Raw genomic sequence first — 57,121 nt, 5'->3', positions numbered from 1 at the left:
CGTCGACGGCCTCGACGCGACTCTCGCCGATACCGCCGCAGCCCACCCGGAGTTCGCCGGAAAGACATTGGCAGTGGTCAACTTCGACACCGATTCGAGCAACATCAACGTCTATCTGCCCACCGACCCGCGGGTCCAGGTGCTGACGGAACTCGGATTCGTCAACGCGCCGGGCGTCGAGAAGCTCGCCGCGGACAATGCAGGTGGATCGTTCTTCAAGACGATCTCCTACGAGAACATCGCCGACATCGACGCCGACGTGATCGTCGGCTTCACCGACGGCTCCGGTGATCCGTCCGGCATACCCGCAGTCGGTGGACTCGACGCGGTCAAACGCGGATCCACCGCATTCCTCAGCGACACCCGCGTCATCGGCGGACTGAGCAACGTCAACGTCCTGAGCACGCCTTGGGTCCTCGGCCAGATCACACCGACGTTGAGTGAAGCCGCAAAGCGCGCGACCGCCTAGAAACGGGATTTTCACGACACCCTCAAAGCCAACTCCCACGGCATGAACTACACGAGCGGGTTCACTCTGAAGCCTGACGCCACAGGCACGATCCTCGAGATGTACTTCTCCGGCGAATCCGAATCCACTTCACGTATCTCGAAGATCTTCACAGCGGTATTCGGTCGATTGGGCGCGCGGGTGACCCGGAAATTCATGGCAAAGGATCTCGAGGACATCGCAGCAAAAGCCGAGAGTCTCGCGGGTAAGTAAACCGCCCTCACCTGCACCGACATTATTGTTTGCATAATGACTGCAATCAATACCTTGTCTCTGCGTCCGGTTGTTTCGACCTGGGAATGGACTCAGCTGGATAACGGCGCGTGAGTCCCCGCCAAATCTCGTCCGGTGGGCGTAGCGTGCAGAGTGCTCGCGGATGGATCGACGCATCGGGGTGTCGACCGTAGGGCCTTTGAGGGGGCAGGAATGGCATTCAGCGGAACCGCCTCCGGCGGTGGATCCGGCGCTACTCGCGCCGACGTCGGACATGCAGTGCTCTTCGCCGGCGCCGCCGCGCTCGGCGGTTTTCTGTTCGGATACGACACCGCCGTCATCAACGGGGCAGTCGGTGCGATCCGAGACAAGTACGACATCGGCGCCTCGGGCACCGGGCTCACGGTCTCACTGACTCTGCTCGGCGCAGCACTCGGCGCCTGGATCGCAGGCACACTCGCAGATCGCCTCGGCCGCATCCGCGTCATGCAAATAGCCGCGGTGTTGTTCATAATCGGCGCCGTCGGTTCCGCAGTTCCGTTCAGCGTCTACGACCTCACGTTCTGGCGCGTGGTCGGCGGCCTGGCCGTCGGTTTCGCATCGGTCATCGCTCCGGCGTACATCGCGGAGATCTCTCCCGCTGCGATTCGCGGCCGTCTCGGTTCGATGTACCAATTGGCGATCGTTCTCGGAATCGCCGTGTCGCAGTTGGTCAACTACGCACTCCAGGCCGCGGCCGGTGGCGATCGCAATCAGATCGCGGGCCTCGAGGCCTGGCAGTGGATGTTGATGCTCGAAGCCGTTCCCGCAGTTCTGTATCTGATCATGACGACCACGATTCCCGAGTCGCCGCGATTCCTCGTAGCGCAGGGCAAGGACGATCGCGCTCGCAAGATCATCTCCGACCTGGAAGGCGGCGATCACGACGCCGTCACCGAGCGGATGAACGAGATCCGCGACTCGCTCAGCGAGAAGCAGGCCAAAACCACGGTCCGCCAACTCTTCTCGAAGCGGCTCGGCGTCTCCCACCTCGTGTGGGTCGGTATCGCGTTGGCCGCACTGCAGCAGCTGGTCGGTATCAATGTGATCTTCTACTACTCCAGCACCCTGTGGCAGGCAGTGGGATTCGGCGCCGACCGCTCCCTTCTGATCAGCGTCGTGAGCGCCTTGGTCAACATCGTCGGTACGTTTGTCGCCATCGCCGTCATCGACCGGGTCGGTCGAAAACCGCTGTTGTTGGTCGGTTCCGCCGGTATGGCCATCTCACTGGGCACCGCGGCATTCTGTTTCCATTCGGCAACAGTGACCAAGAACGAGATCGGCGAATCGGTGGCCACGCTGACCGGAGCCAACGCGACTATCGCACTTATCGGTGCGAACGCATTCGTGTTCTTCTTCGCTCTGTCCTGGGGCCCGGTGGTCTGGGTGTTGATCTCCGAAATGTTCCCCAATCGCGTGCGTGCTGCAGCAGTAGGAATTGCGACCGCCACCAACTGGGTCGCGAACTTCCTGGTCTCCTGGACGTTCCCGGCACTGGCCGATTGGAATCTGTCGTACACCTACGCCGGCTACGCCGTCATGGCAGCGTTGTCACTGTTCGTCGTCCTGCGATTCGTGAAGGAAACGCGAGGCAGCACACTCGAATCCGTCCAGTAGCGAGATCTCACGGTTTCACACCGAAAAGCGGTGGCCCTCGGATTGATCCGAGGGCCACCGCTTTTCGAGATTATCGTGAGACGAGCCGTCAGCCTTGCGCGACTTCGCCCTGAGCCGAAGCCGACGACGCGTCTTCCTGGACGTGGACGCCGACGCTGCCCATCCCCGCCACCCAGCCGGTGATCTTGCGGGAGAGGTCCTGAGCCGTGAGTCCGAGTTCCTTGTGGATGGCTTCGCGGCTGGCGTGATCGAGGAACTGCTGGGGAACGCCCATGTCGCGGCACGACGTGTGCACTCCGGCGGCACGCATCGCGGCCGAGACCGTCGAACCGATGCCGCCGTGCAGACCGCCGTCTTCGATGGTGACCACAAGGGCGTACTTGTCCGCCATCTTCACCAGCGAATCCGCGACCGGCAGAACCCATCGCGGATCAACGACGGCAACCGAGATGCCCTGCTTGTCGAGCCGCTCGGCAATCTCCAGTGCCAAGGATGCAAACGGGCCCACCGCGACGAGGAGCACGTCGCCGCGCTCACCCTCGCTGGCCTTGAGAACGTCGACCATTCCGTCGAGTCGCTTCACTGCCGGAATCGCTTCGGGTACAGCACCCTTCGGGAACCGTACGACCGTTGGGCCGTCGTCGACGAGAAGCGCCTCGTCCAGTTCTTCCCGCAGTGTGTCTGCATCACGCGGTGCCGCGACGCGAATCCCCGGGATGATTCCGAGCAGCGAAAGATCCCAGACGCCGTTGTGGCTGGCGCCGTCGACTCCGGTGACCCCGGCGCGGTCGAGCACGACTGTCACCGGTTGTTTGAGCAGTGCGACGTCCATCAACAACTGGTCGAAAGCCCGATTGAGGAAGGTCGAGTAGATAGCAACGACGGGGTGAAGTCCGCCAAGTGCAAGACCGGCGGCCGAGGTCATCGCATGCTGCTCGGCGATACCGACGTCGAAAATCCGATCGGGGAACTTCTCCCCGAAGGCCGCGAGGCCGGTGGGCCCGGCCATCGCCGCGGTGATGGCGACGATGTCCTCACGACGCGAAGCCTGCTCGATCAATGCGGCCGAGAAGACCGACGTCCAGTCCGGCGCGGACGACTTGGTGCCGCGACCGGTGACGGGATCGATGACGCCGGTGGCATGCATCTGGTCGGCCACGTCGTTCTCGGCGTGTGCGTAACCGTTGCCCTTACGAGTGACGGCATGAACGATGACCGGTCCGCCGTAGGCCTTCGCCCGGCGCAACGCCGATTCCATGGCGGCTTCGTCGTGACCGTCGACCGGTCCGAGGTACTTGATACCCAGATCGGTGAACATGACCTGAGGGCTGACAGCGTCCTTGAGACCCGCCTTCATTCCGTGCAGGACGGAGTACGCGGTGCGCCCCACCCAGGGCAGTCTCTTGACCATGCGTCGGCCACTGTCGAGGGCGCGCTCGTAACTCGGCGCGGTGCGCAGTGCCGAAAGATGGTCGGCGAGGCCGCCGATGGTCGGCGCGTACGAGCGGCCGTTGTCGTTGACGACGATCACCACCGAACGGTCTTTTCCGGCTGCGATGTTGTTGAGGGCTTCCCAACACATTCCGCCGGTCAGGGCGCCGTCACCGACGACGGCGACAACGTGGCGATTCTGGCCCGTGAGCGCGAAGGCCTTCGCGAGGCCGTCGGCATAGGACAACGCGGCGGAAGCGTGAGAGGACTCGACCCAGTCGTGTTCGCTCTCGGCGCGGCACGGATACCCGGACAGTCCGCCCTGCTTACGCAGAGTGTCGAACTGATCCTGACGACCGGTGAGGATCTTGTGCACGTAGGCCTGATGGCCCGTGTCGAAGATGATCGCGTCCTGCGGCGAGTCGAAAATTCGGTGCAGTGCGAGGGTCAACTCCACGACGCCCAAGTTGGGCCCGAGGTGACCACCGGTCGCAGCGACCTTCAGCACGAGGAACTCACGAATCTCGTCGGCCAACTCCGTCATCTCGGCGTGGCTCAACTGACGTAGATCGTCAGGACCCTGAATGCGGGCAAGAACACCCAACGAGATCGCTCCCTCCGTGCTTCACAGCTGCACCGGTGCGCGCCGCGGCTGTCTTCGCGACAGTGCTGCCAGTCTACGGAGCGTTCCGGCGAACCGACACGCGGACTCGGCCCGAATCCGGTGTGACTTCGCGTAACAGCGAAATCCCACGGATCGCTCGTGATCGCAATCACAGACAAATGGGATCCGTCGCAATCGACTCGACAACTCTTGTTCCACAAAACGACCGCCATGTCGGCTTAAGGTCGACATATGGGAACTGTGGTCGAAGACCTGATAACGCGAGTGTTCGACGAAGTCCGATCACTCGACGAGGGCGAGTTGGCCGACTACATCCCCGAACTCGCGGCGGTCGCCCCCGATTCGTTCGGAATCTGCATCGCCACCGTCGACGGTTACGTCTACGAGATCGGCGACTCGCGAATCCCGTTCACCATTCAGTCGATCTCGAAACCCTTCACCTTCGCCTTGGCTCTCGCCGATCGGGGAAGCGAGGCGGTTGCCGCGAAAATCGACGTCGAACCATCCGGCGAGCCGTTCAACGAAATCAGCCTCGACCCGCTCACCGAACGGCCACGAAACCCCATGATCAATGCCGGGGCGATCACCGCTGCATCACTGGTCGCCGGCCCGAATCCCGAGGCCCGCTTCGAGCGCATCCGCTCGGCGTACTCGAGGTACGCGGGCCGCGAACTGGCATTCAACGAGTCGGTCTACACCTCCGAGGCGCGCACCGGTCACCGCAACCGCGCGATCGGACACATGCTGCGATCCTTCGACGTCATCACCGGCAATCCCGACGAGGCCGTCGACCTGTATTTCCGTCAATGCTCGATCGACGTGACCTGCCGCGACCTGAGTCTGATGGCTGCGACGATGGCGAACAACGGTGTCAATCCGCTCACCCACGAGCGCGCGCTGGCCCCCGCGGGCGTCGAACAGGTCCTCAGCGTCATGGCGACGTGCGGCATGTACGACGGCGCCGGAAAGTGGCTGGTGGAGGTCGGATTGCCGGCCAAGAGCGGCGTCGGCGGCGGAGTCCTGGCGGTTCTGCCCGGCCAGATCGGCATCGCGGTGTACTCCCCCAGGCTCGACGTTCACGGAAACAGCGTTCGCGGAGTTGCGTCTGCCCGGGCACTGTCGAAGGAACTCGAACTGCACTTCCTCCACGTGACGCGGGCGTCACGCTCGTCGATCCGGGCCAGATACAGCGTCATCGAAGCACCGTCGCGAGTACGACGCACCCCGACCGAACAGGCTGTGCTCGACGACGTCGGCAAGCGCAGCCGGGTCTACGAACTGCACGGCGATCTCCTCTTCACCGGTGCCGAATCGGCGGTCCGCGAAATCGGCTCGGTGGACGAGGGCCTCGAAGTTGTCGTCATCGACGTCCGCCGTGTCGACGACGCCAGCGACGTCGCAGTACGCATGATCACCGCGCTGCAGGTTCAACTGGCCGAGCAGGCTTGTGCGGTGGCCGTCGTCGATCCGCAAGGACTGCTGGGACAACGAAGTTCGAGCATCGACCCCGCCAGAAGAAGTGGTCGGGTTTTTGCGGATCTCGATTCCGCCATGCAGTGGTGCGAAGACACGTTGCTTGCGGTGCATTGTGAGGCCGAACGGCAGGCGTCGACGATCTCGATCGAGGACCACCCAGTTCTCGATGCTCTGTCCGCGGCACAGATCGAGGGATTCTCGGCAGAGTTGGAGACTCGTACCTATGCCCGCGGCGAGAAGATCGCCCGCCGAGGTGAATCGGCGTCTGGCTTCTACCTGATTCTCAGTGGCCAGGTCAGCACCATGTTCACCGACGCGCACGGGGTCGAGCACCGCATCACGACGCTCTCCGCCGGAATGACGTTCGGCGAGATGACGATGTTCCTCGACACTCCGTTCCTCAACGACATCCGCGCCGATTCCACGGTCACCGTGGCCGTGCTGACTCCGGAGCGATATGCAGAACTGACCGCACAGGCACCCGAGTTGAAACTTGCGCTTCTCGAACGACTGGCTGCGGGCGCCTACGAGCAATTGGACCTGATGTTGCGGAGTGTCATATCCGCCGGACGAATCGGATAGGAAGTACACATGCCGACCACCGCCCTCACCTCGGAACCGTCCACTGTCACGGTGACCGGAACTGCCACTGCAACAGCTGTTCCCGACATCGTGCGGCTGACGATCGGAGTATCGGTGACACAGACGGCCGTTTCCGACGCATTCGACGCCGTCGCGCGTCTGTCCACTGCTCTGACCGAGACCCTGCACGCGCGCGGTGTGCGCGGAGCGGACCTCACCACCGCCGGGCTGAGCGTCCATCCGCAGACTCACTGGAGTGACGGAGGCCGCCAGGAGACAACAGGATTCACCGCATCGACAACTTTCCGAGTCGTACTGCGAGAGCTGGAGCCGGAAGCGGCGAACTCCCCCGCCGCCGTCATCGCGGCGTGTGTATCGGTGGGCGGCGACGCGATTCGGCTCGACGGGCTCGAGTTCGACCTCGACGACCGCAGCGATCTGGCGACAAAAGCACGCGAATTGGCATGGACGGCAGCCGAATCGAAAGCCAGACAGTTCGCGGACCTGGCAGACAAAGATCTGGTCGAAGTTCTCGAGGTGCTCGAGGACTTCGACCAGATCGTGCCGATGCGCGGACGTGTCGCGGCGATGAAAGCGGATTCGGCCCCGATAGCCGTCGAACGCGGAGAGATCGAAGAATCGATCTCTGTCCGCGTTCGATGGGCTATGGCGTGACAGAACTGTTCAGAAGACGCGGCCGGCGGTAGACCAGCCGGGCATGCGGATCAGCGAGTGAGGTTCTTCTCTTCGTTCTTCTCTTCGCGCTCTTCTTCGTACTTCTGCTCGGCGTCAGGAGTCGCGATGTCGATCGTGGTGCGCAGCGGACGGTTCGGGATGAAGATGACCGACACGAGCGTGACCACAGCGACGACGGCTGCGACCAGGAAGATCCGTCCTGTTGCGTCGCCGTAGGCGAACCGAACGATCTGCGAGACGAAGTCAGGCATATTGCTCAGGTCGAGGCCATCCTGGAGGCTCTTTCCAGCTACTGCCTGCTGCTCGGGCGGCAAGGTGGAGACCGAATCGACTGTCAGTGTCTTGACGCGGGTCGCAAGAATCGAACCGAGCACCGACACGCCGATCGCGCCGCCGAACGTGCGGAAGAACGCCACGATACTGCTGGCCGCACCGATGTTCTCGACGCTGACCGTGTTCTGCACCGCGAGCACGATGTTCTGCATCAACATGCCGGTACCCAGACCGACGATGGCGATGAAGATTCCGATGGTCCACAGGCTGGTGGCGTGGTCGATCGTCGACAGCAGCCCGAAACCGACCAGCAGCAGTACTGCGCCGGCGACGATGAAGGGCTTCCACTGACCGAACTTGGTGATCAGCTGTCCCGAGCCGACGGAGGCGACGAGCATGCCTGCGACCATCGGAATGGTGAGCAATCCGGCTTCGGTGGGATCGAATCCGCGTGCGGTCTGGAAGTACTGCGTCAGGAAGGTCGTCGCACCGAAGAGGCCGACACCGACTGCGATCGAGGCGATGATCGCGAGAGCAGTTGTGCGCTCGGTGATGATCTTGATCGGCAGGATCGGATCCTTGACCTTGGATTCGACGAACATCGTCAGGCCGAGCAGGGCCAGACCACCGATGACGAAGAAGGCCGACTCCTTCGAGAACCAGGCGTAGTAGTCGTCCTGACCGGCAAACGAAACCCAGATCAGCAGGACGCTGACACCGGCGGTGAGCAAGGTGGCGCCCATCCAGTCGATGGAGACGTTGTCCTTCTTCACGGTCTCGACGTGCAGTGTGCGCTGAAGCAGGAACAGTGCGATGACTGCCAACGGAACACACACGTAGAAGCACCAGCGCCAGCCGGCAGTGTCCACGAGGACGCCGCCGAGGATCGGTCCACCGGACATCGAGACGGCCATTGCCGCACCCATGTATCCGGAGTAGCGACCGCGATCTCGCGGCGGGATGATCGTGCCGATGATGGCTACGACGAGAGCGGTCAGGCCGCCCATGCCGATGCCCTGGATGACACGTGCACCGAGCAGCAACGGAACATTGTGCGCCGCGCCGGCGATGACCGAGCCGATCACGAAGATGACGATCGCGGTCTGGACCAGGACCTTCTTGTTGTAAAGGTCGGCCAGTTTGCCCCAGATCGGCGTCGATGCCGCAGTGGCGAGCAGTGCCGTGGTGATGATCCACGCGTACTGCGTCTGAGTTCCGTGCAGTTCACCGATGATCGTGGGAAGCGCTGTCGAAACGATGGTGCTGCTGAGCAGCGCGGTGAACAGCGCTGCGATGAGTCCGGTGAGTGCTTCGAGAATTTCGCGGTGAGTCATCGCGCCCGCTTCGCGAGCCGATCCGTCACCTCCGGTACTTGCCCGGGTTTCTCCTACTGTTGCTGCCATGTGCCTTATCTCCCAATACTTTCTACGCCCGTGTGCGGAACTGCCGGTGAGGCCTGCCGATTCGATGCGCCGAACGTCTCGTTGAGACGTTGCAGCGATGTCACTGCGGCCATGGCCTCTTCCTGGCTCCAGTCTTCGAGCATGTTGCGCAAACGCGCCGCACGCCGCTGCGTGGTTCTCCGTAAAACGTCGTGTCCCTCTTCCGATACTCGGATGCGGAACGCCCGCTTGTCAGCCGGATCGGGATTTCTCTCGACATACCCCGCGTCGACCAGATCCGACATTTGCCGGCTGAGCGACGACTGACTGACACACAGATCGACGGCCAATTCGTTCTGTCGGCACTCCCCACGCGCTGCCAGCATGAACAACACACTGACCAGCGCAGGCGGCAGCAGGCTGTCTGCACCGGTGGTGACCGCGGCTCGCAGCGATCTGCCGAACATGAAGATCGTGTCGACGAGCGCTTGGGCCGTCTCCGGCTGTACCGACATTGCCTACCCCTGAATTCGAGTGGCTCGAACGAGCCGTGACTTGAAAACGGAAAACTACTTGCAGAACGAAACTATACGATTAGTTGCGTAATGCAAGCAACTGTTCTGAACGCGAGAAGCGTCACACCGTTTCAGGGAAAGATTTCGGGACGCGTCAGCGTTCGAGGAGCGCGATGCACTCCATGTGGTGTGTCTGAGGGAAGGCGTCGAACGCCCGGAGGCCGCCGATTCTGAAGCCCTGCTCCAGGTAGAGACCGATATCGCGGCCGAACGACGCCGGGTCGCACCCGATGTGCACGATCCGTTCAGCGCCCGTTGCGGCGAGAGCTTCCACGACCGGACGGCCGGCTCCCGCACGTGGCGGGTCGAGCACGACGACGGCAGGCGAACGCTCCAGATCCGCGATGACGTTCTCGACGCGGGCGCTGTGGAAGCGCACCTGACCGAGATCGGACAGAGCTGCCCGCCCGTCCGCGACTGCGCGCGCCGAAGATTCGACGGACTCCACCACGCCGGACGGCCCGACAAGGTCGGCGAGCACGGATGCGAAAACCCCGACTCCGCCGTAGAGATCCCACGCCGTGTCCGCGGTAGCGGCTCCGGCCCACTCCCCGACCACCTGTGAGTACGCGTTCGCAGCGCCGCGATGGGCCTGCCAGAAACCGGTCGCGGCCAGCGCCCATTCTCGATTGCCGACGCGCTCGGTCACTGTGTCCGATCCGATGGCCACTCGGGTCTTTCGCGGGCCGCCGCTCGCCGCTCGGCGTGCCATCGCGCCGCGACGCCCCGGCGTCCGCCGTCCCGTCTTGGACACCGCGGGTGCGGCAATTTCCACGACGTGCCGCTGACCGGCAGCGTCGAGAACGACCTGCAGCTCGCTCCCTGGCGCCCATTGCGCACCGCCGAGACCGTCGTACGCGCTCTGATCGATCTGGGTGCAGCGCAAGTCCGTGACGATCCGGTTGCTCCGGTACGCGTGGTATCCCGCGACCCCGTGCCCGTCCACCGCCAACCGGACTCGCGTGCGCCAACCCGTTCCGTCTCCGGTTCCAGGTAGTTCCTCTACCGCGACGTCCGATTCGACACGAGCGAGTCGCAGAAGCTGCTCACGCACGACCGAGGTCTTCATCTCACGTTGGACACTCAGATCCGCATGCGAGTAGTCGCAGCAGCCCGCCCCGCCCGGGCCGGAGATCGGGCATGTCGGATCGATGCGATGCGGAGATGCGTCGAGAACTGTGATCGCGTCGGCGCGGCAGAACGATCCGCCCTTGTCCTCCGTCACCCGGACCAGCGCCCGCTCCCCCGGCAAACCGTGACGGACGAACACGACCCGTCCCTCGTGCCGGGCGACGACGAACCCGCCGTGACCGGGGTTGCCCAGATCGACCTCGAAGGTCTGCCCGGTCCAATTCTCACTCAACGAACTACGCCTGCCATTTCGATGTTGCCGATCATTTTTCGCCGGTGATCATTTCTCGCCGGTGTCGTAACCGCGACGCGTGGCGCCTGCGGTCTTCTCGATGTCCAGCGGCTTTGCCTTTGCCGACGAACTCAGCTGCCACGGAACGCTGGTCACCATCACGCCGGGCTGGAAGAGCAGACGACTCTTCAGACGAAGCGCGCTCTGATTGTGCAGGATCTGCTCCCACCAGTGTCCGACGACGTACTCGGGAATGAAGACGGTGACGACATCACGCGGAGCATCGCGTCGTACACGCTTGACGTAATCGAGAACCGGCTTGGTGATTTCGCGGTACGGCGACTCGATCACCTTGAGCGGAACCGTCACGTCGCTCTTCTCCCACTCACGCACGAGTGCACGGGTGTCGGGCTCGTCGACGTTGACCGTGATGGCTTCGAGGGTGTCAGGTCGCGTGGCTCGCGCGTAGGCGAGAGCTCGCATCGTCGGCATGTGCAACTTCGAGACGAGCACGATCGAGTGCGTGCGGCTGGGAAGTACGCCGTCCCACTCCTGCTCCTCGAGCTCGGCTGCGACGCTGTCGTAGTGCTTGCGGATCATCTTCATCACGATGAAGATCGCGACCATCGCGACGATGGCGATCCAGGCGCCGGCAGCGAACTTGGTGATCAGAACGATGATCAGGACGGTGGCGGTCATTGCGAGACCGATCGAATTGATCACTCGCGAGCGCTGCATCCGGGCCCGCTGTGCCTTGTCGGTCTCGGACTTCAGATGCCGAGTCCAGTGCTTGATCATGCCCGTCTGGCTGAGCACGAACGAGACGAAGACGCCGACGATGTAGAGCTGGATGAGCTTGGTGACCTCGGCGCCGAACACCACGACGAATGCGATCGCAGCACCGGAGAGGAAGAGGATTCCGTTGCTGAATGCCAGTCGGTCGCCGCGCGTGTGCAGCTGACGCGGTAAGTACCGGTCCTGCGCCAGGATCGATCCGAGTACCGGGAATCCGTTGAACGCGGTGTTCGCGGCCAGAACCAAGATCAGTGCCGTGACGATCGCCATGAAGAAGAATCCGATCGGGAAACCACTGAACACGGCTTCGGCGATCTGCGCGATCAAGGTCTTCTGGTGGTAACCCTCCGGCGCACCGACCAGCTGTTCCTGCGGATTGTGTGCGTAGACGATGCCGATCTTCTGAGCCAGGATGATGATGCCCATCAACAGGACGATGGCGATCGACCCGAGCAGCAGCAAGGTCGTGGCCGCGTTGCGCGATTTCGGCTTCTGGAACGCCGGTACGCCGTTACTGATGGCCTCGACGCCGGTCAATGCAGCACAGCCCGAGGAGAAGGCACGCGCGATCAGGAACGCGAAGGCAATTCCGTACAGATGCGAATCCTCGGCGTTGAGTGTGAACGACGACGATTCCGCGTGCACGTCTTCACCAAGAACGTAGATCCGGAAGAATCCCCACCCGAGCATCAGGAACATGCCGACGATGAATGCGTAGGTCGGAATTGCGAACGCGGTACCGGATTCACGGATACCGCGAAGGTTGACCGCGGTCAGCAACACGATCGCCGCAACCGCGAACAACACCTTGTGCTGCGCGACGAACGGCAGAGCCGAGCCGATGTTCGACGCCGCCGACGAGATCGACACGGCGACCGTCAGCACGTAGTCGACCATCAGCGCACTACCGACGGTCAGACCGGCGGTCGGGCCGAGGTTGACCGTTGCAACCTCGTAGTCGCCGCCACCGGACGGGTATGCATGGACGTTCTGGCGGTAGCTCGCCACCACCACAGCCATGACGATGGCGACGGACAATCCGATCCAGGGTGTGTACGCATACGCGGAAATACCCGCGACGGAGAGAACCAGGAAGATTTCTTCGGGGGCATACGCGACGGACGACATCGCGTCGGACGCGAAGACCGGTAGTGCAATTCGCTTGGGTAGCAGCGTGTGCCCGAGTTTGTCGCTTCGGAACGGCCGACCGAGCAGGAGCCGCTTGGTAGCGGTCGAGAGCTTAGACACGTGCAAAGCGTAAGCCGTCTCGCCCGATTCGGAGTCATCAGAGCCCCAACTTCACCTTTTGTCGTGACACCCGGCACGCAGGCGACCGTTGTACTTGCTCTTCCCGTGAGGGGCTGTACCGTTCGATTCGGCGTGCAATCGCGCCATGAGGGTCCATGAACGGAGTAGGGCGTGTATGTCGTCATCATGGGGTGCGGTCGAGTGGGTTCTTCCCTCGCCGCGTCTCTGACCAGGATCGGACACGAGGTCGCCGTCATCGACCGCGATCAGAGTGCGTTTCTGCGTCTCGATCTCGACTTCCCGGGAACCAAGGTTCTGGGAATGGGGTTCGACCGTGACGTGCTGGTCCGGGCGGGCATCGAGCGGGCCGACGCCTTCGCTGCGGTGTCCTCGGGAGACAACTCCAACATCATCGCGGCGCGAGTCGCACGCGAGACTTTCGGCGTCGAACGCGTCGTCGCGCGTATTTACGACGCCAAGCGTGCCGCTGTTTACGAGCGCCTCGGCATCCCCACCGTCGCGACCGTGCCGTGGTCGACGGATCGCTTCCTGCACACGCTGACCAAGGAAAGTCAGACCGCGAAGTGGCGCGATCCTTCGGGCACTGTTGCGATTACCGAACTTGCCCTGCACGAGGATTGGGCCGGCAAGCCGATCGCACTACTCGAGAGCGCGACCAGTTCGAGAGTCGCCTTCATCATCCGATTCGGAACCGGAGTGCTCCCCGATCGCAAGACCGTCATCCAGGCCGACGACCAGGTCTACATCGCCGCGGTATCGGGAACTGTCGCCGAAGCGATCGCACTGGCCGGCAACCCGCCGCCGAGTGACGACTGACGGAGGCCGCAGATGACTGATCCGAACGCCGCCCCTCACAACAAGCCTGCGACTGTGTTGCACTACAACGTGATTGGAAGTTCTCGATGAAGGTCGCCATCGCCGGAGCCGGCGCAGTAGGCCGCTCCATTGCGCGAGAGCTGATTCGAAGCTCACACGACGTCATGCTGATCGAGCGCAAACTCGATCACATCGAACCGGAGTCGGTGCCCGAGGCGAAGTGGGTACACGCGGACGCGTGCGAACTCAGCCGCCTCGAGGACGCGTCGATGGAGTCCTACGAGGTCGTGATCGCCGCAACCGGAGACGACAAGGCCAACCTGGTCCTCAGTCTGCTCGCGAAAACCGAGTTCGGCGTTCGCCGAGTTGTCGCCCGCGTCAATGATCCCCGCAACGAATGGCTCTTCGACGAGTCGTGGGGCGTCGACGTCGCCGTCTCGACACCGCGGATGCTCGCTTCGCTCGTCGAAGAAGCCGTCTCCGTCGGTGACCTGGTCAAACTGATGACACTGCGGCAGGGGCAGGCCAATCTCGTCGAGATCACGTTGCCCGACAACACACCTCTTGCCGGAAAAGCCGTCAAGAAACTCGAACTTCCGCGGGACTGCGCACTGGTCACCATTCTGCGGGGCGGGCGTGTGATCGTCCCGCAGATGGACGATCCCATCGAAGGTGGAGACGAACTCCTGTTCGTCGCGGCCGTCGACGCCGAGGATCAGTTGCGCGTTGCACTCCGCCTGGAGAACTGACCGACGAACACACTGACGACGAAAGGGAATCACATGGCACAAGCACCCGAAAACACCGTAGTCACCGACAATCCAGCCCAGAGCCGGTACGAGATCCATGCAGACGGCGACCTCGCCGGCATCGAGGACTACACCACGTCCGGTGACGTCGTCTCGTTCAACCACACCGAGATCTACCCGGCCTTCGAAGGTTTCGGGCTGGCCGCGATTCTGGTCCGCCAGGCTCTGGACGACCTACGCGCCCGTGGCCTCAAGGTTCACCCGGTCTGCCCGTACGTCGTGAAGTTTCTCGACAAGCACCCCGAGTACCAGGACCTGATCAGCTGAGATCGCGGTCTTCGCGCGGCTTCGTCAGATTCACCGAGCCCACCTCTTCGGACCCTGCGTCCGTTGCGGTGGGCTCGCTGCTTTCGGGCTCGACAACCGGTTCCGGCTCGACGATGCGATCGGCCTTGCGCACAGCCCAGACCGTCACGAGCAGCACCAAACCGGTCAACGGCCAACCCATGCCGATACGCGCGACTGCGAGCCATCCGGTGTGGTCGGTGTCGTAGAGCTGTGACTGAACGAGATACCGTGCACCGAAGACCAGCGCCCACGCCGCCGTCGCGATGTCGTAGAGCCGGACGGCGGAGCTGTGCTTGCGCCAGAGATTGCCGTGCCCGTTGAGATAACCCCAGATGATTCCGACGAGGGGCCAGCGCACGAGGATGGAAATCAGGAAGACCGCACCGTAGGCGAGGCTCGTGTAGATACCGAAGAGGAAATATCCTTTGGCATCGCCGGTGCGATAGGCGATGAACGCGGAAACTCCGACTCCGAGAAACCCGGAAATTGCGGGTTGGAGGGAATCCTTGCGGAAGAGGCGCCAGGCCGCGATAGCGACAGCGACGCCCAATGCGGCCCAGATTGCCGCGGTGAGGTTCCAGATGCTGTTGACCGGGACAAAAATCAGAATCGGCAAAGACGAATAGATCAGACCACTCAGCCCGCCGAGTTGGTCGATTACCGATCGCTGTTGTGTTTCAGTCACCTGTCGAGGGTGCCACAGTCACCGAGTTGCACGGTAAATGCGGGAAACGCGCCTATTCGCCGCGCAGTTCGTAGTAAGGGTTGAAGATCGCCTTGCGACCGTCACGCTCGCCCACACGACCGCGGATCAGCAGGGTCTTACCGGTCTCGATTCCCGGGATCCGGCGACGCCCGATCCAGACGAGATTGATCACCTCGGTGCCGTCGAAGAACTCGGCCTCGATGCTGGCATTTCCCGACTTGGGACACGCGTCGACGCTGCGGAGTCGGCCCACCATCGTGACTTCTTCACCGCGACGACAATCGCAGGCCTTCTGACCTCCGGAAGCCTTGTTGGACTCGGCCATCTCCTGGGCGTCCAACTGGTCGACGTCCTCGGTCAGACGCTGGGTCAGTCGACGAAAATATCCTGCGGCGGCGGGTGCCATTGCGCGCTCCTGCGAACATGTGTGACGCAAGGGTTTCGCGTCACGTGAAGGGCTGTGTGATCGCCACTGTAGACCCATTACGAGCGTGTAACCACACCGGTCAGTCCGCGTCTCGGGGGCACCGGGCAAGATCAAAAGATGCAGAACTCAGAATCGGCGACCGTTGCCGTCGTTCTCCCAGGTACAGGCTCTGACGCCCACTTCGCAGACCGCGCATTCCGGGCGCCGCTAGCGGCTCTGGGTGTGCGCATCGTCGCAATTGAACCGGACCCTCGGCGTGTCGTGGACGGCTATCTGGACGCGATGGACAGAGCCGCGGACACGCACGGCCGAATCATCGTCGGAGGCGTCTCGATCGGGGCCGCCGTGGCGCTCCAGTGGGCCGCCGAGAACCCCGATAGAACCGTTAGTGTGTTGGCAGCGCTTCCGGCCTGGATCGGGTCGGCGGACGGCGCACCCGCTGCAGCGAGCGCGAGGTTCACCGCAGCACAACTGCGCTCCGAAGGATTGGAGGCGGTGATCGCAGCGATGCTCGCGTCGAGTCCGGCGTGGCTCGGAGCCGAACTCGAGCGCTCCTGGCGCTCTCAATGGCCCGATCTCCCGGCCGCGCTCGACGAGGCGGCGTCGTACCACTCGCTCAGCGAGAGCGCGTTACAGGCGGTGGGCATTCCGGTCGGCATCGCTTCGGCGGTGGACGATCCGGTTCATCCCGCGGCAGTGGCGCAGGCCTGGGCGAATGCACTCCCCCGCGGCGCAGTCGCCACGACGACGCTCGACATGATCGGGCGCGACCCCACGGTTCTCGGGTCCACCTGCATCAAAGCGCTCGCGGCGATCGAATCCGATACCACCGCGAGCGCCTGAAAGAAAACCTGCTACTGACCCAATTGCTGCATGGCAGAACCGGATTCGCCGCTACGCGGCGGCGGGGTCGGTCGCGCTGGAGGTGACGGCGGAGCGGGCGGAGCTGACTGCTGTTGCTGCTGGGCGGCGACTTGTTGCTGCTGCGCTGTTGCCAACTGCTGCTCGTGTGCGGCCGCCAGCTGCTCGGCGAGTACCTGCGGGAGCACGACGGGCAGCGGTGTCCGCACCGGATGCGGCTCTGATCCTCGGTTGACGACGGTGTCGCGCAGGATGTCGCGTGCGATTGCCACCAAAGGGGTGTTCGCGGCGGTGGATCCGCTCGGACCCGCTACCACGCAGCGCACCATCCACCGCGGACCGTCGACGCCGATGAACCGCAGGTCCATGTTGGCCGTCACGGCAGCCAGTTCCCGGCCCCAAGGGCCGTTCTCGACGCTCACCGCAGAATTGTCGTCGCGAAGCGACTGCGCGAGCTCGGCAACGACCTCACGCCACTGACCGGGTGATTTCGGGGCGGCGTATGCAGCAACCGTGATGCGGCCATGTTCGGTGACCAGGTGCACGGCCTGCGGCGAACCGTTGGGTGCCATCTCGACCTGCAACTGTCCGCCGGTCGGCATCGGCACCAGAACGGAACCGAGATCCAGGCGCTGACCGTCACGGCCTGCCGTCGGATCGTCGGAATCGATCTCCGTGATGTCGTAGGGGCCTTCCGATTCGTCACCGAACTCGTCGCCGGCGACGTCGAGATCGTCTTCGACCTCGTCGATCTCCACCGACTCGTCGTTCTCGTCACCGAAGAAGCTGGTGGGTTCCTCGTCGACGTCTGTCTTCTTCTTGCGTCCGAACATGATTCAGACTCCCTCTCCGACGACCGCGCCAGGCGCATCGGTATCGAGTATCGCGTGACCGCCGCTGGAACCGTAGCCTCCGGTTCCTCTGGTCGTGTCGTCCAGCGACTCGACTTCCTCGAAAACCGGAAGTTCGACTCGTTGAACCACGAGCTGAGCGATTCGGTCACCGCGGCGGATGTCGATGGCTGTGGCCGGATCGAGATTGATCAAGCAGACCTTGAGTTCGCCCCGGTATCCCGCGTCCACGGTTCCGGGCGCGTTCACGATCGACAGTCCCGATTTTGCGGCAAGTCCGGAACGCGGATGGATCAACCCGACGGTGCCCACCGGCAAAGCGATCGCGATCCCCGTTCCGACCAGTGTTCGGTGGCCGGGTTCGATGGTGACATCGCTGGTGGAGCACAGATCCACACCCGCATCTCCGGGATGCGCACGCTGTGGAACGGGCAGGTCTGGATCCAGTCGCTTCAAGGCGATGGAGAGATGGTCGCTCACGTGGGCCAAGACTACTCGTAGCGACGGACTATCCTTGACAGGTGCCCGAAACATCTCGACCTGACGTCGCCACCACAACGCCCCCGTCCACGACGCTGTTCTCCGAGCGCCTGTGGGTGCCGATCTGGTGGTGGATCGCCGGGCTGGCCGTAGCCGGACTCCTCGCGGCCGAGGTCCACATGGGCCGCCCGGGGCTTCTCTCGTACCTGGCGTACGTCGTGCTGCTCCCCATCCCGATCTGGGCGGCATTCTGGCTCAGCCGGATGCGCGTCGAGGTGGTGGAGACAGCAGGGGTGAAAGAACTGCACGTGGGTCGAGCCCACCTGCCGGTCGAACTGATTTCGCGGGCGGCAGCAGTGCCGGCTTCCGCAAAGAGTGCGGCGATGGGGCGCCAACTCGATCCGTCGGCGTTCGTCCAACATCGCCCATGGGTCAAGACAATGGTGTTGATCGTGCTCGACGACCCGGAGGATCCCACGCCGTACTGGCTGGTGAGCACACGTCGTCCCGCTGATCTGCTGGCTGCGCTGGATCGCTGACCAGCGCGGTCACAGCAAAGCAGTACTTCCCGACCCTTGGTCGACCCGCGAGCTGACGGGTCGACCACCGGGAAGGGAGATCAGGCAGCGCAGTCCATGCATACGAGCTGTCCGTTGGCATCACTGGCCAGGCGGCTGCGGTGATGAACCAGGAAGCAGCTCGAACACGTGAACTCGTCTGCCTGCTTCGGAACAACTCGTACCGAGAGTTCCTCGCCGGAAAGGTCGGCACCCGGCAGCTCGAAGGACTCCGCGGTGTCCGTCTCGTCGATGTCGACGACGGCTGACTGCGCTTCGTTGCGTCGCGCCTTCAGCTCCTCGAGAGAGTCCTCCGAAACCTCGTCGGACTCTGTACGCCTCGGTGCGTCGTAGTCAGTTGCCATCTCGTCTACCCCATCCTCTTCGTGTATCCCGGTCCCGTGTGCGCCGAGAATCCGGTAGATCCTTGATGCGCATGGAAACCGCCGTGGCATCCAGATCATTCCCTGTCGCTGCATAACGCTGCAGGACTGGAATTAGTGCCCGGAAGTTCCTTCCGAGAACGTGATCTGCGCCTCATTTGGTTGTCATTTCGGCGTCCGGCCGATGCCCAGTTGAACGACCTGGGCCGCCAGACAGTAGCCGACGTGAGCACGAAAGTAGTAACCGAATCGGAAATTTCCGAAAAATGACTGCGAATTGTCACCAAGGCAAGAGCAAGCTGTGACCTTTCGGCGACATTTTCAGAACGGATCCGGGTAGAAACTGCCCGCTAGTTGCCCAACTACCGTTGGGCGATCGCCAGCGGCCCGACGCGTCGAGCCGCGCTTCGGCTGTGTCGTCACACAAGCCCTCTAAGGTAGGCACCGAACGTCATGCCGGCGCCGCTCGGCCCGATGGCGAAGTAGAAGTTTCGTCAAGAAAGTCGAGGGATACCGTGGTTTCTCTGATCACCGAAGGCAGCTCTACCGATGACCAGGGACGTCCGTTCCGCCGTCGGCGCGCGTGGCCGGTGATCGCCGTGTTCGCGGTACTCGCATTGATCGGCAGTGTCTTGTGGGTCCGCATCCTGAGCGCCGAGGCAGAAGTCAGTGACACCGTCGCCTGCAACCTCCCGCAGCCTTCCTCCGATCCCTCGGCAGCGGCGCCACTACCGCTGGGAACCGTCGTCGACCGTTCGAAGCTGCTCGACGTGGATCCCGCTCCCCTGGCGGCCACCAAGGTTCGTGTGTTCAACGCCAACGGCGAACACGGTCAGGCCGCCCAGGTGGCAGCGCAACTGAGCGAGTTCGGCTTCTCCAGCGCGCCGGACGTCCAGGTCGGAAACGACCCCGTCTACGTCGACCAGAACATGGAGTGCCAGGGTCAGATCCGCTTCGGAGCGAACGGCCTCGCCGCCGCCAGTTCCGTCTGGCTGGTCGCCCCCTGCGCCGAACTGGTCCAGGACGGCCGCGGCGACGATACCGTCGACCTGGCTCTCGGCACCTACAACAAGGGCGCCCTGACCCCCAACACCGACGCCACCGCGATCCTGCATGCTCTGGCCGAGCAGCCCGCAAACGCCGAAGTCGCTCCGATGGACATCGCACTGCTCAAAGCAGCGCGCACGGCACGCTGCTGACAAACCCGGTTCGGCCTCAGCTCGGAATCGGCTGATCTGCGCCGATCGAACTGAGCATGTGCGCGAACTGCTCGGCGATCGCCGGAGCCACCGCATAGACGACATCTCCGTCGGCCGAAGTGGAATTGGGCGCCGGGACGTTGATCACGGCGCCCGCTTCGGAAGCGATCAGGGAGCCCGCGGCCCAGTCCCACGGACTCAGCCCGTGCTCGAAGTGAGCGTCGACCCGGCCGGTGGCAACCATGCACAGATCCAAAGCAGCCGAACCGATGCGTCGGATGTCGCGAACCCGCGGCAGGATCTGCCCGATCAAGGTGCCCTGCACCTTTCGGCGATCCGCTCCGTAGCCGAAACCGGTGGCCAACAGAGCCATTGACAGTTCGGTCACCTCATTGGCGTGCAGTTCGCTGACGACGCCGTCGGCCGTGGCCATGGTTGCGCCGCCGCCCCGGTGCGCGGAATACGTTGTTTCCAGCGACACGTCGACGACAGCCCCGGCCACTGAGATCCCGTCGATCTGTACGGCCACCGAAATGGCGAACGCGGGGATTCCGTAGAGAAAATTCACCGTGCCGTCGATGGGATCGACAACCCATCGAACTCCCGCGGAATCGTCGGTGTCTCCGCCACCTTCCTCACCCAAGATCGAATCTGCAGGGCGCAATTGCGCCAGAAGGTCGCGAATCACCTGTTCGGTTTCGGTATCGACCACCGTGACGGGATCGGTCGGCGTGCTCTTCGCAGCAACCGAACCACCCTCGGAGGCACCGGAACCCACCAGGCCGAATACCTCGGGCCGACGCACGCGGACGTGTTCGGCTGCGCGTTCGGCGACGGCTACGGCAACTGCCCGCAATTGTGCGGGGTCCAGAGAATCGGCGGAAAAGTCGGGCAACGTTCTTTCTGAAGGGCGCACCGGACCATCGCAACACATCTCTACCGAGGGGCACCACTCGAACGCCTGGAGTCGCACGCGCCCGAGTCCTTGTTCGGGTTAGTGTTTGCAACGGTAGATCGTGACCTCGAATTCGACACTCAGGAGCGCAGGACGATGACAACCACAGGTTTCGGGATCGACGTCGGCGGCAGCGGCGTCAAGGGCGGCACGATCGACCTGAGCACCGGGGAAATGATCGGTGACCGCATCAAGATCCTGACCCCGCAGCCGTCCACTCCCGATGCGATCGCGGGCACTGTGGCCGAGATCGTCGAGCAAGCAAAGTGGACCGGGCCGGTCGGCATCACGTTGCCCGCTGTCGTGACCGGCGGCGTCGCGCGCAGCGCCGCGAACATCGACAAGTCCTGGATCGACACCGACGCGGCCGCGCTCTTCGGCAAGGCCCTGGGCGGGCGCGAAGTCACCGTCCTCAACGACGCCGACGCCGCCGGAATTGCCGAGGACTCGTTCGGCGCGGGCAAGGACACCTCCGGCGTCGTGATCCTCTTGACCTTCGGCACCGGAATCGGATCTGCCGTGTTGCACAACGGAGTTCTGTTGCCCAACACCGAGTTCGGCCACCTCGAGGTCGACGGCAAGGAAGCCGAGCATCGAGCGGCGTCGTCGGTGAAGGAAAAAAAGGACTGGAGCTACAAGGAGTGGGCGGTCGAGGTCTCCCGAGTTCTGACCACCTTCGAGAACCTGCTGTGGCCTGATCTCTTCATCGCCGGAGGCGGAATCAGCCGCAAGCACGAGAAGTGGATTCCGCACCTGACCAACCGCACGAAGGTCGTCCCCGCCACCCTCCTCAACACCGCTGGAATCGCCGGAGCTGCGCTCGCGTCGGTCGGACTGACCAGGCCGGCCCCCGTCGCCGGATGAGAAAACCTGCACGTGAAAAGCGGAAAATCTACCTGTTACGGCCCGCCGTGACGTAAGAGTTTCCTGAGAGTCGTTACAATGGTGAAGTCCGGCTGCGCGCCGGCCAACAACCATTGACCTCTCCGCCGGATCACCACTCTGGCGTGACGCCGCACGACACCGTCACGAAAGGGCGTACGTGGCAGCCACCGATACACGTCAGACTGCTGATTCTCCATCAGAGTCAGAGCCACAATCTCCAGCCGTGGAGGCGGCCACCGTCACCGCTCCGGCAGCCAAGAAGGCTCCGGCGAAAAAGGCTCCCGCCAAGAAGGCAGCAGCAAAGAAGGCTCCGGCCAAGAAAGCTCCGGCCAAGAAGGCAGCAGCTAAGAAGGCCAGCCCCAAGAAGGCCGGCGATCCTGATGCCGAAGACGGCGATGTCGAGTTGGAAGACATCGACATCACGGACGGCGACCTTGCCGAGGTCGAGTCCGATGTCGTCGAGGTCGTAGCAGTCGGCGAAGACGAAGAGACCGCTGCAGAGCCGTCCGAGAAGGACAAGGCTTCCGGCGACTTCGTCTGGGACGAGGAAGAGTCCGAGGCTCTTCGCCAGGCACGCAAGGACGCCGAACTGACGGCGTCCGCCGACTCGGTTCGCGCTTACCTCAAGCAGATCGGCAAGGTCGCACTCCTCAACGCCGAAGAGGAAGTCGAACTGGCCAAGCGCATCGAGGCCGGCCTCTACGCCGTGCAGATCATGCAGGATCTTGCTGACAAGGGCGAGAAGTTGCCTGCAGCTCAGCGACGCGACATGAGCTGGATCTGCCGCGACGGCAACCGCGCCAAGAACCACCTCCTCGAGGCCAACCTTCGCCTGGTCGTCTCGCTGGCCAAGCGCTACACGGGCCGCGGCATGGCGTTCCTGGACCTCATCCAGGAAGGCAACCTCGGTCTGATCCGTGCAGTCGAGAAGTTCGACTACACCAAGGGTTACAAGTTCTCGACCTACGCCACGTGGTGGATCCGTCAGGCCATCACCCGCGCAATGGCCGACCAGGCTCGCACCATCCGCATCCCGGTGCACATGGTCGAGGTCATCAACAAGCTCGGCCGTATCCAGCGTGAGCTGCTCCAGGACCTGGGCCGTGAGCCCACGCCGGAAGAGCTTGCCAAGGAAATGGACATCACGCCGGAGAAGGTGCTGGAAATCCAGCAGTACGCGCGTGAGCCGATCTCTCTCGACCAGACCATCGGCGACGAGGGCGACAGCCAGCTCGGTGACTTCATCGAGGATTCCGAAGCTGTTGTCGCAGTCGACGCCGTCTCGTTCACCTTGCTGCAGGATCAGCTCCAGTCGGTACTCGAGACGCTGTCCGAGCGCGAAGCCGGCGTGGTTCGCCTCCGCTTCGGCCTCACCGACGGCCAGCCGAGGACTTTAGACGAAATCGGACAGGTCTACGGCGTCACGCGTGAGCGTATCCGTCAGATCGAATCGAAGACGATGTCGAAGCTGCGCCACCCGTCGCGTTCGCAGGTTCTGCGCGACTACCTCGACTAGTCACACCAGCTACGCGAAGAAGAGCCGCTCTCCGGATTTCCGGAGAGCGGCTCTTCTTCGTTTGCCGCCTCAGGCCAAGAGTGTGTCCCGGAGTTGTGCGATGTCCCCGTCGCTCAACTGCAGGCCGTCCCGGACGTAGTTGTCGAAGTTGCCGTACACCCGATCCACCGTGGCGAAAGACGTGTCCAGCCACGACTGTTCGACGCCGTCGATGAACGCACTCCCGGTGCGAGGTCCGGTGAGGTACTGGTTGCTGAGCATGTAGTCGGCGTTCACGTCGGCGCGGCTCACGCCGAGGAGGGTCAGAAGAACCGCAGTCATCCAGCCGGTACGGTCCTTGCCCGCCGAGCAGTGGTAGAGGACTGCACCCTCGGTGTTCGCGACGTTCACCAGAGCATCGTGGAATGCGCGGCTCGCCCCCGGATCGGTCGCCATCAACGCGTACATCGTGGGCATGTCCACCAGGGCCGGGAGGTTGGCGGGGTTGGTTCCGATGACGTCGAACCAGTTGGTTCGTGCCCCGTTCGGAATGCGGTCTTGCGAGAGCGTCCGTTCGACGACCGTGCGGAAGTCGTCCACCGATTCCACTCCGCGTTCGCTCAACGACGCGAGATCCGACGGCGTCAGCTTGTCGAGGGCATTCGAGCGAAACACCTTCCCCCACCGAACGATCCGCCCCTCCTCGGTGACGTAGCCGCCGATGTCACGCGCGTTCGACGCACCCTCGAGATGCAGCGATCGGTCTGCGGCAACCTGCGCAGCTGCAGGTCCGGCTTGTTCGAGCGCGGGTATTCCCCCGGCGAGCGCCGGCACCGGACCGCACGAGAGGATCACCGCGCACAGGACTGTCGCGGCGGGACGGGCGATTCTGTTCGACATCCGGACAGAATAGGGCCGCAATCAGGACTTCGTACGAACCTTGATGTACAACGAGGCAACCGGTTCGATAACTCTTGCCGCCACTGGACCGATGACCGCCATCAGGAGCACGTAAGCCGTTGCCAATGCCGCCAGTTCGGCGTCGACCGCACCCGCGGACACCGCCAGCCCGGCGATGATGATGGAGAACTCACCGCGGGCGATCAGGGCGGCACCGGCGCGCGCTTGACCCATTCGCGCGACACCCTGACGTCTGGCCGCCCAGGCGCCGGTGATCAGCTTCGTGATCGCGGTGACGACGGCCAGGATCGCAGCCCACCCGAGGACGGGCGGAATGGAACTGGGATCGGTGTTGAGACCGAAGACCACGAAGAACATTGCAGCGAACAGATCTCGAAGGGGCTCGAGCACGCGACTGGCATTGTGCGCCGTCGACCCCGAGATCGCGATCCCGAGGAGGAACGCGCCCACAGCCGCCGACACCTGCATCGCCGAACTGATGCCGGCAACCAACAGTGCGGCACCGAGCAGCTTGAGCAGGAGCGTCTCACTGTCGGGACTGTCGAGGAGCGCGGAGACGTACCGCCCGTATCGCAGGGCCACAACAAGAACCACGGTGATGACCAACAACGAGATCCCGACCGCTTCGAGCCCGCCCATGAAGCTGACGCCCGCAAGCATCGCGGTCAGAATCGGCAGATACAGCGCCATCGCCAGGTCTTCGAACACCAGAATCGACAGCACGACCGGTGTTTCGCGGTTACCGAGGCGCCCCAGGTCGCTGAGCACCTTGGCGATGATTCCCGAAGACGAGATGTAGGTGACGCCGGCCATGACCGTCGCCCCCACGACGCCCCAGCCGAGAATCAAGCCGACCACCGCGCCGGGAGTCGCGTTGAGGACGATGTCGACGATGCCCGCTACGCGTGAGCGTTTGAGACCGGTCACGAGCTCGGCCGCGGTGTATTCGAGCCCCAACAGCAACAAGAGCAGGACGATCCCGATCTCACTTGCCAGATGGGAGAACTCGCCGATGTCTCCGAGTTGGATGAAACCGCCCTGTCCGAAGCACAGGCCGCCGATCAGGTAGAACGGGATCGGCGACATCCCCACGCGAGCAGCGAGCCGTCCGAGCAGTCCGAGCGCGAAGAAGACCGCGCCGAGTTCGATCAGTGCGAGGGTGGTTGTGTCCACGCGCCAGTCAGCCGTTGGCCAAGATTTTTGCCGCTGCGGCCAAACCGTCCGGCGTTCCGACTGCTACGAGAAGATCTCCCCCGGTGAAGGTGAAGTCGGGGTTCGGGGACGGGCTGACCTGTCCGGCACGCATGACGGCGACGATGGAGACTCCGGTACGCGTGCGCATGCCGGTGTCCCCGAGGGTCTGCCCGTCGTAGCGCGAACCGTCCTTGATGTAGAGCTGTTTGGTTCGAATGCCCGGAAGGTCACGGTGCTCTTCTTCGAGCTGCGCAACGAGCTGTGGGGCACCCAGGAGATTGCTGAGCGCTGCCGCTTCCTCGGTGGTCAGAGGCAGCGAGGCAGCACACGCGTCAGGGTCGTCTGCCTTGGACACGATGAGGTCGGTATGACCGTCCCGATGGGTGACGACACCCACGCGACGACCGGAAGACAGAACAAAATCCTTGCGCGTCCCGATCCCCGGTAGTGGGGTGACTTCTACGTTCATATACCAACGGTAGCGCCGATCGGCGACCTGCATCGCGTGAGGGCCACAATCCGCCGGGAGCACTTCGCGGCGAGCGAACCGGCGACCTACCGAACCGGCGAAAACACGCCGTTCTCGTCCGGAAGATACTCGACGACAGCGGTGACGGCTGCGACCGGAATCGGGGCGTACAGATGCGGGAATCGCATCGATTCCGGGTCAGAAGGGACGCCCGGTTCGTACTTGACCTGACCACCGAGCAGGGCCGGATCGATGGCGAGAAGGACTATGTCATCGCGGCCGGCGAAGATCCGATTCGCCGGGAGATGAACTTGCGTCGGAGTCGACATGTGAACAAATCCCTCCGCCTCGAATCCGTCGGGGATACGTTCGCCGTGCTGTTGTGCCCGCGCCCATTCCTCGCGCGTGCACATGTGGAGCAACTCGACGCTCTCGTCGACAAGTGGTTCGCGTCCCGGGTTCATCCGCCCAGAATATCGGGCTGAGGTCGGCGATTCGAATCAGCTGTCAGCGAACAATCTTCACCCGAGAATGCCTGTCCAGCGCATTTCCAGTGAGACACAACACTAAGAAACGCCTTCGGGAACAACCCGTAAACCCCAAACGTCTGTAAGAGTGGATCTACCGCGCCATTCCGACGCGGCGGACCAGGCCCCAGGCACGCGGCCCGAATGCCGCAAAGCCAGTACGGAGGAGTCATGCCCGGAACACTGACCAGCCCACAGTTGACCGCTGCCGACCGGTGCGACCGGTGCGGTGCCGGAGCACGCGTACGCGCCGTGCTTCCCACCGGCGGCGAGCTTCTCTTCTGCGGACACCACGCAACCGAACACGCGGATCGACTTCGCGAGATGAATGCCGTCGTCTCCGAAAGCGAACCCGCAATCTGACCTGTCAGCCGGGGGTGGCCTCTTCACGAGGCGCGCCATGAACGCCAGAACGGGCGATCACATTCACTGTGATCGCCCGTTCTGCCGTTCCGGGGCCGCAAGCACGCGAAGCGTGCGGGACCGGTATCGGCTGCTACCAGCTGCGTAGGATCGCGATGCGCTCGGTCAGCTGATCGACAGTCGCGATGGCCGTCGGCGGGCCTCCGCACACTCGGCGAAGTTCCGCGTGAATGATGCCGTGTGGTTTGCCGGTTCGGTGAACGTTCATCGCCACCAACCCGTTCAGCTCCTTGCGGAGCGCTCCGAGCTGATCTGCCGTGGCCGCTCGATCGGATACCACTGCCGCCGTGGGTTGCGGTGCGGCGGCCTTGGCCGAGTTGGCCTCGACCTGTGTCTGCTGGCGTTGACGCAGCAATGCCCGCATCTGATCGGCGTCGAGTAGGCCTGGCAGACCGAGGTAGTCGGCTTCCTCGTCACTTCCGGCGAATGTCGCGGTACCGAAGGACGATCCGTCGTAGATCACCTGGTCGAGTTCGGCATCGGCGCCCAGGGACGTGAACGCCTTCTCCTCCTCGCCCAGCTCGTCCTTCTGCTTGTTCGCATCGGCGAGCAGGTCGTCTTCGAGGCCGTCCTTCTCACGATGCGGCTTGCCGAGTACGTGGTCACGCTGAGCCTCGAGCTGTGCAGCAAGGTCGAGAAGCACCGGCACCGACGGCAGGAAGACGCTGGCAGTTTCGCCCTTACGACGCGAACGCACGAAGCGCCCGATCGCCTGAGCGAAGTACAGCGGGGTCGACGCGCTGGTCGCGTACACACCGACCGCCAGACGGGGAACGTCGACGCCCTCGGACACCATGCGCACCGCGACCATCCATTTCTGGTCGCTCGCACCGAATTCGGCGATTCGCTTGGACGCGGTGGGGTCGTCGGACAGCACGACGGCCGGCTGTTCGCCGGTGATCGCTGTCAACGCCTTCGCGTACTCGCGGGCCACCGTCTGGTCCGTCGCGATGACAAGTCCGCCGGCATCGGGCATACCCGTACTGCGCAGCTGCGCCAAACGGGTGTCTGCTGCTTGCAGCACGGCAGGAATCCAGTCGCCGGCAGGGTCCAAGGCCGTACGCCATGCCCGAGTCGTCTGCTCGGCGCTCAGCGGCTCGCCGAGCCGAGCGGTGAATTCCTCGCCGGCGTTGTTTCGCCACCGCGCCTCGCCCGAGTAGGCGAGAAACACGACGGGGCGAACCACGCCGTCCTTGAGGGCATCCGAGTATCCGTAGGAGTGATCGGCTTTCGAGCGGAGCAGACCTTCCTTGTCCGGCTCGTACTCGACAAAAGGAATGGCACTGTCGTCACTGCGGAACGGAGTTCCGGTCAGTGCGAGACGCCTGGTCGCGTCGCCGAACGCCTCACGAATGGCGTCGCCCCAGCTCTTGGCGTCGCCGCCGTGGTGGATCTCGTCGAGGATGACCAGCGTCTTGCGGCCCTCGGTGCGCACACGGTGCTTCGACGGGTGCGAGGCAACCTGGGCGTAGGTCAGCACGACGCCGTGATAGTCACTCGAGGTCTGGCCGGTCGAGTTGGAGAACCGCGAGTCCAATGCCAGGCCGGATCGCTGAGCGGACTCCGCCCACTGGTGCTTGAGGTGCTCGGTCGGCGCCACGACGGTTATCTGGTCGACCGTCCGGTCACGGAGCAATTCCGAAGCTACCCGCAGAGCGAAGGTGGTCTTACCTGCTCCCGGCGTTGCGACCGCCAGAAAGTCACGCGGACTGCTGGAAAGGTACTTGGTCAGTGCACGGCGCTGCCATGCACGAAGGGAACCGGTAGGGGCGCCAGGTTGGGTTCCCGCGGATTGAGCTCCGGCGGGTTCGGGCGAATTGCCGAACTCGGCTGCCACGGTCTCAGACGTCATAGGCCGCGCCTCCACTGGAATCGCACTGTTGTCTCGCGCTCCTCGAATTTTCATCAATGTCCGGCGACGAGCCTAGCCGCCGCCACCGACGAAAGCCGCACTCGAAGCGCGTACTCATGGCCGTTCTCACTCCGGCCGGCGAGGTTTCGCTGTTCTCGCATCCTGCCGACCTGCACGCGAATTGTCTCAGAAATGTGCGACACGTCGGCGCCATGGTTGGGCAACCGGGTGTGTCGTCAGGGATGCTGGAGACATCATGAGTGAAGCGCGAGGCGAGAAGTCGAGCGGAAGTGATCTGCACCACCGCAGATGGCATCCGCTACGCCGCACCGGGCAGTTGATCGGTCGAACCCTGAGCAAGGCCTGGGACGATTCCATCTTCGGAAAGGCGGCTACGGCCGCGTTCTGGCAAACGCTGTCACTGGCTCCCCTGCTGCTGGGCCTTCTCGGAATGATCGGCTACATCGGTGGGTGGTTCGGACCCAACACCGTCGAGATCATCGAATCCAAGATCGTCACGTTCAGCGGAACGATCTTCAGCGAAAGCGTCGTCGACCAGATCATCCGCCCGACGGTGACGGACGTCCTTCAGCGCGGACGACCGGAGATCATCTCGGTGGGCTTCCTGCTCTCCCTGTGGGCGGGATCATCGGCGATCAGTACCTTCGTCGACTCGATCGTGGAAGCACACGGTCAGCAGGATGCGCGCAATCCCATCTGGCAGCGCATCTTCGCCCTGTTGCTCTACGTGATGTTCCTGGTGATGGCTGTGTTCATCCTGCCGCTGGTAGCTCTCGGGCCGACGCTCGTCGGGCGAGCACTGCCGGCCTCCTGGTACGTGGTCGGCTCGAATCTGGTCGACACGTTCTACTACCCCGCTGTCGGTCTGCTGGTGATCATCGGCCTCACGACGCTCTACAAAGTCGCTCTACCGAAGTCGCTGCCGTGGCATCGGCTGCTCGCGGGCGCGCTGGTCGCCGGTGTGTTCTTCATGGCCGCCAGTACCGGATTGCGCTGGTACCTGGGATTTGTCACCAGCACCGGCTACACGTACGGCGCACTGGCAACGCCGATCGCCTTTCTGCTCTTCACGTTCTTCCTCGGTTTCGCCGTCGTCCTCGGCGCCGAGTTCAACGCGACGGTTCAGGAGTTCTGGCCGGCTCGTGCCACTCGGATGGAGCAGATGCGAGAGTGGCTTGCGGCTCAGAACACCGACGACGAGACCGGTCCGGTCACCAACCTGACCTGGCACCTGGCCACCAGCCCGATCCGCATCTCGGGCGACAAAGCGGATCCGGCCACGGTCCCCTCGTACGGGCGGCCCCGCAGCAGACAAACAGAGTCGCGCCAGAACTCGTGCGCCGACCAAGATCCCTGCGATGAACCGCAGGCAGACGCGAAGAGCCCGGCGGCCGACTGCGTCGAGGCTGTCGATCCGCCGAGCTCCGGAAGTACTCCCGCTCGCGTGACCCGAGGTCAGTCGCCCTTACGGAGTCCTTCGTAAATCTTCTTGCAGTCCGGGCACACCGGTGATCCCGGCTTGGCGGACTTCGTCACGGGAAACACCTCGCCGCACAGCGCGACGACATGGGTTCCCATGACGGCGCTCTCGGCGATCTTGTTCTTCTTCACGTAGTGGAAGAACTTCGGGGTGTCGTCGTCGGTCGTTTCGTCGGTGGAGACGTCGGGACGTTCCTTGGTTTGAGTGCTCACCCCTCCAATAATGCCGTCTCCGTCACAGCGGTGCGACCCACGGGTCGTGTGCAATTGTCGGCCGAGAGTGGAACAGTGGAGTCATGGCACGAAATGGCGCGTTCGGCAGGTCCGACGAGGCCGGGACTCCCGAAAATCCCGTACTGATCACCGAAGCGCAGAAGTCCGTCGAAGAACAGCACAAAGCCCGAGTGCGCAAGTACATGATCATCATGTCCTTCCGGTTCCCGGCGTTGATCCTCGCGGCGATCGCGTACGGCATCTGGGCCAACGCCTGGATCTCGATGCTCATCATCGGTGCATCCATTCCGCTTCCCTGGATCGCCGTCCTGATCGCCAACGACCGACCACCGCGCACCAAGGACGAACCGAGCCGATACGACGGACGAAAGAAGACCGCAGGCGAGATCGAATCCGCGACGCACCACACCATCGAAGGCTGACAAGTTCCGCCTGCGAGAATGACGGGGTGAGAAGCGAAACGCTCCTGTCCATCACCCCTGCGCTGCGTGAGGCTCTGCTTCGCAATCGATTCGACACGGGAACCATGCTCGAGGCATTGGGTCCCGAAGTTCACGCCGCTCTCGGCCGAAGTGAGCCGGTGCCCGTGCGCCGCGCCACCCGAGAACTCGGGGACCTGGGCGTTCTCATCAGACTGTTCCTTCTCGCCGATGATTGCCCGGCAGGCGACGTCGCCGCGGCGTTGACTCCGCTGACAATTGCGCAGTGCGTCGACGCCGGCCTGCTCGAAGGTGAAAACTTCGACAGTGAGAATCCGCTCGTGCGGGCCGCGGTCGATCTTCGCCCCATCGACGTCGGCGACGGCGACCGTTGGGTGATCTCGGATCTCGACGGCGGAATCCGTCCCAAGAAGGCCACGGCCGATCACGTGCTGGGCGTCGGACATGCGTCACTGTCCTTGCTGCAGGCCACGCCCACCGCGAAGGTCGGCAGCGTGCTCGACCTCGGTACGGGATGCGGCATCCAAGCCCTGCACGCGAACACATACGCGGATTCGGTCACCGCAACCGACATCAATCAACGAGCCGTCGACCTCACGGCCGCAACCATGGCGCTCAACGGACTGGACGTCGAACTGCTTCAGGGGTCCTGGTTCGAACCCGTCGAGGGTCGAACCTTCGACCAGGTGGTCGCCAATCCCCCGTTTGTCGTCGGCGAGGCACGCGTCCATCACACGTACCGCGATTCCGGCCTCGATCTCGACGGTGCGAGCGAATTGATGATCTCGCGCTCGATCGACTATCTGAACCCCGGCGGCACGGCAGCGCTGTTGGCCTCGTGGGTGCACATCGAAGGACAGGACTGGCGTTCGCGGATCGCGTCGTGGCTGCCGGCGCACGGCGTCGACGCCTGGGTGGTGCAGCGCGACGTGGCGGACCCAGCTCTGTACGTCGGCACGTGGCTCAAGGACGGCGGGCAGGATCCGCGAGATCCGGAATCGGCATCGCGAGCAAACGCCTGGCTGGATCACCTCGAAGAAGCCGATGTCGAGGGCGTCGGCTTCGGTTTCGTGTTCCTTCGCCGCACCGACTCCCCCACCGACCTGATGGCCGAGGACCTCATGCACGGCTTCTCGGACCCGCTCGGGGCCGAGGCGCTCGCTTACTTCGACCGTCTTGCCTGGTTGCGTGAACACGACGTCCTCGAGGAGCGATTCGTCCTGGATCCGGACACGGCTCTCGAACGCGTCTACCTCCCCGGCGACGAGGGATGGCAGCAAGTGGTCACGCGTGTGCACCGCGGCAACGGACCACACTGGCAGCACGAGATCGACGAGCTCGGTGCTGCGCTGCTGGCCGGGCTCCGAGCGGACGGACTGGTGGTCGACGAACTGGTCGAACTTCTCGCCGCGGCGAACGGCGAAGACCCGGACCAGCTACGTGAGGCCGTCGTCACATTGCTGGTCTCGCTTGTCCGGCACGGGTTGGTGCTTCCCGTCACGAACTGAGTTCCCGGTGAGTTGCAGATTTTTGTGTTCTCAGCAACTTCTCAGGACGACTGGGAAATAACTGCAGGTCACGGCGTTTTAGCGGAAATCGGCGCGGGAACTTTCCCGGAACTCTCACACGTTGAACTGTGTGAGAGACCGCCGATAGGGAGGCAAGTCATGACAAGCCCCAGCACCACTACTCGCATTCGTCCGAGCGCCGCAGATCTGGACGCCCAGAGCCCGGCCGCAGACCTGGTCCGCGTCTACCTGAACGGGATCGGTCGTACTGCACTGCTGACAGCAGCAGACGAGGTCGAACTGGCGAAGCGAATCGAAGCGGGGCTGTACGCCAGCCACGTCCTTGCCACGGGAAAGCGCCTGACAGTCGCCAAGAAGAGGGATCTCGCAACGATCGTTCGCGAGGGACAGTCGGCGCGTAGCCACCTCCTGGAAGCGAACCTGCGACTCGTCGTGTCGCTGGCCAAGCGCTACACCGGCCGCGGAATGCCGCTCCTCGATCTCATTCAAGAAGGCAACCTCGGACTCATCCGTGCCATGGAGAAGTTCGACTACGCCAAGGGCTTCAAGTTCTCGACGTACGCCACCTGGTGGATCCGTCAGGCGATCACCCGCGGAATGGCTGATCAGAGCCGCACCATCCGGCTCCCAGTCCACCTCGTGGAGCAGGTCAACAAGCTCGCCCGCATCAAGCGTGAACTGCACCAGCAGCTCGGGCGCGAAGCGACGGACGACGAGTTGGCCGAAGAGTCGGGCATTCCCGCCCACAAGATCGCGGACCTGCTCGACCACAGCCGCGACCCGGTAAGCCTGGACATGCCAGTCGGCAACGACGAAGAAGCTCCCTTGGGCGACTTCATCGAAGATTCCGAGGCGACTTCGGCGGAGAACGCCGTCATCGCCGGTCTGCTGCACAGCGATGTGCGCAGCGTGCTCGGGACGCTCGACGAGCGCGAGCAGCAGGTCATCCGACTTCGCTACGGTCTCGACGACGGCCAGCCTCGCACACTCGATCAGATCGGCAAGCTCTTCGGCCTCTCGCGTGAGCGGGTTCGTCAGATCGAGCGTGAGGTCATGGGCAAGCTCCGCGTCGGCGATCGCGCCGAGAAACTGCGTTCCTACGCGAGCTGATCAAACAACACAGCACGTGCGTCAGCGCGCCACACCACTCGCGCTGACGCACCGCACAAAGCACCGGCCACCGCTTATTCCCTCCCCCTCGGGAATGTGCGATGGCCGGTGTTGTTCGTTGTACCTACCGCAGACGCCTGGGCCCCAGGTCGATTGCGCTCGGCTCTGGCCCGATGCGTACTCGCGAATCGGTGATCTCCGCGCCGGTAGCCGAAGCAAGTACCGGCTCACAGGCCAGTTCGCGGACTTCCGGAATATCGTCGGCCAGCGCCGAGATCCGCTGGACCAGATCGACCAAGGCACCCTTGTTGACCGGAACGGCATTTCGATATCCGGAGAGCAGCGGCGCTGCCTTGGGTGCGTCGATCAACTCCGTAGCAGCGTCTTCCGTGAGCGGCAGTACGCGATAGGCACGGTCCCCGAGGAGATCGGAGATCACACCGGCGAGACCGAATGAGATCAGCGAACCGAACGACGGGTCGTCTTGGACACCAACCACACACCCGATGCCCTTGGTTGCCATTTTCTGCACGTGCAGCAGCGGTTCACCCGACGCGGCCGCAAGATCTCGGTAAGCGAGGCGCACCGATTCAGGTCCACTCAGATCCAGCCTGACGCCGCCCAGATCCGGTCGGTGGCGCCACATTTCGCCGGTTGCCTTGACCGCGACCGGGTAGCCGACAGCATCCGCTGCCTCTACAGCTTCGTCTTCGCTCAGGACCGAACGGAATTCGACGACTGCAACCCCGTAGCACTCGAGAAGAGCTGCTGCTTCGACGTCCGAAAGCCAACGGCCAGGCGAGTTTTCAAGCCAGGCGGCCACCATCTTCTGGGCTCGTTCGGAGTCGATTCCCGCGGGGCGAACAACCTTCGACGCAGGCTTGCTGCGCCACTCCGCGTAACGCCAGGCCCTCGCCAACGCCAGTGCGGCGCGCTCCGGCCCCGGGTAGGACGGCACCGAACCGCGGGTCGGGTTTCCGACTTCGTCGCGGACCGCCAGGACGTCCGGCACACCCTCGGCTGCGAGGAACGTCGTGAGAATCGGCTTGTCCGAGCCGGCGACGGCGTCTTTGAGTGCTTTCGCGAACGGCTCGACCGGAATGGCAACCGGAGGAACGAAGACGGCGATGACGGCATCGACGTCGAACGACGCCAACGCGTCGCGCACGGCAGCGGCGAACAGTTCCGGACTCGCCTGGGCGCCAAGGTCGACCGGGTCGCTGACCTGCAAACCTTCACTGCGGGCGGCGTCCGCGGCAAGGACACCGAGCGCGGTCGAGTTGCCGATGACAGCAAGCCGCGGACCCGCCGGCAACGGCTGGTATCCGAAGAGCAAGGCGCAGTCGAACAATTGTGAAATGGAGCCGACCTGGATGACGCCCGCCTGTTCGAAGAGAGCACGGACGATGGAATCGTCGATCTCCACTCCGGTGGCGGCGAGAACCGGCGGAACCGCGTGCCGACCGCTCTTGACCGCGACGATCGGCTTCTTCCGCGCAACTCGGCGGGCGATCCGGGAGAACTTTCGTGGGTTGCCGAAGCTTTCGAGGTAGAGAAGGACCACTTCGGTGGACTGGTCGGAATCCCAGTACTGCAGAAGGTCGTTGCCCGAGACGTCCGCACGGTTGCCGGCAGAAACGAAGGCGGACAACCCGATTCGGCTGCGCGCAGCTTCGTCGAGAATGGCGATACCGAGCGCGCCGGACTGACAGAAGAAGCCCACGTTGCCTGCCACCGGCAAGACCGGCGCGAGAGTCGCATTCAACGAGATCGCGGGGTCGTTGTTCGCCACTCCCAGTGCATTCGGACCGATGAGGCGCATTCCGTGAGCGCGTGCTGCATGGACCAGTTTGCGTTCGGACGAGCGTCCGTCCGGACCGCTCTCGCTGAAGCCCGACGAGACCACCACCAGCGCTTTGACGCCCTTGTCGAGGCAGTCGTCGAGTACCGAATTGATCGATTCCGCAGGTACAGCCACGACGGCGAGATCGACGTCGTCAGGAATGTCGCGAACAGTTGGGTACGCCCGCACCCCGTGAACCGAACGATGCTCCGCGTTGACGGGGTAGACCGGTCCGGTGAATCCGCCGCGCAGCAGGTTGGTCAACACCGCGTTACCCACCTTGGCGGGGTCCGCTGATGCGCCGATCACTGCCACCGATCGTGGACTCAGCACGTTTCCCATGCTGCGGGCCTCAGCTGCCCGCTCACGCGAATTACGTACTGAAACAAGCGCTTCCGTCGGGTCGATCGCGAATTCGAGGCGCAGCACGCCACCGTCGAACGAGCGGCTCACCTGATACCCCGCCTCACGGAACACCGTCACCATGTTGCGGTTCTCGGACAGGACCTCGGCGACGAACATCGTCAGGCCGTTCTCGGCCGCTGCTGCTGCCAGGTATTCGAGCAGGATCGGGCCGAGGCCGCGCCCCTGGTGTGCGTCGGCGACGACGAAGGCGACCTCGGCAGACTTTCCGTCACCGACGTCGAGGAGTCGCTCGTAGCGACCCACCGCGATGATCTCGTCGCCGAGCATCATCACGAAGGCGACGCGGTTGTGGTGGTCGACCGTCGTGAAATTCTTCACGTCGCGCGCCGACATCGTGGGGTACGGGCCGAAGTAGCGCAGGTACCGAGTGCGCTCGGAGAGTTTGCCGTGGAATTCGACGAGCTTGTCCGCGTCCTCGGGAACGATGGGTCGCAACGCCACCGCGCCGCCGTCGGAGGCGAGAACGTCGACTACCCACGAATGGGGATAGGTGTGAGCCGGGTCGGTCTTCGGCGCCTGGTCGCTCGCGCCGCCGGCATCGGTATCGGACTGTTCAGTCACGGGGATCCTCCGGGTCGAGTCCGAGTAGCGGGAACGAAGCACGGCGTGTGGCGATGATCGCCGAGTCGATTCGGGTGAGTGCACGGTCCACCGACGCGACACCTGTCTCCGGTGTACCACCCGGGCCGTCCCACGGGGTGTATGCGACATCTCCGCCGTCGCCCATGGTCGGCGGGAGGTCGACGCTCGGCGCTCGCAGCTTCGTCGATTCCTTCCACTCGTCAGGCACAGCTGTGTCGACGTCGACCTCGCGATCGAGCGCGGCAGCGATCAGGTGAGTCCATGCCCTCGGCACGACGCGAACCAGTCCGTATCCGCCGCCGCCGACTGCCAGCCACCGGCCCTCGGAGTAGCGGTCGGCAAGATCGCGCATTGTCAGGAACGCTGCTCGCTGGCCGTCGACGGTCAGAGCGAGGTCCGCGAGCGGGTCCTCGCGGTGCGAGTCGACTCCGCACTGGCTGATGATGATCTGCGGGCGGAAGGCTGCAATGGCTCCCGGGACGACGGCGTGAAATGCGCGCAGCCACAACGCGTCGACGGTCCCGGGAAGCACCGGGATGTTCACTGCAGTGCCTTCAGCGGCCCCGTCGCCGACCTCGCTCGACCATCCGGTGTTCGGCCACAAGGTTGCCGGGTGCTGATGCAGCGAGACCGTGAGCACCCGGGGGTCCCCGAGGAACGCATGTTGCACTCCGTCGCCGTGATGAGCGTCGACGTCGATGTAGGCGATGCGGTCGTAGCCGTTGTCGAGCAGCCACGAAATCGCCACAGCCGCATCGTTGTAGACGCAGAATCCCGAAGCCCAATCCGCCATCGCGTGGTGCATGCCGCCGCCGATGCTGACCGCGCGTCGCGTACGTCCCGAAGCGATTTCCTGCGCTGCGGCCAGCGAGCCGCCGGCGAGGATCGCACTTGCTTCGTGCATGTGCGGGAAGACCGGGTTGTCCTCGGTACCGAGCCCGTGGGGAACATCCTGGCCGCTCACACCGTTGTTCGCAGAGTTACCCGCGTCTTTGACCGCTGCAAGATATGCCGGTGTGTGGATTCTGAGGAGGTCGGCATCGGACGCGGCGCTCGGTTCGAGAAATTCGATGCCCTCGAGAAGTCCGAGGCTTCGCGAGAGTGCCATCGTGAGATCGAGGCGAGTGGGATTCATCGGGTGATCGGCGCTCCACCGATAGCTCAGGTACTCCGGACTCCACACCACGACTCGATTCGCTCGAGACGCCGCGGGGTCCCCGTCAGATCTGATCGACGCGGTCATGGGATCACGCTACTTCCTTCTCGTTTCGTGCCGCACACCACACTCGCGGCCCGCTTCGGAGACCGAGATCGAGTGACACGAATCCAATTCGGACACGCGCTGGACTCGCCGCAGTGGAGGCGGCACCGGAACCACGAACTGAACGGTAGAATGATCAACTGACGAAGGGGTTGAGTGTGAAGGATCTAGTCGACACCACGGAGATGTATCTCCGGACGATCTACGACTTGGAAGAAGAGGGCGTAGTCCCACTCCGGGCGCGGATCGCCGAACGGCTCGAACAGAGCGGACCCACCGTCAGCCAGACAGTTGCGCGTATGGAGCGCGACGGCTTGCTGATGGTCGCCGGCGATCGACATCTGGAACTCACCGACAAGGGTCGCGATCTCGCGATCTCTGTCATGCGTAAGCACCGGTTGGCAGAGCGCCTACTGGTGGACGTCATCGGTCTCAAATGGGAAGACGTACATGCCGAGGCATGCCGTTGGGAGCACGTGATGAGCGAGGAGGTCGAGCGTCGACTCGTCGTCGTTCTGAACAACCCCACGACGTCGCCATACGGCAACCCGATTCCGGGCTTGGACCAGTTGGGACTCGACGGCCCGGTTGCCACCACCGAAACGTTGGTGCGCCTGACCGATATTCCGCACGGCGCACAGACAGCTGTGGTCGTTCGGCGACTCGCCGAGCACGTGCAGTCCGATCCCGAGGTGATCGCGCAGCTGCGTGACGCCGGCGTCGTTCCCGACGCCAGGGTGACGGTCGAAACCCGTCCGGGCTCGGTGACCATCATCGTGCCGGGTCACAGCGGGTTCGACCTGTCCGAGGAAATGGCTCACGCCGTTCAGGTCAAGCAGGTCTGAGGAACTAGATGAAACTCCTGGTCACCGGCGGCGCCGGTTACGTCGGCAGTGTGTGCAGCACTGTGTTGCTCGAGCGTGGACACGAAGTTGTCGTCATCGACGACCTCTCCACCGGAAATGCCGACGCGGTGCCTGCCGGTGCCGAGTTCATCGAAGGGGATGTGGGGGCGCTGGCCGCCGACATCCTCGGCAGTGCGGGTTCACCGGTTTTCGACGGCGTACTTCACTTCGCTGCGCAGTCGCTGGTCGGCGAATCCGTGCTGCACCCCGAAAAGTACTGGCGCGGAAACGTCGTCACGACCATCGAACTGCTCGAGGCGATTCGTGTCTCCGGCACTCCCCGGCTCGTGTTCTCTTCCACCGCCGCGACGTACGGCGAGCCGGAGCAGTCCCCCATCGTGGAAACCGCTCCGACCCGCCCTACGAATCCGTACGGCGCGACCAAGCTCGCGATCGATCATGCGATCACCTCGTACTCGATCGCCCACGGCCTCGGCGCTACCAGCTTGCGCTACTTCAACGTCGCGGGTGCGTACAAGTCCGCCGGCGAGAACCGGGTGATCGAAACCCACCTGATTCCGCTCGTCCTTCAGGTCGCACTCGAGCAGCGAGACAAGATCTCGGTATTCGGAACCGACTGGCCCACGCCGGACGGCACCGCGGTACGCGACTACATACACGTGCTTGACCTCGCCGAAGCGCATCTGCTGGCGCTCGAATCCTCGGTTCCCGGCGAGCACCGCATCTACAACCTCGGAAGTGGTGCCGGCTTCAGCGTGCGCGAGGTGATCGCTGCCTGTGCGCGGGTCACCGGCCTGCCGATCAACGTCGAAGACGCCTCACGACGGCTGGGTGATCCGGCCGTACTGATCGCATCGAGCGACAAGGCGATTGCCGAGTTGGGTTGGACGCCCACGCGTACCGATCTCGACGTCATAGTCGCCGATGCATGGCAGTTCCTCCAGGATCTGGGCGACCGCTCACACGCTGCTCGCTAGCTTCCACTCGGCAGCGCCGGCGGCAAGCCGGCAATTCCGAGCGATTCCCCGATGGACAATCCGACGGCCGCAAGGTCACGGATCCCATCGGGGTGCACACCGGATTGCAGCGATAAATCCAGCAATCCGGCCAAGGTATGTTCCGAATCGGCCGACAGAGCGGCCGACAGCGCAACACCTGCCAGGGGCCCGTCGCCGCGCACGTATGCAAAGAACCCGAGAAGTGTTGCCGGCCAAGCTCGTTCGGGAGACGGCACTTCATGGGTAAGTACGAGCCACAATTGCTCGGCATGTGCGGCAACCGACGTGATCGCCAGACCCAACACCACGTCGCGCACGTGAACGTCCGTCAAAGCGACCACCAGATCGGCGCATTCCTGCGGGTCAGGGTAGTAAGTGCCCGCCTCCACACGGCGGACATGTTCCAACACCAGATCGACCCCGCGCTGAACTGCGGCATCACGGCCTGATCCCCCGCTGTACTCACTCGATTCTCGGCGGCTCGCGATCAGTCGGGCAATAGCATCGTGATTGCGAGCGGCACCGTGTACCCACCGGACCAGTTCCTCGCGCGAACGGCGAATGACCCTCCCGCCCAACACCTGCGCCGCCGCGACCGACGAAGATGCCGGGTCTGGCAGGGTGCCGCGGTGAATCGAACGCGTGACGCTCGTCCACGGCTGGCCAGATTCTATTGCGGCCGTGCACAATACGTCAGCCAGATCGACGCAGGTTCCGCCGAGCATGTCTTCGAATACCTCGGCCAGCTCGATCGTTTCGTCGATGAGAGTTTCAGCTGTCGAGCAATCGGTGATCACCACGAGAACGACCGCACGCGCCCCTTCCCCGTCACACACGGCGGCGAACTGGCGCAGCGCCGCGCTCATCTGCCTCGCAGGCTTTCCCTTGACGCTGGGAAAGTAGTCGTGTCGCATTACCGGGCCGAGCGTCGAGGCGGAAGCGCCCATCAGAGACAGCGCAACGACGGAGTTGGACGGATGGAATCCCAGGAGGGCGGGTATTGCCGCGATCAATTCGCCTGGATCGGAAACACGTTCAACGCGTCCGAAAAGGGCCAGGTCGTCGTCGGAGAATTCGAATTCTCCTGGAAGAGGTGATGTGGTCATGCACAGACCCTCGTCGATCGCCCCGATGCCGCCATCCGCTCGACCAGGGAAAACAGCGACGTCGAATTCGTCTGTGGATTATCGAGTCAGTTGGGGACGAATGATCGCGCCGCACCGAAAAGGTCCGCTCTGTGTCGGACCCGTGTGCTGCGAAATCACTTGCCTGCTTTGACCTTCTGTACGGCTGCGGTGAACGCTTGATCCAGAGGTGCCGTCGAGGGCGTCGCAGAACCGAACGTCATCAGTGTTGTTGCTACCCGTACGTCGCCGACCTGCGCGATCAATGTCAGCATCGTCTGATCGCCGGCTGCGGCTTTGGGGGACACGACGGTGCGGCGAAGTGACATCGTCTTGTCGGCATCGATCGGCGACGGCGGAAGAATTTCCGTCGTCACTGTAGTGGTGACGCCGTTCGCAGTGACAGTCATGGACGGGCACTGGCGAGTTTGCGCTTCCAACTCGTCCAGTGGTGCGTCGACCTTCGTGAGTTCGACCGAAATCGTTGCCCTCGTCGCATTGTCGGTCCCGACCGCCATCACGGTCCCGTTCGGACCGTAATCCTGTTCCGGTGGCTCACATTCGGATGGATCGACGGTGGCACCGCGTGGGACGCCGACTAGATCCGGCGCTGCCATCGGAACGGCCTGCGGGGGCAGCACAACGGCGCCGAAGGGCTCGGGAAATTCCTCGGGAGTCAGCAGCAGTTCGGACAACGGTGCCGCCGTTTTCGGAGAGGTGGATTTCGGCGTCGAGGATTTGGGTGCAGCCGTCGTACTCGGTGCCGCTGAGCCGCTGTCGGTCGCACCGGCAGTCGCCGGCGCGGAGTCCGGAACGGGTGCACCTTGGACCGACCCGGAGCAGCCCGCGAGTAGTGCAACGGCGGCCACCGCAGCAAGGGAGCATGCGGCCACTCGCCTGGACGATCGTGGACACACCCGCATGTAAGCCTCCGCACTCGACCTCGACCGATCCCGACAATCGACCAATGCATTTCGGACAAATCGGCCGTGCCGACCTTGTCTTCCACTCTGCCATGTCCGAAGCCGCGCACCCGACATCTAGCGAACGCCCAGGCCAAGTGTCGAAAGATACCGCTCGGCTTCGCTCTCGGCGAACGTCCGTCTCGTCGGATCGGGAATGATCGGTCACCGACTCGGTGTTCTTACCGATGAACGTCTGATCCAGTGCTGTCGGGCACCTGACTCCGATGCTGTCGAGCGTGCGCCGATAGTGGACACTTGAGATCAAGACCGAAGAGCGAAGGGGACTGCGATGGACGAACAGTCGAGGATGTACGAGCTGGAATTTCCGGCGCCCCAGTTGGCGGCTGCCGACGGCCAGGGACCGATCCTGATTCACGGACTCGAGGGTTACTCCGACGCCGGTCACGCCGTGAAGTTGGCGACGACGCATCTGCGCGAAAGCCTGGAAACCGAGCTTGTCGCGTCGTTTGCTGTCGACGAGCTGATCGACTACCGCTCACGTCGACCAACGATGACATTCAAGGCCGATCATTTCTCCGATTACGACGCTCCGGCGCTCAATCTGTACGCACTGCGCGATACGGCCGGCACGCCGTTCCTGCTGCTCGCAGGGATGGAACCGGACCTCAAGTGGGAGCGGTTCACCACAGCCGTTCGTCTGTTGTCCGAACAGCTGGGAGTGCGTCGAACCATCGGGCTCAACGCGATTCCGATGGCAATCCCGCACACCCGACCGCTGGGTGTGACAGCACATTCGACCAACAAGGACCTGATCCAGGACCATCAGCGTTGGTCAGGTGAACTGCAGGTTCCCGGCAGCGCATCGTCACTCCTCGAGCTTCGTATGTCTCAGCACGGGCACGAGGCGATGGGCTTTTCGGTGCATGTCCCCCACTACCTCGCGCAAACGGATTACCCGGGCGCCGCAGAGACTTTGCTCGAAAACGTTTCCGAGGTTTCGGATCTGGAATTGCCCTTGGTTGCACTGGGTGAGGCCGCGGCGCGCGTTCGGGAACAGGTTAACGAGCACATAGCCGGGAACGAAGAAGTTCAGACTGTAGTCCACGCTTTGGAGCGTCAATACGACACTTTTGTCGCCGCTCAGGAACAACAGTCGTCCCTTCTGGCCGGCGAGGCCGACCTTCCCAGCGGTGACGAGATCGGCGCAGAGTTCGAAAAGTTCCTGGCCGAACAGGCAGGAAATGACGACTTCGGCTCAGCTGGAGACCTCGATCGAGGCGACAACTGACGAAAATGTGACGGGCGGGGCGCATAATTCGACATTGTGCGCATTCCGCAACCCCTCCGTTACCTGGGCTGTTGTTCAGGACACATCCGTCGGATAGCCTCAAACTCTGTGTGATTTTCGTTGACGGCTCAACAACTGGAGCAGACAGTCAACGTGGTCACACGCCGAGCCAGGAGGCGACATGAGCAGACCACGGAACCGTCAGCTCCGACCGGTCCCCGACGAGGAACCGCGGATGATGTTCCGGACGATTCACGGCTACCGACGCGCATTTCGGATAGCCGGCGAGGGTCCGGCAGTACTGCTCCTGCACGGAATCGGCGACAACTCGTCGACGTGGACCGAGATCATTCCCCACCTCGCCAAGAAGTACACCGTCATCGCACCTGACCTGTTGGGTCACGGCCGCTCCGACAAGCCGCGCGCAGATTACTCGGTAGCCGCGTATGCCAACGGCATGCGTGATCTTCTGTCGACGCTCGGCATCGAGCACGTCACCGTCATCGGGCATTCGCTCGGCGGCGGCGTCGCGATGCAGTTCTCCTACCAATTCCCACACATGGTGGATCGCCTCGTGCTGGTCTCGGCCGGTGGCGTCACCAAGGACGTCCACCCACTGCTGCGCCTCATGTCCGTTCCGGTGGTCAACGAGGTCGTCAAACTGCTCCGGATACCTGGCGCGATGCCGCTCGTCCGGATGGCCGGAAACCTTGCCGGTGTCGTCCACGGTTCGAATCTGCGCCCCGGCACCATGCTGCACGACACGCCGGACCTGATTCGAGTGCTCGCTGATCTCCCCGACCCCACTGCCTACGAGGCTTACCTTCGTACGCTGCGGGCAGTCGTGGACTGGCGCGGGCAGGTCGTCACGATGCTCGACCGCTGTTATCTGACCGAGAATCTGCCGGTTCAACTGATCTGGGGCGACGACGACTCCGTCATTCCCGTCTCCCACGCTCACCTCGCGCATGCGGCGATGCCGAACTCACGTCTCGAAATCTTCCGCGGCTCGGGCCACTTCCCGTTCCGCGACGATCCGATGCGTTTCCTGCAGATCGTCGAAGATTTTCTTTCCAGCACCGCACCACTCGTCTTCGACGAGGCCCGCTGGCGTCACATGCTGATCTCCGGCGTCGGCGAGAACACCATTACCGGAACGTCGTCCACCCGCATGGCAGTGCTCGACGCCATGGGCTCGGACGAGCGAAGCGCAACCTGATCCGCGGTTGCGGCTAGCCTGTACGAGTGCTGCTGACGGAACTTCTCCCCGACAACGCGGATCCTGATTCCGTTTTCGACGCCTTCTCTTCGTGGACCCTCGAACGAGGTTTGACGCTCTATCCTGCCCAGGAAGAGGCCGTCATGGAGTTGGTCTCGGGTGCAAACGTGATCCTTGCGACGCCGACCGGGTCCGGCAAATCGATGGTAGCGATCGGCGCGCATTTCTATGCGATGTCGCTCGGCAAGCGCACCTACTACACAGCGCCGATCAAGGCCTTGGTGAGCGAGAAGTTCTTTGCGCTGTGTGAGGTCTTCGGTGCCGAGAACGTCGGCATGATGACCGGCGACGCCGCCGTGAACTCGTCGGCGCCGATCATTTGTGCGACGGCAGAGATCGTCGCAAATCTCGCACTGCGAGAGGGCCCGAACTCCGATATCGGCCAAGTCGTGATGGACGAGTTCCATTTCTACTCCGAACCCGATCGAGGTTGGGCGTGGCAGGTTCCGCTCATCGAGTTGCCGCACGCGCAGTTCCTCTTGATGTCGGCAACTCTCGGTGAGGTCGACTTCTTCTCCGAGGATCTGACGCGTCGCACCGGGAAGCCCACCACCGTCGTCTCCGGCACGGAACGCCCTGTGCCTTTGATGTTCTCGTACGCGACCACGCCGGTCGGCGAAACCATCGAAGATCTGGTGACCACCAACCAGTCGCCCGTCTACATCGTGCATTTCACGCAGGCGGCCGCGCTCGAGCGCGCCCAGGCACTGACGAGCGTCAACTTCTGTTCCAAGGCCGAGAAGGAAGCGATCGCCGAAGCGCTGGGCGGTTTCCGCTTCACCACGGGGTTCGGAAAGACACTCTCGCGCCTGGTCCGGCACGGCATCGGCGTTCACCATGCTGGCATGTTGCCCAAGTACCGACGGCTCATCGAAGTTCTCGCGCAGGACGGGCTTCTCAAGGTGATCTGCGGTACCGACACTCTGGGCGTCGGAATCAACGTCCCGATCCGCACGGTGCTGCTGACCGGTCTCGCCAAGTACGACGGCGTCCGCACACGGCATCTGAAGGCCCGCGAGTTCCATCAGATCGCCGGCCGCGCGGGTCGTGCAGGCTACGACACGATGGGCACCGTTGTCGTCCAGGCACCGGAACACGAAGTGGAGAATCTGCGTGCAGTCGCCAAGGCCGGCGACGATCCGAAGAAGATCAAGAAGATTCAACGCAAGAAGGCTCCCGAGGGGTTTGTGTCCTGGAGCGAAGCGACGTTCGACCGCTTGGTCGCGGCATCGCCCGAACCGTTGGTGTCGCGATTCTCGGTCAGCAACTCGATGCTGCTCAATGTCATTGCCCGCCCGGGCAACTGCTTCGACGCGATGCGGCATCTGTTGGAGGACAACCACGAATCGCGTCCGGCGCAACGCAAGCACATCCTCAAAGCGATCTCGCTGTATCGCGGATTGCTCAGCGCCGGCATCGTGGAACGCCTCGACGAACCCGACGAGTACGGCCGCATGGCTCGGTTGACCATGGACCTGCAACGCGACTTCGCCTTGAACCAGCCACTCTCACCGTTCGCCTTGGCGGCATTCGAACTTCTCGACGTCGAATCCGACAGTTACGCACTCGATGTCGTCTCGATCATCGAGTCGACGCTCGACGATCCGCGTCAGGTTCTGATGGCGCAGCAGCACTTCGCACGCGGCGAAGCGGTGGCGCAGATGAAGGCGGACGGCATCGAGTACGAGGAGCGCATGGAGCTTCTCGAAGAGGTCACCTGGCCGAAACCGTTGTCGGACTTGCTGTTCCCGGCTTTCGAAATGTACCGGGGCGGCCACCCGTGGATCACCGAGTTCGCCCTCTCCCCCAAGTCCGTGGTGCGCGACATGATCGAACGCGCCATGACGTTTGCCGAATTGATCAGCCATTACGGCCTCACCCGGTCCGAGGGCCTCGTCCTGCGCTACCTCGCCGACGCCTACCGCGCGCTGAGGCAAACCGTCCCGACCGAAGCGCGCACCGAGGAACTCGAAGACATCATCGAGTGGTTGGGCGAGCTGATCCGTCAGGTCGACTCGAGCCTGCTCGACGAGTGGGAGTCACTCACCGACCCCGGAGCCGAGGCAGACACGGAAGAGGTTGCGTTCGGCGCCGACATTCCCCGTCCCATCTCAGCGAACCCGCGCGCATTCCGCGTCATGGTGCGCAATGCGATGTTCCGACGCATCGATCTCGCGTCGCGTCGACAGTGGAACGAGCTGGAAAACCTCGAGGACGGTATCGAGGCCGCCGAGTGGGAAGAGCAACTACTGCCGTACTTCGAGGAGTACGCAACCATCGGAACCGGGCCGTCGGCGCGCGGTCCGGCGCTCTTCCAGGTCACTGAGGACGGAGAGTTCTGGCGGGTGCGGCAGGTGCTCGAGGATCCGGAGGGCGATCACGGATGGGCGCTGCTTGCCGTCGTCGACATCCCGGAATCGGATGCCGCGGGTGAAATCGTGTTCGACGAACTGAGCGTCGTAGAAGGCTAGCGCCTGTGCGCCTTTCCGGTAGTCATCGCTACCGGAAAGGCGCACAGTGGGGCGTCAGCCCCTTCGAGCCTTCCGCGGCTGGTTACGACGCGCAGCGCGCTTTTCCTTGATGCGAACGTTTTCGGCCCGCACGTCGGCCTGAACAGCGCGTTCCTTTTCGAGCCAATCAGGCTTCTCTTCGAGGAGTGCGGCGATCTGATCCGTGGTGAGTGCTTCTTCGACGCCGCCGCGGGCCAGGCCGGCGATCGATACGCCCAGCTTGGCGGCGATGACCGGGCGAGGGTGCGGTCCGGTGCGTCGCAGCTCCAGCAGCCACTCCGGCGGATCGGTCTGCAGAGCGGTCAGCTCGTCACGAGTCACGTCGCCTTCCTGGAACTGCGCAGGTGTTGCTTCCAGGTACACACCCAGCTTCTTGGCAGCCGTCGTCGGCTTCATCGTCTGGGGAGTTTTGTTCGACGTCATGCAACAAGAGTAACCAGCCGATACGGGTGCTTTTACCAAGGCGGTAGCCTTGCCTGGTGACAGACGCGGATAGTCAGGCAATTTTTCGACTCGCGTACGCCCCGGGGGTGACGCCCACCAAGTGGGTCCGGGTGTGGCACGAGCGGCTCCCCGAGGTGCGTCTGGAACTTGCTCAGTTCCCGGTTCTCGAACTCGAAGCTGCACTTCGCGCAGGTGAAGCAGATGCAGGGTTGGTTCGCCTGCCGATCGACCGGACCGGCATCAGCGCCATCTCGCTGTATGCGGAAACCCCGGTGGTGGTGGTACCGAAAGATCACGTGTTCACTACTGTCGATCAGATTTCCGTCGACGATCTGGCCGACGAGATAGTGCTCGATCCGCTCGACGACAGACTCGACTGGCCGACCCGTCCCGGAAAGACCGCCGCCGAGCGACCCGCGACCATCGCCGACGCCATCGAGTTGGTGGCCGCCGGCGTCGGAGTTGTCGTGGTTCCCCATTCGCTGGCGCGGTTCCACCATCGCAAGGACCTGACCTTCCGTCCGGTGGACGGTGCACCCGAGGCTCCTGTGGCTTTGGCATGGATGGAGTCCAAGACCACAGATCTGGTCGAGGAACTTATCGGCATCGTGCGGGGCCGAACGGCGCAGAGTTCCCGCGGCCGAAACGGTGAGCCGGCGGAGAAGATCAAGGGCTCCGTCAAGGCCAAGATCGCGGCCCGCGAGCGTCGCGCAGAAGCTGCCAAGAACGGGCAGAAAGCTAAGGGCGCCGGCACCGCAAAGAACATATCCGGACGCAACGCCGGTTCCGGTAAGGCCAAGGCGGGCGGCAAATCGGGCAGCGGCAAGTCCGGTGGGACCAAGAGTTCGGGTGGCCGGTTCTCCGGAAAGCAGAAGGGCCGCTAGGGCTTTCACACAACCCCCTCGACCGCGAGGACGATGACGCACCCCTCGAGGTCGGGTCATCTGGCATGCTCTATCCTCGATTCACTGTGATCTCGCAGATGAATTCGGGGGGATTCGTTCATGGGTGTGGATACTTTTTCAGCTGATCCAGCCGAATTGGCAAGTGCTGCGGAGGGGCTGACGGCATCTGCCGAGGAACTCGGTGGATTCTCGGCTTCGGAGGCCGCTACCGCCGCATCGGCCGGAGCCGCCGGGTCGGCGTTCGCTGCAGCCATAGCCGACAACGTCGTCACCGTCGACGAACTCGGCCGCGCGATCGGTGCGGGGATCACTGCTACCCGCACGAAACTGGAAAACTCCGCACGAGTGTTCGCCCGGGTCGACATCGCCAACGGCGCACGGATCGAGGATTCGGGAGACGTGCGATGACACTGTCGATCTCGCAGATCCGATCCTGGAATCTGGACGCCCTCGACAACTATGCCGGCTCCCTGGGCCGCGGACATGACGTATTCGACAGCAACGTCGACATCGCGCACCGCATCATGGACACCGCAACCAGCGATTGGAGCGGCAGCGCGGCGACCGCAGCATGGGATTCGGCAACCCAGCAGCATGCCTTCGGGCGAGACGCCGTCGCGATAGTCGGAGACGCCGGGCGCTGTGTCGCAGCGCAATCGGCAAACCTCCGGTACACCCGCGAAACACTGGTCAGCCGCGTCGACGACGCGAGCGCCGACGGTTTCACCGTCTCTGACGACGGTTCCGTCACCGCGACGCCCGCAACTCTGGCGAGCACAGATCCGCGCGGGGTAGAAGCCCGCCTCGAATATCACTCGTGGCGCATCGGCACGGCACTCACGGACGTCGACGAGACTGACGCGAGCGCCGCCAGAATCCTCACGGAGATCACCGCCGCAGGCACCTCGCTCATCGACCGCAAGGCCGATTTCGGGATCCCCGATGCAGCGTCGACCACCCCTTCACATCACGTTCGGTTCGATGGTCAGGGAGCCCACGACTCCGACATTCTCGCGCAGTCCCCGGGCGCAACACCCGAGAGCGAGGCGGCCAAGCAACGGTTGATCGCCGCGACGACTTTCACTCCGGAACAACAAGCGCAACTTGCTGCCGGCGGGCCCGTGGTCGTCGACCCGGAACAACTCGCCTACCTACGTGAGTTCTACGCCGATACCAACCTCGACGAGCTGAAGAATATCGGTGCAGGAGCCGAAGGATTCCGCACGGTCAACTTCCCCGATGCGAATGTCCCCGCCGACGCGCGAATCCCCAGCGCCCTCGCCTCGGGCATGTTCACCGTCTCCAATCCCAACGTCACCGACGGCAACGGCAACGCGGGCAGCCTCGACAACCTTCCGCCAGACGTCCGCAGAATCTTCAGCGACCCCGCGTACAGCTCGCAACTCCAACCCGGTGGGTACTCCACCACCGTGAACGTCAACCATTTCGACGATTCGAATGCACTCACGGACATACTTCGAAATGCAGACCCGGCGACACAATCCGGCAGCGCTTTGAGTTCTGCACTGCTCGATCGCAGCGCAGATCTCGCCCCTCTCCAATCGCAAACTTCATCGAGCGCCCCGATGCGATTGGTCTTCGACGACGACGGCCAGCCCGTCAGCAACGATGAGCTCGACTCCAGCCTCACCAAAGCCCTCGACGTTGCCACTCGGGACATACCTTCGAACGCCGACTTCCTCACCACCCCTGCTCATCAGGACGACGTGGTGAATCCGTTCACCCGCGAATGGAACGATGACGGACGAGCCGTCAGCGGCCTCTCCGATTGGATCGGACCCGACGCCACCAACTCCAACCCAGCTGTTGCCGAACGGGCCGGCGCCTCTGCCCTTGCGCTCGCCCACAATCTCGCCGACAACAAAGGTGCCTACCTCGACATCGCCGGCCTGGACAACAGATCCATCGGAGAAATGAATCCCGCGTTGACACAATCCATTGGTTCCGTGGTGACCCCGTACATCGGGAATCTCGTCGGATTGGAACCCGATCAAACCGGTACCCTCGGTTTCGAAAATCTCGATGCCTACGACGACAGATTCGCCAATGCAAAATCGGTGATCGCGACCATCGACAGCGACCCCCACGCAGCCGCAAGTTTCAATGCGAACATACTCGGAGCCGCGGGCCAACTCCAAGGGACCTTCGTCGAAACCAGCATGAGCGGAGACATCGCCGCGGGTTCTTCGCAATATGCAATATATGCGGGACGCGTCCAGGCACTGATGGACGGCGCTCTGGAGGAAGAAGCCTTCAACCGAACCGGTGACGCTGCGGCGGCGCAACAGGACATCATCAGCAGACGTGGGAAAACATACGACGAACTCGGTTGGCTGATTTCCGGCGGTGCCGCCATGATCCCAGGCTTCGGACCACCGACCAGCGTTGCAGTCAGCATGCTGGGAGTCGAGCTCAAAGATCACGTCCTGGGCTCCCCGGTCGAAGTTCCTCCGGCACAACTCAACTTCACAGACCAGAGTTCGGCTTCGACGACCCTTCTCGACTACCGATTGGTTCAGGCACTCGACAACGCCTACGGAAGAAAAGACTTCGAGCAACTGAACGGTTTTCGAGTCAATGGCGATCCGAGCGAATCCCTCAGACCAGTCGATCTGGAGACCCTGGGTCTAAACGGCAAATTCGACAGCACGCTGCAGGACTATTTGACGTTTCGGGGATTCAATCGCGATACGTTCATGACCAACATGAGAGACGGACTCGACGATGTCGGATAGATTTCCTGCGTTTACAAGGCGAAACCACCGCGCCGCAACCGCTCTTGCACTGGCATTCAGCATGGGATCATGTATCGCGGGTTGCGCGGCACCCAACTCAACCGAAAACGTCAGCGCCACAACCACGCCCGCCGCGTCAAACGTCTATGTACTACCGAGCTACATGACCGACTATCACAACCAATGGCTCGCAGACCCCGGCATCGACCTCTTCAGCGAAGAGGCCACCATAATCCGAGCATTCATAGAATCCGACTACATCGTTGACAGTGGTGGCGATCGCAGCGACGCCTACCACGGGTTCTCGAGAATCACTGCGAACACTCGTGGAACGGTCTCGAGCGATCGCCGCTACGGAGAACCCGCAGACACACCACCACGCGTCTACCGAGGTACCAGCATCAACCGGATCTTTCGTATTCAAACAATTCCCGCCGGATACCCTGGCGATTCGACCGTCGTCGCTTACGCCTGCTCCGACGCCTACGATACCGATTACGACGGCCGCAAACCGGATTCGTCGCGACTCCCGAGCAGTAGTTACGAGATCTGGATGCACAACACCGCTTCTACGGCTACCCCCTACCCTCGATTCGAAGGGCCCCGCAATGCACCGGAAGGGGACGTCTTCGGCGGCTGGATCGTCGACAAATTCACCAGCTCCACCAGTGACCGTGTGCAACAGGAGACTTGCTCTGACTGGTTCAAATCGCGTCACGACGGGAATCGACTCCGGATGAGCACCGACTTCGCCCCACCCCTCGTCCTCCCCAACTACCCCGGCTGGCCAGAAGATGCGGCCCGGTAGGGGCCAGGGCAACGGTGCCGCGCCCAAATCTGACCAAGTCAGGACCTCAGCGGCGCTGCCGGACGCATGATGGAGTGATGACGGTCGAAAATTCACACGCCTTGGACGAACTGGTAGCGGCACTCCCCGAGGGAGCCGTCCTGCTGGATCCGGATGTGACCGCGGGCTACCGCCAGGACTGGGCCGCCGACCCGACCGCCGGCCATCCCGCTGCCGTGGTTCGCACAACGTGCACCGAAGACATCCAAACAGTGATGCGCTGGGCAACCGCCAACCGCGTACCGGTGGTTCCCAGAGGTGCCGGCTCGGGCCTTTCCGGTGGATCCAGCGCCGTCGACGGTTGCATAGTGGTCAGCACCGAGCGAATGCGACAGATCACGATCGACCCGGTCGCCCGTGTGGCGGTTACTCAGCCCGGCTTGATGAATGCGGAGGTCAAGAAAGCCGCCGCAGAGCACGGACTCTGGTACCCACCTGACCCGTCGTCCTTCGAGATCTGTTCCATCGGCGGCAATGCAGCCACCAACGCCGGCGGACTCTGCTGCGTCAAGTACGGAGTTACCACCGACTACGTTCTCGGACTCCGGGTCGTGCTGGCAGACGGGACAGCGGTCAGCCTCGGAGGTCCCCTTCTCAAGGACGTCGCCGGACTCTCCCTCACCAAACTGTTCGTGGGCAGTGAGGGAACTCTCGGCATCATCACGGAAATCACGTTGCGTTTGATTCCCGCGCAGCCGCCCGCATCAACCGTCGTCGCGTCGTTCGACTCGGTACAAGAAGCTGCGGACGCGGTCTTGGCGATCACCAGCAACATGCGTCCGGCGATGCTCGAGTTCATGGATCATGCCAGCATCAATGCCGTCGAGGATTCGGTACGCATGGGTCTGAACCGCAAGGCTCACGCCCTGCTGCTCGCGCAGTCCGACGCACCCGGCGCGGCCGGCGTGCTGGAAATCGAGACGATTGTTCAGGCGTGCGAAAACAACGGAGCCACCGAAGTATTCGCCACCGATGACCAGGCCGAAGGTGACGCTTTTGCGGCGGCACGGCGGGCAGTGTTCCCGGCAGTGCTCGCGATGGGGTCGACTCAAGCGCGACTGGCTGCCGTCACAGTTGGGCGAAGACGTCATGGCCCTCAATCGCAAGGTCAAGGATGCGCTCGACCCGCTGGGAATTCTCAATCCCGGAGCCGTCATTGCCGTGAAAGAAGGCTCTCTCGACTAGCTTTCACGTCGACGTCGAACGAGTTACGTCATCGAGGAACCGTCGGGCTGACCGAACGGACCAGCTCGGCCAGCTGACGGAATCCTTCTGCTCGGCCACTCGACGAGCGGAACACGACGCCGATCGTGCGACCTGGAACCGGCGACGCGAAACGCGCCGTCGACAAATCCCCGCGTCGAACCTCCACGGCAACAGCCGATTCCGGGACCAAAGTCACCCCGAGTCCCCCGGCCACACACTGCACGACTGTCGCGAGAGAGGTAGCCCGCGTGTCGCCGGCAAGCGGATGGGCGTCTACCGAACGGCACAGATCCAACGTCTGGTCGCGCAGGCAGTGGCCGTCGTCGAGCAAGAGCAACGGCAGCGCGTCGAGCACGTCCGCCGTGAGATCGACACGTCCGGCCAAGGAATGATCGTTCGGCACGACCATCACAAAGTCCTCTTCGTACACAGGAACTTCCACCAGGCCAGGTGTTCCGGCAGGAAGCGCCAACACCGCGACGTCGAGCGCTCCCGATCGGAGGGCATCAAGCAAGCGCGCCGTTTGATCCTCGACTATTTGCGGCGCCAACGACGGTAGCTTCTCGCGCAGCTCCGGCAACAACCCCGGAAGAATGTATGGCGCAACGGTCGGGATCAACCCGATGCGTAGCGGTCCGGTCAGAGAGTCGCCGGAGCCGGCCGCGCTCGCGACGAAACCGTCGGCAGCCTCGAGGATTTGCTTCGCCTGACCGAGCAAGCGCTGTCCGTCCGCGGTCACGAGCACGCGCCGCGTACTACGTTCGATCAGTTTGACCCCTAGTCCCGCCTCGAGAGCCGCCAGCGCCTGCGACAGTGTGGGTTGGCTCACACCGGAACGTGCTGCGGCAGTACCGAAGTGCCGGTACTCGGCCACCGACACAAAGGCACGCAGCTGTGACAAGGAAGGTTGATAAGTCTGATCAGACATGCCTATCAGTGTAGTGCCACCCATCACCTTTACCTTTTGAACGGTTTGATGCAGAATGGACTCATACCAAAAAGCGCCGGTCACAACCTCGACACTCCAGTCGAAACCGTCCGACCCGCTGACGGTGACAAACCCTCTCGATCCAGCACGTTCGGCCGTCACAGTCCGAACAGCCGGATCGTGTGCGCAAGAAATTCCTGTTCACGAGACACGTAGGAGAATGAGACACATGGCTCTGCTCACAATCGGCGACCAGTTCCCCGCTTACAACCTCACGGCTGTCATCGGCGGCGACCTGTCCAAGGTCGATGCCCAGCAGCCCGATGACTACTTCACCACCGTCACCAGTGACGACTACGCAGGCAAGTGGCGCATCGTCTTCTTCTGGCCCAAGGACTTCACCTTCGTGTGCCCCACCGAGATTGCTGCATTCGGCAAGCTCAACGAAGAGTTCGCAGACCGTGACGCTCAGGTTCTCGGCGCTTCCGTCGACAACGAGTTCGTGCACTTCCAGTGGCGTGCACAGCACGAAGAGCTCAAGACCCTCCCCTTCCCGATGCTCTCGGACCTCAAGCGCGAGCTTGCCGAGGCCACCGGCGTCCTCAACGCCGACGGCGTTGCAGACCGCGCGACGTTCATCGTCGACCCCAACAACGAGATCCAGTTCGTCTCCGTCACAGCTGGTTCCGTCGGCCGTAACGTCGACGAGGTTCTCCGCGTCCTCGACGCTCTCCAGAGCGACGAGCTGTGCGCATGCAACTGGAAGAAGGGCGACCCGACCATCAACGCCGGCGAGCTCCTGACTGCGAGCGTCTGAGTATGAGCGTCGAGAACCTCAAGAACTCGCTTCCCGAGTACGCGAAGGACCTCAAGCTCAACCTGAGTTCCATTGCGCGCACGACGGTCCTGAACGAGCAGCAGTTGTGGGGAACGCTCCTCGCAACGGCCGCAGCCACCAAGTCTGCGTCCACGCTCAAGGAGATTGCTTCCGAGGCTGCCGACAACCTGTCGGCAGAGGCGTACAACGCCGCTCTCGGCGCAGCGTCGATCATGGGCATGAACAACGTCTTCTACCGCACCAAGGGCTACCTCGACGGTAAGTACGACGACCTTCGTGCCGGCCTGCGGATGAACATCATCGGCAACCCGGGCGTCGACAAGGCCGACTTCGAATTGTGGTCGCTTGCAGTGTCCGCGATCAACGGCTGCAACCACTGCCTCGAAGCTCACGAGAACACCCTCCGCCAGGAAGGTGTCGACCGCGAGGTCATCTTCGAAGCGATCCGCGCCGGTTCCATCGTCGCGGGCGTCGCACAGGCTGTCGAAGCCAACGAGATCCTCTCTGCCGCACAGGTCTGATCACTCGGACCTGAGTGCAGTTCGACGAGCCCTCCCCACCGTGAAGGTGGGGAGGGCTTTTCGCGCGCTAGGGTGGACCGATGGGTATCGAGGTGAGTGTGGTCCGGGTCTTCACGGACGAGAACGGCAAGCACGGGAATCCGTTGGGAATCGTCGACGCGTCCACGGTTGCAGAATCGGATCGACAAGCCGTCGCGAAGGAACTCGACTACAGCGAGACCATCTTCATCGACGTTCCGGATGACGGCGCCTCGCGTGCGCGGGTCCAGATCTTCACTCCGGCAGCAGAACTCCCCTTCGCCGGACACCCGACCGTCGGTGCCACGTGGTGGCTGGGCGAACAGGGCCGTCGCGTGAGCGCCCTCGACGTTCCTGCCGGCAGTGTCGACGTCCGCCAATCCGGCGCTTTGACGTGGGTACGCGCGCGTGCCGAATGGGCACCGGAATTCGCGATCTATCCGATGGACACGGTCGACGACGTCATCGACGCAGATCCGTCCGACTACGAGGCGGATCATTCGTATCTGTGGGCATGGCAGGACAAGCTCGAAGCTGCCATCCGCGCACGCATGTTCGCACCGGTGATGGGAATCGCCGAGGACGAGGCGACCGGATCTGCAGCGCTGCGCATCACGGACCGATTGAGGAAATCACTGCTCATCACCCAGGGACGCGGATCGGTGCTTCACACCACCTTCTCTCCGGAAGGGTGGCTCGAAGTCGGCGGCCGCGTCGTCGCCGAGCCGTCACGAACCTTGTGAGTACCCGGCGGGATTGCGTCCGGCCTCGAGGTCACGTGCGCTGAGTGACACCGAGATCTCGTCACCGAGCGCAACTCCCGGCGCGAGGGGCAACTGATCTCCACTCCAGAACTTGCCCGGATCGAACCAGTTGATACGACGGTTACCGACAAGCAGACCCATCGCCTCATAGGTCTTGGCAACCACTTCGGCGCAATAGGCGCTCTCGACGGCCACTGCGGACACGTCGGACTTCTTGCGCAGCTTCGGGATTCGGCCTCCGAACCAGCGTGAGGCAAGCTTCGCCGTCGACGGGAACGGCGTACCGTCCAGCCGTGCGATCGTCTTGAGCAGAGCGTCTTCCTGCTCCCGGGTGACTTCGTGGTCGAGCTGGCGCAACCATCCACGCTGCCCGTACTTGGCGCCCCAGACCTGAACCGCCGATCGCAGATCGTGCAGTTGGACACCACGCTGGAAGCGTCCGGTCCACATGTCCTGCAGCGAGTGACCGAGTTCCGCATGCCACATCAGCGGCGGAAGGTCGTCGATCACGACCGACATTCCGACGTGGTTGACCGGGCTGTTGGTCAGCGTCTGGATGGCCCGGTCCGCCGTCGACTCTCCGCGGAAGATCCAGATGTCGCCCGTGCGGGTCGCCGCGGCGGCCTCCTCGAGACTCACCTGCGAAAGCAATCGTCGGTCCATGCCTCTAGCGTAGAGGGATGAAACTCCCTACTCCTCTGCGCGCCTCGCACGTTTGGAAACTGGTCGGCCTCGCCGGTGCAATGGGCGTTGCCGCCACCGGGGTTCTCGTTGCGCGCGGCGAACGCCAGCGTCGGGCCTACTCTCCGGACGAAATTCGCTCGGTACTGCACGAGCGGTACACCCAGGCCTACGCCAAGCAGTCGGAACAAGAGGTTCTGGAACTCGAACCTGCACCCAACGCTGTGCGGCGCCGAATCGAGAAACTCTTCCGGCGCCGCAACTGAACTCATCCGAGAGCTGCGAGGATCCCTGCTGCCATCTCCGCGACCTGATCGTCGGTCATGACGAACGTCGGCGAAATCTGCATCGCACC

At 63.2% G+C, this 57,121-nt stretch carries 55 protein-coding genes and 1 pseudogene (1 of these 56 cut by a window edge); 32 read left to right on the top strand and 24 right to left on the bottom strand.

Annotation, left to right across the window (positions count from 1 at the left end):
- The 3 genes from B0E55_RS26980 to B0E55_RS26970 form a co-directional block, all read left to right on the top strand.
- Positions 1-469 carry the 3' end of an iron-siderophore ABC transporter substrate-binding protein gene (locus B0E55_RS26980; protein ID WP_020969505.1) on the top strand. Its footprint begins 548 nt before the window's first position, so the window shows 469 of its 1,017 coding nt (coding positions 549-1,017); the start codon falls outside the window, past its left edge; the stop codon is at positions 467-469.
- Between the two features lie 42 nt (positions 470-511).
- On the top strand, positions 512-721 hold the full coding sequence (locus B0E55_RS26975) for a hypothetical protein (protein ID WP_020969504.1): 210 nt from the start codon (positions 512-514) through the stop codon (positions 719-721).
- Positions 722-934: 213 nt separating this feature from the next.
- Positions 935-2,377, top strand: a complete 1,443-nt coding sequence (locus B0E55_RS26970) for a sugar porter family MFS transporter (protein WP_020907569.1) — start codon at positions 935-937, stop codon at positions 2,375-2,377.
- 88 nt (positions 2,378-2,465) lie between these two features.
- On the opposite strand, the gene dxs is transcribed toward B0E55_RS26970, so the two are convergent.
- Positions 2,466-4,412, bottom strand: a complete 1,947-nt coding sequence (gene dxs, locus B0E55_RS26965; protein WP_019748259.1) for a 1-deoxy-D-xylulose-5-phosphate synthase — start codon at positions 4,410-4,412, stop codon at positions 2,466-2,468.
- 252 nt (positions 4,413-4,664) lie between these two features.
- On the opposite strand from dxs, the gene glsA reads away from it, so the two are divergent.
- Both glsA and B0E55_RS26955 read left to right on the top strand, forming a co-directional pair.
- Positions 4,665-6,491 (top strand): glutaminase A, encoded by a 1,827-nt coding sequence (gene glsA, locus B0E55_RS26960; protein ID WP_080910838.1) that lies wholly within the window; start codon positions 4,665-4,667, stop codon positions 6,489-6,491.
- Positions 6,492-6,500: 9 nt separating this feature from the next.
- Positions 6,501-7,166 carry an SIMPL domain-containing protein gene (locus B0E55_RS26955; RefSeq protein ID WP_019748257.1) on the top strand — a complete coding sequence of 222 codons (666 nt, stop codon included), beginning with the start codon at positions 6,501-6,503 and terminating at the stop codon, positions 7,164-7,166.
- 50 nt (positions 7,167-7,216) lie between these two features.
- Here B0E55_RS26955 and B0E55_RS26950 read toward each other — a convergent pair whose 3' ends face one another.
- The 4 genes from B0E55_RS26950 to B0E55_RS26935 form a co-directional block, all read right to left on the bottom strand.
- Positions 7,217-8,863 carry an MDR family MFS transporter gene (locus tag B0E55_RS26950; protein WP_019748256.1) on the bottom strand — a complete coding sequence of 549 codons (1,647 nt, stop codon included), beginning with the start codon at positions 8,861-8,863 and terminating at the stop codon, positions 7,217-7,219.
- Positions 8,864-8,868: 5 nt separating this feature from the next.
- Positions 8,869-9,357, bottom strand: coding sequence for a MarR family winged helix-turn-helix transcriptional regulator (locus B0E55_RS26945; protein WP_003942624.1), 489 nt, complete (start codon positions 9,355-9,357; stop codon positions 8,869-8,871).
- Between the two features lie 154 nt (positions 9,358-9,511).
- On the bottom strand, positions 9,512-10,780 hold the full coding sequence (locus B0E55_RS26940; RefSeq protein ID WP_020969502.1) for a class I SAM-dependent RNA methyltransferase: 1,269 nt from the start codon (positions 10,778-10,780) through the stop codon (positions 9,512-9,514).
- A 48-nt stretch (positions 10,781-10,828) separates the two neighbouring features.
- A complete protein-coding gene (locus tag B0E55_RS26935) occupies positions 10,829-12,823 on the bottom strand; it encodes an APC family permease (RefSeq protein ID WP_007732857.1) in 1,995 nt (664 codons plus the stop codon).
- 171 nt (positions 12,824-12,994) lie between these two features.
- On the opposite strand from B0E55_RS26935, the gene B0E55_RS26930 reads away from it, so the two are divergent.
- The 3 genes from B0E55_RS26930 to B0E55_RS26920 all read left to right on the top strand — a co-directional run bounded on the left by B0E55_RS26930 (position 12,995) and on the right by B0E55_RS26920 (position 14,736).
- Positions 12,995-13,660: a potassium channel family protein gene (locus B0E55_RS26930; protein ID WP_019748254.1), complete on the top strand. Its 666-nt coding sequence runs from the start codon at positions 12,995-12,997 to the stop codon at positions 13,658-13,660.
- An 86-nt stretch (positions 13,661-13,746) separates the two neighbouring features.
- Complete coding sequence (locus tag B0E55_RS26925) at positions 13,747-14,409, top strand: potassium channel family protein (protein ID WP_003942632.1); 663 nt, start codon at positions 13,747-13,749, stop codon at positions 14,407-14,409.
- A gap of 33 nt (positions 14,410-14,442) precedes the next feature.
- Positions 14,443-14,736 (top strand): GNAT family N-acetyltransferase, encoded by a 294-nt coding sequence (locus tag B0E55_RS26920; protein WP_019748253.1) that lies wholly within the window; start codon positions 14,443-14,445, stop codon positions 14,734-14,736.
- Here B0E55_RS26920 and B0E55_RS26915 read toward each other — a convergent pair.
- Positions 14,729-15,442, bottom strand: a complete 714-nt coding sequence (locus B0E55_RS26915) for a DUF3159 domain-containing protein (RefSeq protein WP_019748252.1) — start codon at positions 15,440-15,442, stop codon at positions 14,729-14,731. The genes B0E55_RS26920 and B0E55_RS26915 overlap by 8 nt on opposite strands.
- Positions 15,443-15,494: 52 nt before the next feature.
- A complete protein-coding gene (locus B0E55_RS26910) occupies positions 15,495-15,869 on the bottom strand; it encodes an OB-fold nucleic acid binding domain-containing protein (RefSeq protein WP_003942613.1) in 375 nt (124 codons plus the stop codon).
- A 138-nt stretch (positions 15,870-16,007) separates the two neighbouring features.
- Between B0E55_RS26910 and B0E55_RS26905 the strand changes: the two genes are divergently transcribed.
- A complete protein-coding gene (locus B0E55_RS26905; RefSeq protein WP_046378492.1) occupies positions 16,008-16,733 on the top strand; it encodes an alpha/beta fold hydrolase in 726 nt (241 codons plus the stop codon).
- 11 nt (positions 16,734-16,744) lie between these two features.
- Here B0E55_RS26905 and B0E55_RS26900 read toward each other — a convergent pair whose 3' ends face one another.
- On the bottom strand, positions 16,745-17,584 hold the full coding sequence (locus tag B0E55_RS26900; RefSeq protein WP_080910837.1) for a DUF3710 domain-containing protein: 840 nt from the start codon (positions 17,582-17,584) through the stop codon (positions 16,745-16,747).
- Positions 17,585-17,587: 3 nt separating this feature from the next.
- A complete protein-coding gene (dut, locus tag B0E55_RS26895; RefSeq protein ID WP_003942635.1) occupies positions 17,588-18,082 on the bottom strand; it encodes a dUTP diphosphatase in 495 nt (164 codons plus the stop codon).
- Between the two features lie 41 nt (positions 18,083-18,123).
- Between dut and B0E55_RS26890 the strand changes: the two genes are divergently transcribed.
- Complete coding sequence (locus tag B0E55_RS26890; RefSeq protein WP_019748248.1) at positions 18,124-18,621, top strand: DUF3093 domain-containing protein; 498 nt, start codon at positions 18,124-18,126, stop codon at positions 18,619-18,621.
- Between the two features lie 80 nt (positions 18,622-18,701).
- Here B0E55_RS26890 and B0E55_RS26885 read toward each other — a convergent pair whose 3' ends face one another.
- Complete coding sequence (locus B0E55_RS26885; RefSeq protein ID WP_003942593.1) at positions 18,702-19,004, bottom strand: DUF4193 domain-containing protein; 303 nt, start codon at positions 19,002-19,004, stop codon at positions 18,702-18,704.
- A 533-nt stretch (positions 19,005-19,537) separates the two neighbouring features.
- Between B0E55_RS26885 and cei the strand changes: the two genes are divergently transcribed.
- Entirely contained in the window at positions 19,538-20,221 is a 684-nt protein-coding gene (gene cei, locus B0E55_RS26880) for an envelope integrity protein Cei (protein ID WP_003942618.1), read from the top strand.
- 16 nt (positions 20,222-20,237) lie between these two features.
- On the opposite strand, the gene B0E55_RS26875 is transcribed toward cei, so the two are convergent.
- Positions 20,238-21,116: an inositol monophosphatase family protein gene (locus B0E55_RS26875; protein WP_080910863.1), complete on the bottom strand. Its 879-nt coding sequence runs from the start codon at positions 21,114-21,116 to the stop codon at positions 20,238-20,240.
- Between the two features lie 156 nt (positions 21,117-21,272).
- Here B0E55_RS26875 and ppgK point away from each other — a divergent pair, with 156 nt between their 5' ends.
- The gene (gene ppgK / locus B0E55_RS26870) at positions 21,273-22,040 is read left to right on the top strand and encodes a polyphosphate--glucose phosphotransferase (RefSeq protein WP_007732834.1); all 768 of its coding nucleotides are present in this window, start codon (positions 21,273-21,275) and stop codon (positions 22,038-22,040) included.
- 112 nt (positions 22,041-22,152) lie between these two features.
- Positions 22,153-23,577: an RNA polymerase sigma factor gene (locus B0E55_RS26865; protein WP_370333980.1), complete on the top strand. Its 1,425-nt coding sequence runs from the start codon at positions 22,153-22,155 to the stop codon at positions 23,575-23,577.
- A 69-nt stretch (positions 23,578-23,646) separates the two neighbouring features.
- On the opposite strand, the gene B0E55_RS26860 is transcribed toward B0E55_RS26865, so the two are convergent.
- From B0E55_RS26860 to B0E55_RS26845, 4 genes are all read right to left on the bottom strand, one after another.
- A complete protein-coding gene (locus B0E55_RS26860) occupies positions 23,647-24,456 on the bottom strand; it encodes a tyrosine-protein phosphatase (protein WP_080910836.1) in 810 nt (269 codons plus the stop codon).
- A 21-nt stretch (positions 24,457-24,477) separates the two neighbouring features.
- A complete protein-coding gene (locus B0E55_RS26855) occupies positions 24,478-25,650 on the bottom strand; it encodes a cation:proton antiporter (RefSeq protein ID WP_003943778.1) in 1,173 nt (390 codons plus the stop codon).
- 7 nt (positions 25,651-25,657) lie between these two features.
- Positions 25,658-26,140 carry a cation:proton antiporter regulatory subunit gene (locus B0E55_RS26850; RefSeq protein ID WP_021344116.1) on the bottom strand — a complete coding sequence of 161 codons (483 nt, stop codon included), beginning with the start codon at positions 26,138-26,140 and terminating at the stop codon, positions 25,658-25,660.
- 86 nt (positions 26,141-26,226) lie between these two features.
- Positions 26,227-26,604: a DUF952 domain-containing protein gene (locus B0E55_RS26845; protein WP_080910835.1), complete on the bottom strand. Its 378-nt coding sequence runs from the start codon at positions 26,602-26,604 to the stop codon at positions 26,227-26,229.
- Between the two features lie 234 nt (positions 26,605-26,838).
- Here B0E55_RS26845 and B0E55_RS26840 point away from each other — a divergent pair, with 234 nt between their 5' ends.
- Positions 26,839-27,030, top strand: coding sequence for a DUF7455 domain-containing protein (locus B0E55_RS26840; protein WP_003942643.1), 192 nt, complete (start codon positions 26,839-26,841; stop codon positions 27,028-27,030).
- A 133-nt stretch (positions 27,031-27,163) separates the two neighbouring features.
- Here B0E55_RS26840 and B0E55_RS26835 read toward each other — a convergent pair whose 3' ends face one another.
- The gene (locus B0E55_RS26835; protein ID WP_020907558.1) at positions 27,164-28,942 is read right to left on the bottom strand and encodes a DEAD/DEAH box helicase; all 1,779 of its coding nucleotides are present in this window, start codon (positions 28,940-28,942) and stop codon (positions 27,164-27,166) included.
- Positions 28,943-29,198: 256 nt separating this feature from the next.
- On the opposite strand from B0E55_RS26835, the gene B0E55_RS26830 reads away from it, so the two are divergent.
- On the top strand, positions 29,199-30,446 hold the full coding sequence (locus tag B0E55_RS26830) for a YihY/virulence factor BrkB family protein (RefSeq protein WP_020907556.1): 1,248 nt from the start codon (positions 29,199-29,201) through the stop codon (positions 30,444-30,446).
- Here the strand turns inward: B0E55_RS26830 and B0E55_RS26825 are convergent.
- Entirely contained in the window at positions 30,419-30,655 is a 237-nt protein-coding gene (locus B0E55_RS26825; protein ID WP_003942602.1) for a DUF3039 domain-containing protein, read from the bottom strand. The two genes, B0E55_RS26830 and B0E55_RS26825, sit on opposite strands and share 28 nt — an antisense overlap.
- 83 nt (positions 30,656-30,738) lie before the next feature.
- Here B0E55_RS26825 and B0E55_RS26820 point away from each other — a divergent pair, with 83 nt between their 5' ends.
- From B0E55_RS26820 to B0E55_RS26810, 3 genes are all read left to right on the top strand, one after another.
- On the top strand, positions 30,739-31,098 hold the full coding sequence (locus tag B0E55_RS26820; protein ID WP_080910834.1) for a DUF3099 domain-containing protein: 360 nt from the start codon (positions 30,739-30,741) through the stop codon (positions 31,096-31,098).
- Between the two features lie 26 nt (positions 31,099-31,124).
- A complete protein-coding gene (locus tag B0E55_RS26815; protein WP_019748236.1) occupies positions 31,125-32,624 on the top strand; it encodes a DUF7782 domain-containing protein in 1,500 nt (499 codons plus the stop codon).
- A gap of 159 nt (positions 32,625-32,783) precedes the next feature.
- Positions 32,784-33,755 carry a sigma-70 family RNA polymerase sigma factor gene (locus B0E55_RS26810; RefSeq protein WP_003942639.1) on the top strand — a complete coding sequence of 324 codons (972 nt, stop codon included), beginning with the start codon at positions 32,784-32,786 and terminating at the stop codon, positions 33,753-33,755.
- Between the two features lie 124 nt (positions 33,756-33,879).
- Here the strand turns inward: B0E55_RS26810 and B0E55_RS26805 are convergent, their stop codons facing one another.
- Both B0E55_RS26805 and B0E55_RS26800 read right to left on the bottom strand, forming a co-directional pair.
- Positions 33,880-36,585 carry a bifunctional acetate--CoA ligase family protein/GNAT family N-acetyltransferase gene (locus tag B0E55_RS26805; protein ID WP_020969494.1) on the bottom strand — a complete coding sequence of 902 codons (2,706 nt, stop codon included), beginning with the start codon at positions 36,583-36,585 and terminating at the stop codon, positions 33,880-33,882.
- Positions 36,578-37,849 carry an acetoin utilization protein AcuC gene (locus B0E55_RS26800; protein WP_080910833.1) on the bottom strand — a complete coding sequence of 424 codons (1,272 nt, stop codon included), beginning with the start codon at positions 37,847-37,849 and terminating at the stop codon, positions 36,578-36,580. The genes B0E55_RS26805 and B0E55_RS26800 overlap by 8 nt, the downstream gene beginning before the upstream one ends.
- Positions 37,850-38,025: 176 nt before the next feature.
- Here B0E55_RS26800 and B0E55_RS26795 point away from each other — a divergent pair, with 176 nt between their 5' ends.
- Complete coding sequence (locus B0E55_RS26795) at positions 38,026-38,712, top strand: metal-dependent transcriptional regulator (RefSeq protein ID WP_003942150.1); 687 nt, start codon at positions 38,026-38,028, stop codon at positions 38,710-38,712.
- Positions 38,713-38,720: 8 nt separating this feature from the next.
- On the top strand, positions 38,721-39,710 hold the full coding sequence (gene galE / locus B0E55_RS26790) for a UDP-glucose 4-epimerase GalE (protein ID WP_029255256.1): 990 nt from the start codon (positions 38,721-38,723) through the stop codon (positions 39,708-39,710).
- Here the strand turns inward: galE and B0E55_RS26785 are convergent.
- Positions 39,707-40,837 carry a DUF4192 domain-containing protein gene (locus tag B0E55_RS26785; RefSeq protein WP_080910832.1) on the bottom strand — a complete coding sequence of 377 codons (1,131 nt, stop codon included), beginning with the start codon at positions 40,835-40,837 and terminating at the stop codon, positions 39,707-39,709. The genes galE and B0E55_RS26785 overlap by 4 nt on opposite strands.
- Positions 40,838-40,992: 155 nt before the next feature.
- Positions 40,993-41,748: a sensor domain-containing protein gene (locus B0E55_RS26780; RefSeq protein WP_041814972.1), complete on the bottom strand. Its 756-nt coding sequence runs from the start codon at positions 41,746-41,748 to the stop codon at positions 40,993-40,995.
- A 361-nt stretch (positions 41,749-42,109) separates the two neighbouring features.
- Between B0E55_RS26780 and B0E55_RS26775 the strand changes: the two genes are divergently transcribed.
- The 3 genes from B0E55_RS26775 to B0E55_RS26765 all read left to right on the top strand — a co-directional run bounded on the left by B0E55_RS26775 (position 42,110) and on the right by B0E55_RS26765 (position 46,819).
- Entirely contained in the window at positions 42,110-43,069 is a 960-nt protein-coding gene (locus tag B0E55_RS26775) for a proteasome assembly chaperone family protein (protein WP_003942198.1), read from the top strand.
- Between the two features lie 181 nt (positions 43,070-43,250).
- Positions 43,251-44,288 carry an alpha/beta fold hydrolase gene (locus B0E55_RS26770; protein ID WP_019748230.1) on the top strand — a complete coding sequence of 346 codons (1,038 nt, stop codon included), beginning with the start codon at positions 43,251-43,253 and terminating at the stop codon, positions 44,286-44,288.
- 26 nt (positions 44,289-44,314) lie between these two features.
- Complete coding sequence (locus B0E55_RS26765; protein ID WP_020907550.1) at positions 44,315-46,819, top strand: DEAD/DEAH box helicase; 2,505 nt, start codon at positions 44,315-44,317, stop codon at positions 46,817-46,819.
- A gap of 54 nt (positions 46,820-46,873) precedes the next feature.
- Here the strand turns inward: B0E55_RS26765 and B0E55_RS26760 are convergent, their stop codons facing one another.
- Positions 46,874-47,281, bottom strand: a complete 408-nt coding sequence (locus B0E55_RS26760) for a DUF5997 family protein (RefSeq protein WP_019748228.1) — start codon at positions 47,279-47,281, stop codon at positions 46,874-46,876.
- 56 nt (positions 47,282-47,337) lie between these two features.
- Here B0E55_RS26760 and B0E55_RS26755 point away from each other — a divergent pair, with 56 nt between their 5' ends.
- The 5 genes and pseudogenes from B0E55_RS26755 to B0E55_RS26735 all read left to right on the top strand — a co-directional run bounded on the left by B0E55_RS26755 (position 47,338) and on the right by B0E55_RS26735 (position 52,995).
- Positions 47,338-48,186, top strand: a complete 849-nt coding sequence (locus B0E55_RS26755; protein ID WP_080910831.1) for a LysR substrate-binding domain-containing protein — start codon at positions 47,338-47,340, stop codon at positions 48,184-48,186.
- A gap of 120 nt (positions 48,187-48,306) precedes the next feature.
- Positions 48,307-48,615: a type VII secretion target gene (locus B0E55_RS26750; RefSeq protein ID WP_021334291.1), complete on the top strand. Its 309-nt coding sequence runs from the start codon at positions 48,307-48,309 to the stop codon at positions 48,613-48,615.
- Positions 48,612-50,963 carry a TPR repeat region-containing protein gene (locus tag B0E55_RS26745; protein ID WP_080910830.1) on the top strand — a complete coding sequence of 784 codons (2,352 nt, stop codon included), beginning with the start codon at positions 48,612-48,614 and terminating at the stop codon, positions 50,961-50,963. Before B0E55_RS26750 ends, B0E55_RS26745 begins: the two co-directional genes overlap by 4 nt.
- A 163-nt stretch (positions 50,964-51,126) precedes the next feature.
- Positions 51,127-51,771 carry a hypothetical protein gene (locus B0E55_RS26740; RefSeq protein ID WP_080910829.1) on the top strand — a complete coding sequence of 215 codons (645 nt, stop codon included), beginning with the start codon at positions 51,127-51,129 and terminating at the stop codon, positions 51,769-51,771.
- A gap of 77 nt (positions 51,772-51,848) precedes the next feature.
- Positions 51,849-52,995: pseudogene (locus B0E55_RS26735) on the top strand (FAD-binding oxidoreductase).
- A 28-nt stretch (positions 52,996-53,023) separates the two neighbouring features.
- Here B0E55_RS26735 and B0E55_RS26730 read toward each other — a convergent pair.
- Positions 53,024-53,944 (bottom strand): hydrogen peroxide-inducible genes activator, encoded by a 921-nt coding sequence (locus B0E55_RS26730; protein WP_080910862.1) that lies wholly within the window; start codon positions 53,942-53,944, stop codon positions 53,024-53,026.
- A 229-nt stretch (positions 53,945-54,173) separates the two neighbouring features.
- Here B0E55_RS26730 and B0E55_RS26725 point away from each other — a divergent pair, with 229 nt between their 5' ends.
- From B0E55_RS26725 to B0E55_RS26715, 3 genes are all read left to right on the top strand, one after another.
- Positions 54,174-54,761, top strand: coding sequence for a peroxiredoxin (locus tag B0E55_RS26725; protein ID WP_003942119.1), 588 nt, complete (start codon positions 54,174-54,176; stop codon positions 54,759-54,761).
- 2 nt (positions 54,762-54,763) lie between these two features.
- Positions 54,764-55,303 (top strand): carboxymuconolactone decarboxylase family protein, encoded by a 540-nt coding sequence (locus B0E55_RS26720; protein WP_003942122.1) that lies wholly within the window; start codon positions 54,764-54,766, stop codon positions 55,301-55,303.
- Positions 55,304-55,383: 80 nt separating this feature from the next.
- Positions 55,384-56,064 (top strand): PhzF family phenazine biosynthesis protein, encoded by a 681-nt coding sequence (locus B0E55_RS26715; RefSeq protein WP_003942237.1) that lies wholly within the window; start codon positions 55,384-55,386, stop codon positions 56,062-56,064.
- Here the strand turns inward: B0E55_RS26715 and B0E55_RS26710 are convergent.
- Positions 56,050-56,748: a hypothetical protein gene (locus B0E55_RS26710; protein WP_019748222.1), complete on the bottom strand. Its 699-nt coding sequence runs from the start codon at positions 56,746-56,748 to the stop codon at positions 56,050-56,052. The genes B0E55_RS26715 and B0E55_RS26710 overlap by 15 nt on opposite strands.
- A 17-nt stretch (positions 56,749-56,765) precedes the next feature.
- On the opposite strand from B0E55_RS26710, the gene B0E55_RS26705 reads away from it, so the two are divergent.
- On the top strand, positions 56,766-57,032 hold the full coding sequence (locus B0E55_RS26705) for a hypothetical protein (protein ID WP_007732799.1): 267 nt from the start codon (positions 56,766-56,768) through the stop codon (positions 57,030-57,032).
- Positions 57,033-57,121: the final 89 nt, after the last annotated feature.

This window comes from Rhodococcus sp. 66b (assembly GCF_002076325.1).
GTDB lineage: Bacteria > Actinomycetota > Actinomycetes > Mycobacteriales > Mycobacteriaceae > Rhodococcus_F > Rhodococcus_F erythropolis.
The sequence above is the reverse complement of the archived record's forward strand: the minus strand, read 5'-3'. Positions and strand labels throughout refer to the sequence as shown.

What these genes read in the sequence shown, in the direction of transcription:
- B0E55_RS26820 (WP_080910834.1), top strand. Translation starts at nt 30,739, where the DNA reads ATGGCACGAAATGGCGCGTTCGGCAGGTCCGACGAGGCCGGGACTCCC.
- B0E55_RS26730 (WP_080910862.1), bottom strand. Translation starts at nt 53,944, where the DNA reads ATGTCTGATCAGACTTATCAACCTTCCTTGTCACAGCTGCGTGCCTTT.
- B0E55_RS26745 (WP_080910830.1), top strand. Translation starts at nt 48,612, where the DNA reads ATGACACTGTCGATCTCGCAGATCCGATCCTGGAATCTGGACGCCCTC.
- B0E55_RS26905 (WP_046378492.1), top strand. Translation starts at nt 16,008, where the DNA reads ATGCAGAACTCAGAATCGGCGACCGTTGCCGTCGTTCTCCCAGGTACA.
- ppgK (WP_007732834.1), top strand. Translation starts at nt 21,273, where the DNA reads ATGACAACCACAGGTTTCGGGATCGACGTCGGCGGCAGCGGCGTCAAG.
- B0E55_RS26950 (WP_019748256.1), bottom strand. Translation starts at nt 8,863, where the DNA reads ATGGCAGCAACAGTAGGAGAAACCCGGGCAAGTACCGGAGGTGACGGA.
- B0E55_RS26740 (WP_080910829.1), top strand. Translation starts at nt 51,127, where the DNA reads ATGACCGACTATCACAACCAATGGCTCGCAGACCCCGGCATCGACCTC.
- B0E55_RS26900 (WP_080910837.1), bottom strand. Translation starts at nt 17,584, where the DNA reads ATGTTCGGACGCAAGAAGAAGACAGACGTCGACGAGGAACCCACCAGC.
- B0E55_RS26835 (WP_020907558.1), bottom strand. Translation starts at nt 28,942, where the DNA reads ATGACGTCTGAGACCGTGGCAGCCGAGTTCGGCAATTCGCCCGAACCC.
- B0E55_RS26945 (WP_003942624.1), bottom strand. Translation starts at nt 9,357, where the DNA reads ATGTCGGTACAGCCGGAGACGGCCCAAGCGCTCGTCGACACGATCTTC.
- B0E55_RS26860 (WP_080910836.1), bottom strand. Translation starts at nt 24,456, where the DNA reads ATGTCGAACAGAATCGCCCGTCCCGCCGCGACAGTCCTGTGCGCGGTG.
- B0E55_RS26910 (WP_003942613.1), bottom strand. Translation starts at nt 15,869, where the DNA reads ATGGCACCCGCCGCCGCAGGATATTTTCGTCGACTGACCCAGCGTCTG.
- B0E55_RS26725 (WP_003942119.1), top strand. Translation starts at nt 54,174, where the DNA reads ATGGCTCTGCTCACAATCGGCGACCAGTTCCCCGCTTACAACCTCACG.
- B0E55_RS26830 (WP_020907556.1), top strand. Translation starts at nt 29,199, where the DNA reads ATGAGTGAAGCGCGAGGCGAGAAGTCGAGCGGAAGTGATCTGCACCAC.
- B0E55_RS26775 (WP_003942198.1), top strand. Translation starts at nt 42,110, where the DNA reads ATGGACGAACAGTCGAGGATGTACGAGCTGGAATTTCCGGCGCCCCAG.
- B0E55_RS26885 (WP_003942593.1), bottom strand. Translation starts at nt 19,004, where the DNA reads ATGGCAACTGACTACGACGCACCGAGGCGTACAGAGTCCGACGAGGTT.
- B0E55_RS26920 (WP_019748253.1), top strand. Translation starts at nt 14,443, where the DNA reads ATGGCACAAGCACCCGAAAACACCGTAGTCACCGACAATCCAGCCCAG.
- B0E55_RS26810 (WP_003942639.1), top strand. Translation starts at nt 32,784, where the DNA reads ATGACAAGCCCCAGCACCACTACTCGCATTCGTCCGAGCGCCGCAGAT.
- B0E55_RS26845 (WP_080910835.1), bottom strand. Translation starts at nt 26,604, where the DNA reads ATGAACCCGGGACGCGAACCACTTGTCGACGAGAGCGTCGAGTTGCTC.
- B0E55_RS26800 (WP_080910833.1), bottom strand. Translation starts at nt 37,849, where the DNA reads ATGACCGCGTCGATCAGATCTGACGGGGACCCCGCGGCGTCTCGAGCG.
- B0E55_RS26925 (WP_003942632.1), top strand. Translation starts at nt 13,747, where the DNA reads ATGAAGGTCGCCATCGCCGGAGCCGGCGCAGTAGGCCGCTCCATTGCG.
- B0E55_RS26975 (WP_020969504.1), top strand. Translation starts at nt 512, where the DNA reads ATGAACTACACGAGCGGGTTCACTCTGAAGCCTGACGCCACAGGCACG.
- glsA (WP_080910838.1), top strand. Translation starts at nt 4,665, where the DNA reads ATGGGAACTGTGGTCGAAGACCTGATAACGCGAGTGTTCGACGAAGTC.
- B0E55_RS26770 (WP_019748230.1), top strand. Translation starts at nt 43,251, where the DNA reads ATGAGCAGACCACGGAACCGTCAGCTCCGACCGGTCCCCGACGAGGAA.
- B0E55_RS26715 (WP_003942237.1), top strand. Translation starts at nt 55,384, where the DNA reads ATGGGTATCGAGGTGAGTGTGGTCCGGGTCTTCACGGACGAGAACGGC.
- B0E55_RS26785 (WP_080910832.1), bottom strand. Translation starts at nt 40,837, where the DNA reads ATGACCACATCACCTCTTCCAGGAGAATTCGAATTCTCCGACGACGAC.
- B0E55_RS26705 (WP_007732799.1), top strand. Translation starts at nt 56,766, where the DNA reads ATGAAACTCCCTACTCCTCTGCGCGCCTCGCACGTTTGGAAACTGGTC.
- B0E55_RS26750 (WP_021334291.1), top strand. Translation starts at nt 48,307, where the DNA reads ATGGGTGTGGATACTTTTTCAGCTGATCCAGCCGAATTGGCAAGTGCT.
- galE (WP_029255256.1), top strand. Translation starts at nt 38,721, where the DNA reads ATGAAACTCCTGGTCACCGGCGGCGCCGGTTACGTCGGCAGTGTGTGC.
- B0E55_RS26760 (WP_019748228.1), bottom strand. Translation starts at nt 47,281, where the DNA reads ATGACGTCGAACAAAACTCCCCAGACGATGAAGCCGACGACGGCTGCC.
- B0E55_RS26710 (WP_019748222.1), bottom strand. Translation starts at nt 56,748, where the DNA reads ATGGACCGACGATTGCTTTCGCAGGTGAGTCTCGAGGAGGCCGCCGCG.
- B0E55_RS26720 (WP_003942122.1), top strand. Translation starts at nt 54,764, where the DNA reads ATGAGCGTCGAGAACCTCAAGAACTCGCTTCCCGAGTACGCGAAGGAC.
- B0E55_RS26955 (WP_019748257.1), top strand. Translation starts at nt 6,501, where the DNA reads ATGCCGACCACCGCCCTCACCTCGGAACCGTCCACTGTCACGGTGACC.
- B0E55_RS26970 (WP_020907569.1), top strand. Translation starts at nt 935, where the DNA reads ATGGCATTCAGCGGAACCGCCTCCGGCGGTGGATCCGGCGCTACTCGC.
- B0E55_RS26850 (WP_021344116.1), bottom strand. Translation starts at nt 26,140, where the DNA reads ATGAACGTAGAAGTCACCCCACTACCGGGGATCGGGACGCGCAAGGAT.
- B0E55_RS26840 (WP_003942643.1), top strand. Translation starts at nt 26,839, where the DNA reads ATGCCCGGAACACTGACCAGCCCACAGTTGACCGCTGCCGACCGGTGC.